Source organism: Alicyclobacillus sp. CIJ1, from assembly GCF_057538885.1.
The window spans coordinates 1-57,671 of sequence record NZ_BAAJPH010000147.1; the positions used below are offsets into that span (position 1 = coordinate 1).

Annotated in this window: 54 protein-coding genes, 1 other RNA gene and 1 riboswitch (1 of these 56 running past the window's edge); of the genes, 14 read left to right on the plus strand and 41 right to left on the minus strand. The window is 62.3% G+C overall.

Features of this window, described 5'->3' with window-relative positions; translation table 11 throughout:
* Positions 1-65 precede the first annotated feature (65 nt).
* The 10 genes from AC27E8_RS14775 to AC27E8_RS14820 form a co-directional block, all read right to left on the minus strand.
* Positions 66-620, minus strand: coding sequence for an aldehyde dehydrogenase family protein (locus tag AC27E8_RS14775; RefSeq protein WP_487100049.1), 555 nt, complete (start codon positions 618-620; stop codon positions 66-68).
* Positions 621-840: 220 nt separating this feature from the next.
* Positions 841-1,211: a transfer-messenger RNA gene (gene ssrA, locus AC27E8_RS14780) on the minus strand.
* Positions 1,212-1,368: 157 nt separating this feature from the next.
* Complete coding sequence (gene smpB / locus AC27E8_RS14785; RefSeq protein WP_008341088.1) at positions 1,369-1,842, minus strand: SsrA-binding protein SmpB; 474 nt, start codon at positions 1,840-1,842, stop codon at positions 1,369-1,371.
* A 95-nt stretch (positions 1,843-1,937) separates the two neighbouring features.
* Positions 1,938-4,649: a ribonuclease R gene (gene rnr / locus AC27E8_RS14790; RefSeq protein ID WP_487100051.1), complete on the minus strand. Its 2,712-nt coding sequence runs from the start codon at positions 4,647-4,649 to the stop codon at positions 1,938-1,940.
* Positions 4,650-4,786: 137 nt separating this feature from the next.
* Positions 4,787-5,986, minus strand: coding sequence for an MFS transporter (locus AC27E8_RS14795; RefSeq protein WP_487100053.1), 1,200 nt, complete (start codon positions 5,984-5,986; stop codon positions 4,787-4,789).
* 111 nt (positions 5,987-6,097) lie between these two features.
* On the minus strand, positions 6,098-6,340 hold the full coding sequence (gene secG / locus AC27E8_RS14800) for a preprotein translocase subunit SecG (RefSeq protein WP_014463578.1): 243 nt from the start codon (positions 6,338-6,340) through the stop codon (positions 6,098-6,100).
* Between the two features lie 50 nt (positions 6,341-6,390).
* The gene (gene eno, locus AC27E8_RS14805; protein WP_487100056.1) at positions 6,391-7,671 is read right to left on the minus strand and encodes a phosphopyruvate hydratase; all 1,281 of its coding nucleotides are present in this window, start codon (positions 7,669-7,671) and stop codon (positions 6,391-6,393) included.
* A 29-nt stretch (positions 7,672-7,700) separates the two neighbouring features.
* On the minus strand, positions 7,701-9,266 hold the full coding sequence (gene gpmI / locus AC27E8_RS14810) for a 2,3-bisphosphoglycerate-independent phosphoglycerate mutase (protein WP_487100058.1): 1,566 nt from the start codon (positions 9,264-9,266) through the stop codon (positions 7,701-7,703).
* A complete protein-coding gene (tpiA, locus tag AC27E8_RS14815; RefSeq protein WP_014463575.1) occupies positions 9,263-10,033 on the minus strand; it encodes a triose-phosphate isomerase in 771 nt (256 codons plus the stop codon). The genes gpmI and tpiA overlap by 4 nt, the downstream gene beginning before the upstream one ends.
* Before the next feature lie 13 nt (positions 10,034-10,046).
* Positions 10,047-11,234 (minus strand): phosphoglycerate kinase, encoded by a 1,188-nt coding sequence (locus AC27E8_RS14820; RefSeq protein ID WP_487100060.1) that lies wholly within the window; start codon positions 11,232-11,234, stop codon positions 10,047-10,049.
* Positions 11,235-11,375: 141 nt separating this feature from the next.
* Here AC27E8_RS14820 and AC27E8_RS14825 point away from each other — a divergent pair, with 141 nt between their 5' ends.
* Both AC27E8_RS14825 and AC27E8_RS14830 read left to right on the plus strand, forming a co-directional pair.
* On the plus strand, positions 11,376-12,176 hold the full coding sequence (locus AC27E8_RS14825; protein ID WP_487100062.1) for a pyrroline-5-carboxylate reductase family protein: 801 nt from the start codon (positions 11,376-11,378) through the stop codon (positions 12,174-12,176).
* A gap of 296 nt (positions 12,177-12,472) precedes the next feature.
* Entirely contained in the window at positions 12,473-13,603 is a 1,131-nt protein-coding gene (locus AC27E8_RS14830) for a sensor histidine kinase (RefSeq protein WP_487100064.1), read from the plus strand.
* Here the strand turns inward: AC27E8_RS14830 and pepF are convergent, their stop codons facing one another.
* On the minus strand, positions 13,604-15,433 hold the full coding sequence (pepF, locus tag AC27E8_RS14835; RefSeq protein WP_487100066.1) for an oligoendopeptidase F: 1,830 nt from the start codon (positions 15,431-15,433) through the stop codon (positions 13,604-13,606). It abuts the gene before it with no gap.
* 2 nt (positions 15,434-15,435) lie between these two features.
* Positions 15,436-17,184 (minus strand): pyrimidine-nucleoside phosphorylase, encoded by a 1,749-nt coding sequence (locus AC27E8_RS14840; RefSeq protein ID WP_487100068.1) that lies wholly within the window; start codon positions 17,182-17,184, stop codon positions 15,436-15,438.
* A gap of 164 nt (positions 17,185-17,348) precedes the next feature.
* Between AC27E8_RS14840 and AC27E8_RS14845 the strand changes: the two genes are divergently transcribed.
* Positions 17,349-18,665 (plus strand): MATE family efflux transporter, encoded by a 1,317-nt coding sequence (locus AC27E8_RS14845; RefSeq protein WP_487100226.1) that lies wholly within the window; start codon positions 17,349-17,351, stop codon positions 18,663-18,665.
* A gap of 35 nt (positions 18,666-18,700) precedes the next feature.
* On the opposite strand, the gene AC27E8_RS14850 is transcribed toward AC27E8_RS14845, so the two are convergent.
* From AC27E8_RS14850 to lysA, 4 genes are all read right to left on the minus strand, one after another.
* Entirely contained in the window at positions 18,701-19,999 is a 1,299-nt protein-coding gene (locus AC27E8_RS14850) for an Nramp family divalent metal transporter (protein WP_148260110.1), read from the minus strand.
* A 367-nt stretch (positions 20,000-20,366) separates the two neighbouring features.
* Entirely contained in the window at positions 20,367-20,783 is a 417-nt protein-coding gene (locus AC27E8_RS14855) for a VOC family protein (RefSeq protein ID WP_487100070.1), read from the minus strand.
* Positions 20,784-21,040: 257 nt separating this feature from the next.
* Positions 21,041-22,567, minus strand: coding sequence for a fumarate hydratase (locus AC27E8_RS14860; RefSeq protein WP_014463566.1), 1,527 nt, complete (start codon positions 22,565-22,567; stop codon positions 21,041-21,043).
* 126 nt (positions 22,568-22,693) lie between these two features.
* Positions 22,694-24,025 carry a diaminopimelate decarboxylase gene (lysA, locus tag AC27E8_RS14865; protein WP_487100072.1) on the minus strand — a complete coding sequence of 444 codons (1,332 nt, stop codon included), beginning with the start codon at positions 24,023-24,025 and terminating at the stop codon, positions 22,694-22,696.
* A gap of 193 nt (positions 24,026-24,218) precedes the next feature.
* Between lysA and AC27E8_RS14870 the strand changes: the two genes are divergently transcribed.
* Positions 24,219-24,428, plus strand: a complete 210-nt coding sequence (locus AC27E8_RS14870; RefSeq protein ID WP_014463564.1) for a DUF378 domain-containing protein — start codon at positions 24,219-24,221, stop codon at positions 24,426-24,428.
* 81 nt (positions 24,429-24,509) lie between these two features.
* Here the strand turns inward: AC27E8_RS14870 and AC27E8_RS14875 are convergent, their stop codons facing one another.
* The 4 genes from AC27E8_RS14875 to AC27E8_RS14890 form a co-directional block, all read right to left on the minus strand.
* Complete coding sequence (locus AC27E8_RS14875; protein WP_487100074.1) at positions 24,510-25,904, minus strand: MFS transporter; 1,395 nt, start codon at positions 25,902-25,904, stop codon at positions 24,510-24,512.
* A 157-nt stretch (positions 25,905-26,061) separates the two neighbouring features.
* Positions 26,062-26,194, minus strand: a riboswitch (cyclic di-AMP (ydaO/yuaA leader).
* Between the two features lie 128 nt (positions 26,195-26,322).
* Positions 26,323-27,273: a peptidyl-prolyl cis-trans isomerase gene (locus AC27E8_RS14880; protein WP_487100076.1), complete on the minus strand. Its 951-nt coding sequence runs from the start codon at positions 27,271-27,273 to the stop codon at positions 26,323-26,325.
* A 41-nt stretch (positions 27,274-27,314) separates the two neighbouring features.
* Positions 27,315-28,844 (minus strand): AMP-binding protein, encoded by a 1,530-nt coding sequence (locus AC27E8_RS14885; protein ID WP_487100078.1) that lies wholly within the window; start codon positions 28,842-28,844, stop codon positions 27,315-27,317.
* Positions 28,845-28,892: 48 nt separating this feature from the next.
* Positions 28,893-30,089, minus strand: a complete 1,197-nt coding sequence (locus tag AC27E8_RS14890; protein WP_487100080.1) for an acyltransferase — start codon at positions 30,087-30,089, stop codon at positions 28,893-28,895.
* 271 nt (positions 30,090-30,360) lie between these two features.
* On the opposite strand from AC27E8_RS14890, the gene AC27E8_RS14895 reads away from it, so the two are divergent.
* Together AC27E8_RS14895 and AC27E8_RS14900 are read left to right on the plus strand one after the other, a co-directional pair.
* Positions 30,361-31,311, plus strand: coding sequence for an SGNH/GDSL hydrolase family protein (locus tag AC27E8_RS14895; protein ID WP_487100082.1), 951 nt, complete (start codon positions 30,361-30,363; stop codon positions 31,309-31,311).
* A gap of 229 nt (positions 31,312-31,540) precedes the next feature.
* The gene (locus tag AC27E8_RS14900) at positions 31,541-32,344 is read left to right on the plus strand and encodes an SGNH/GDSL hydrolase family protein (RefSeq protein WP_487100084.1); all 804 of its coding nucleotides are present in this window, start codon (positions 31,541-31,543) and stop codon (positions 32,342-32,344) included.
* Between the two features lie 40 nt (positions 32,345-32,384).
* Here the strand turns inward: AC27E8_RS14900 and AC27E8_RS14905 are convergent, their stop codons facing one another.
* From AC27E8_RS14905 to AC27E8_RS14940, 8 genes are all read right to left on the minus strand, one after another.
* Entirely contained in the window at positions 32,385-32,639 is a 255-nt protein-coding gene (locus tag AC27E8_RS14905; protein ID WP_487100227.1) for an Ldh family oxidoreductase, read from the minus strand.
* Positions 32,560-33,060, minus strand: a complete 501-nt coding sequence (locus AC27E8_RS14910) for an Ldh family oxidoreductase (RefSeq protein ID WP_487100085.1) — start codon at positions 33,058-33,060, stop codon at positions 32,560-32,562. The genes AC27E8_RS14905 and AC27E8_RS14910 overlap by 80 nt, the downstream gene beginning before the upstream one ends.
* Positions 33,014-34,909, minus strand: coding sequence for an acyltransferase family protein (locus AC27E8_RS14915; protein ID WP_487100086.1), 1,896 nt, complete (start codon positions 34,907-34,909; stop codon positions 33,014-33,016). Before AC27E8_RS14915 ends, AC27E8_RS14910 begins: the two co-directional genes overlap by 47 nt.
* A 160-nt stretch (positions 34,910-35,069) precedes the next feature.
* Entirely contained in the window at positions 35,070-35,420 is a 351-nt protein-coding gene (gene spoVAE / locus AC27E8_RS14920; RefSeq protein WP_487100087.1) for a stage V sporulation protein AE, read from the minus strand.
* On the minus strand, positions 35,417-36,463 hold the full coding sequence (spoVAD, locus tag AC27E8_RS14925; RefSeq protein WP_487100088.1) for a stage V sporulation protein AD: 1,047 nt from the start codon (positions 36,461-36,463) through the stop codon (positions 35,417-35,419). The genes spoVAE and spoVAD overlap by 4 nt, the downstream gene beginning before the upstream one ends.
* 3 nt (positions 36,464-36,466) lie before the next feature.
* Complete coding sequence (spoVAC, locus tag AC27E8_RS14930; RefSeq protein ID WP_487100090.1) at positions 36,467-36,940, minus strand: stage V sporulation protein AC; 474 nt, start codon at positions 36,938-36,940, stop codon at positions 36,467-36,469.
* Between the two features lie 14 nt (positions 36,941-36,954).
* A complete protein-coding gene (locus AC27E8_RS14935; protein WP_487100091.1) occupies positions 36,955-37,815 on the minus strand; it encodes a DUF421 domain-containing protein in 861 nt (286 codons plus the stop codon).
* 60 nt (positions 37,816-37,875) lie between these two features.
* On the minus strand, positions 37,876-38,082 hold the full coding sequence (locus AC27E8_RS14940) for a DUF1657 domain-containing protein (RefSeq protein ID WP_487100092.1): 207 nt from the start codon (positions 38,080-38,082) through the stop codon (positions 37,876-37,878).
* Between the two features lie 267 nt (positions 38,083-38,349).
* Here AC27E8_RS14940 and AC27E8_RS14945 point away from each other — a divergent pair, with 267 nt between their 5' ends.
* From AC27E8_RS14945 to AC27E8_RS14955, 3 genes are read left to right on the plus strand one after another with little or no spacing between them, the layout of a single operon-like run.
* The gene (locus AC27E8_RS14945) at positions 38,350-39,096 is read left to right on the plus strand and encodes a (Fe-S)-binding protein (RefSeq protein ID WP_487100093.1); all 747 of its coding nucleotides are present in this window, start codon (positions 38,350-38,352) and stop codon (positions 39,094-39,096) included.
* Complete coding sequence (locus AC27E8_RS14950; protein WP_487100094.1) at positions 39,093-40,511, plus strand: LutB/LldF family L-lactate oxidation iron-sulfur protein; 1,419 nt, start codon at positions 39,093-39,095, stop codon at positions 40,509-40,511. The genes AC27E8_RS14945 and AC27E8_RS14950 overlap by 4 nt, the downstream gene beginning before the upstream one ends.
* Positions 40,504-41,175 (plus strand): LutC/YkgG family protein, encoded by a 672-nt coding sequence (locus tag AC27E8_RS14955; protein WP_487100095.1) that lies wholly within the window; start codon positions 40,504-40,506, stop codon positions 41,173-41,175. Before AC27E8_RS14950 ends, AC27E8_RS14955 begins: the two co-directional genes overlap by 8 nt.
* A gap of 79 nt (positions 41,176-41,254) precedes the next feature.
* Here AC27E8_RS14955 and AC27E8_RS14960 read toward each other — a convergent pair whose 3' ends face one another.
* From AC27E8_RS14960 to AC27E8_RS14970, 3 genes are all read right to left on the minus strand, one after another.
* Positions 41,255-42,025 carry a DeoR/GlpR family DNA-binding transcription regulator gene (locus tag AC27E8_RS14960; RefSeq protein ID WP_195868062.1) on the minus strand — a complete coding sequence of 257 codons (771 nt, stop codon included), beginning with the start codon at positions 42,023-42,025 and terminating at the stop codon, positions 41,255-41,257.
* A gap of 259 nt (positions 42,026-42,284) precedes the next feature.
* Entirely contained in the window at positions 42,285-42,779 is a 495-nt protein-coding gene (gene dps / locus AC27E8_RS14965; RefSeq protein WP_014463532.1) for a DNA starvation/stationary phase protection protein Dps, read from the minus strand.
* 71 nt (positions 42,780-42,850) lie between these two features.
* Positions 42,851-44,089 (minus strand): cation:proton antiporter, encoded by a 1,239-nt coding sequence (locus AC27E8_RS14970; RefSeq protein ID WP_487100096.1) that lies wholly within the window; start codon positions 44,087-44,089, stop codon positions 42,851-42,853.
* Positions 44,090-44,247: 158 nt separating this feature from the next.
* Here AC27E8_RS14970 and AC27E8_RS14975 point away from each other — a divergent pair, with 158 nt between their 5' ends.
* Positions 44,248-45,222 carry an AEC family transporter gene (locus AC27E8_RS14975; RefSeq protein WP_487111516.1) on the plus strand — a complete coding sequence of 325 codons (975 nt, stop codon included), beginning with the start codon at positions 44,248-44,250 and terminating at the stop codon, positions 45,220-45,222.
* A 27-nt stretch (positions 45,223-45,249) separates the two neighbouring features.
* On the opposite strand, the gene AC27E8_RS14980 is transcribed toward AC27E8_RS14975, so the two are convergent.
* From AC27E8_RS14980 to AC27E8_RS14995, 4 genes are read right to left on the minus strand one after another with little or no spacing between them, the layout of a single operon-like run.
* Positions 45,250-46,494 carry a hypothetical protein gene (locus tag AC27E8_RS14980; RefSeq protein ID WP_487100098.1) on the minus strand — a complete coding sequence of 415 codons (1,245 nt, stop codon included), beginning with the start codon at positions 46,492-46,494 and terminating at the stop codon, positions 45,250-45,252.
* A complete protein-coding gene (locus tag AC27E8_RS14985) occupies positions 46,484-47,086 on the minus strand; it encodes an ATP-binding cassette domain-containing protein (protein WP_067850174.1) in 603 nt (200 codons plus the stop codon). The genes AC27E8_RS14980 and AC27E8_RS14985 overlap by 11 nt, the downstream gene beginning before the upstream one ends.
* Positions 47,083-48,042: a hypothetical protein gene (locus AC27E8_RS14990; protein ID WP_487100099.1), complete on the minus strand. Its 960-nt coding sequence runs from the start codon at positions 48,040-48,042 to the stop codon at positions 47,083-47,085. Before AC27E8_RS14990 ends, AC27E8_RS14985 begins: the two co-directional genes overlap by 4 nt.
* Positions 48,043-48,045: 3 nt before the next feature.
* On the minus strand, positions 48,046-48,312 hold the full coding sequence (locus AC27E8_RS14995) for a hypothetical protein (protein WP_487100100.1): 267 nt from the start codon (positions 48,310-48,312) through the stop codon (positions 48,046-48,048).
* A gap of 157 nt (positions 48,313-48,469) precedes the next feature.
* On the opposite strand from AC27E8_RS14995, the gene AC27E8_RS15000 reads away from it, so the two are divergent.
* Positions 48,470-49,177, plus strand: a complete 708-nt coding sequence (locus AC27E8_RS15000) for a winged helix-turn-helix domain-containing protein (protein WP_487100101.1) — start codon at positions 48,470-48,472, stop codon at positions 49,175-49,177.
* Positions 49,178-49,738: 561 nt separating this feature from the next.
* Here AC27E8_RS15000 and AC27E8_RS15005 read toward each other — a convergent pair.
* Positions 49,739-50,485: a DUF6904 family protein gene (locus AC27E8_RS15005; protein ID WP_487100102.1), complete on the minus strand. Its 747-nt coding sequence runs from the start codon at positions 50,483-50,485 to the stop codon at positions 49,739-49,741.
* Between the two features lie 331 nt (positions 50,486-50,816).
* Between AC27E8_RS15005 and AC27E8_RS15010 the strand changes: the two genes are divergently transcribed.
* Both AC27E8_RS15010 and AC27E8_RS15015 read left to right on the plus strand, forming a co-directional pair.
* A complete protein-coding gene (locus tag AC27E8_RS15010) occupies positions 50,817-51,251 on the plus strand; it encodes a hypothetical protein (protein WP_487100103.1) in 435 nt (144 codons plus the stop codon).
* Positions 51,252-51,281: 30 nt separating this feature from the next.
* Positions 51,282-52,241 carry an alpha/beta hydrolase family protein gene (locus tag AC27E8_RS15015; RefSeq protein ID WP_487100105.1) on the plus strand — a complete coding sequence of 320 codons (960 nt, stop codon included), beginning with the start codon at positions 51,282-51,284 and terminating at the stop codon, positions 52,239-52,241.
* Between the two features lie 78 nt (positions 52,242-52,319).
* Here the strand turns inward: AC27E8_RS15015 and rlmD are convergent, their stop codons facing one another.
* The 4 genes from rlmD to gatC are packed head-to-tail and all read right to left on the minus strand — an operon-like array spanning position 52,320 to position 56,868.
* Positions 52,320-53,669: a 23S rRNA (uracil(1939)-C(5))-methyltransferase RlmD gene (gene rlmD / locus AC27E8_RS15020; RefSeq protein WP_487100106.1), complete on the minus strand. Its 1,350-nt coding sequence runs from the start codon at positions 53,667-53,669 to the stop codon at positions 52,320-52,322.
* A 15-nt stretch (positions 53,670-53,684) separates the two neighbouring features.
* Entirely contained in the window at positions 53,685-55,118 is a 1,434-nt protein-coding gene (gatB, locus tag AC27E8_RS15025; protein ID WP_487100108.1) for an Asp-tRNA(Asn)/Glu-tRNA(Gln) amidotransferase subunit GatB, read from the minus strand.
* Positions 55,115-56,569: an Asp-tRNA(Asn)/Glu-tRNA(Gln) amidotransferase subunit GatA gene (gene gatA, locus AC27E8_RS15030; protein WP_487100109.1), complete on the minus strand. Its 1,455-nt coding sequence runs from the start codon at positions 56,567-56,569 to the stop codon at positions 55,115-55,117. The genes gatB and gatA overlap by 4 nt, the downstream gene beginning before the upstream one ends.
* The gene (gatC, locus tag AC27E8_RS15035) at positions 56,566-56,868 is read right to left on the minus strand and encodes an Asp-tRNA(Asn)/Glu-tRNA(Gln) amidotransferase subunit GatC (RefSeq protein ID WP_008338537.1); all 303 of its coding nucleotides are present in this window, start codon (positions 56,866-56,868) and stop codon (positions 56,566-56,568) included. Before gatC ends, gatA begins: the two co-directional genes overlap by 4 nt.
* A 205-nt stretch (positions 56,869-57,073) precedes the next feature.
* On the opposite strand from gatC, the gene AC27E8_RS15040 reads away from it, so the two are divergent.
* Complete coding sequence (locus tag AC27E8_RS15040) at positions 57,074-57,220, plus strand: hypothetical protein (RefSeq protein WP_162470211.1); 147 nt, start codon at positions 57,074-57,076, stop codon at positions 57,218-57,220.
* A 97-nt stretch (positions 57,221-57,317) separates the two neighbouring features.
* Here AC27E8_RS15040 and AC27E8_RS15045 read toward each other — a convergent pair whose 3' ends face one another.
* Positions 57,318-57,671, minus strand: partial view of a gluzincin family metallopeptidase gene (locus AC27E8_RS15045; RefSeq protein WP_487100110.1) — the final stretch only. 1,044 nt of this gene lie beyond the right edge of the window; only the last 354 of its 1,398 coding nucleotides appear in the window; the start codon falls outside the window, past its right edge — the gene reads right to left on this strand; its stop codon occupies positions 57,318-57,320.

Consider the following 57,671-nt stretch of genomic DNA (forward strand, 5'->3'; position numbering starts at 1 on the left):
TCAAGGAACCGCCGAGGATCCTGAAGGTAGAACCTCGGGCAAGAGGGCTGTAGACACTACGCGAGTTATCCACAGGTCCCACGAATCCGCATCGGCCATGGGTTTGTGGGACTTTGTATGACTACCAAGTGTCGAAGTCGGGACAAACACATCGGGAAATTGAACGGACTCAGAATGCCCACCACCCCGGCAGGCAGGCGCAACAGGCGATTTTCTTTTCCGGGAATCGTGGCCGGCAAGAGCCGCCCTTCCATGCGCAGCGGGTACGTCGCCGCCTCGCGGAGGAAGTTCTTCACCAATTCGAACTCAATCGCTGCCTTGATGAACGTGCCTCCGATCTCGTCCGCGACGAGCGAGATCACCTCATCTCGATAGCCCTCCCAGATCTGCAGCGCTCGCTCCATGACCGCCTGCCGTTCGAACGGACTCACCTGAGCCCAGGTCTTCTGCGCCTCCGCGGCGGCGCGATACGCCTGGTCGATGTCTTCCACCGTGGCAAGCCGAATCTCGGCGACCGTCGAGCCATCGAACGGATTCTGATCGAGATGCACGCGAGAACTGCGTCCGTCGCGCCACTCACCGGCGATGTATTGTCGTGAGAGTTGCCTGACATCCAGCATGGTGGCCTCCATTTCTCGCCGACGCGACTCGCTCGGCGATGGTTTCGAAGGCCATCGTAGAAGCGCTTTCATCATCAGACAAGAGCCCTTTCCCGCCATACGGAACACCAGCGTGCACAAGATGCCCTTGATCGAAACGCCCAAAACCAAATTCGCCGGCCCCGTCCTTCGGCGGACGGAACCGGCGAACCGCTTCCTCATGTTTCATGTGATCCATGCATGGTGGAGGCGACGGGAATCGAACCCGCGTCCGAAGACCTCGCCGCATGTACATCTACGGGCGTAGATCGTCTACTGAAGTCCCTGTGACCCGCGGACGATCACGCTGGTGCACAGGCAAGTTCGCTCATGTCTCGCGGCATCCCCGCGAACGAGGGAAGCCGCCAGCCTGCTCAGATGACGTTACGCGACGCGCGCAGGCGACGCATCACGCAACGGTCCCGCTGGATTAAGCAGCGAGAGCGAGCTTGTTTTGAGTGGTAAAGCGATTCGCTTTGCCAGTTAAATTTAGACCTGCGTGCATCACGTGGTCGCAGCCCCACGGCCCGCCGTACATGCTCGAACAGTCCCCGTCGAATCCAAAACGCCCCCGCGTTTTGGCGACAGCCGTTCGGCATGTCCTCAAGCGAATCGCCTATCGTTCAAGACCACGTCTTATTATACACCATTCCGAAGACAGATCAACCCAATTCCATCATGTCCCTGTCGATGATGCGGCCCATGAACGCTCCGCGCGTTGCAACGGTTGTCATTCGCCGCGCATGCGCGCTCGGAGGGCGCGTTGAATCTCCCGATTTGCGTCCCGCTCCTTGGCGGCTTCGCGCTTGTCATACAGCTTCTTGCCCTTCGCGAGCGCCAATTCCACCTTGGCCCACCCATCTTTAATGTAAATTTTGGTAGGCACCAAGGTGACCCCGCGCTGCCGGACCGCGCCGTACAGGTGGTTGATCTCCTTCTTGTGCAACAGGCACTTGCGAGGCCGCAGGGGATCATGATTGAACCGATTCCCCTGCTCGTACGGCGCGATGTGCATGTTGTAGATGTACACTTCGCCGTCGTCCACGCGCGCGTACGCGTCCCGCAGGCTGACCGACCCTTTGCGGATGGACTTGATCTCGGTTCCCGTCAGCACAAGCCCCGCCTCGTACGTCTCCTCGATGAAGTAGTCATGATACGCCTTCCGATTTTGCGCAATCAACCGAATCCCCTGCGATCTCGCCATCTCACGTCACTCCGATGCTCCGACGGGCGCGCGGTTGGCGGCCGTGCGTCCGGGCGCCCTGTCACCGGCCACGCGCACGGCGCTGCACTTCCGGCTCACCGTTTCCGCTTTTTGTGCGAACCGCGCTTGCCCGATTTCCCTGCTTCCGACTTTCGCTTCTTGGCCGCTTTCTCGCCTGGCCGCGATGGCCCAGTTCGACGGGTTCTCGCGCCTCGGCCGCTGCCGCCGTCCGCCTCCCAAGTCGGCCAAGTCCGGTAGCCACCGCGCCGAGTGGAAGCCGCCTCGAAGCGGCCGCCCGCTGTCCGGCCATCTGCCGACGGCTGCACGTCAAGCGCCTTGCTCCGGCCTCCCCGCTTCCGCCCTCGCCGAGTACGGGGATCCGGATACTCCTCGTCCCAGGCATCGTACGGAAGTTCGGACGGCAACATGTCGGCCAAAGCCGCTGAGCGCTCTTCTTCGCCGTCGTCCCAGTCCGACAAGCGGACGCCCGCGCGCGCCTCCCCACTTCGATCCCGCCGCGCGCGATGGCGCTTGTCGTCCCGCTCCCTCCGGCCGCTGGCGCGGGAAGCCGCCTCGCGCCTGCGGCGCTCGGTTTCTCGGCGCTCCTTCGGCGTCAGATCCTCATCATACACGATCGCGCCCGGGCCTTCACCACCGACGTACGTCGCTTCGCGCAGATGCTCCACGAGTCCGAAGTCGATGCGCAGATCCTCTTTGACCGCCCGTATCACCACGACGCGGACGGGATCGCCAATCCGAAAAACGCGCCGGGTGCGCTCGCCGATGAGCGCCATCTGGCGCTCGTGCAGGACGTAGTAATCGTCCGACAACTCGCTGATGTGGATCAGGCCCTCCACGCCATTGTCGAGCTGCACAAACAGGCCAAACGGGACGACGCCCGAGATGATGCCGTCAAACTCCTCGTCGATGTGCGCCTGCATGTACTCGACCATCTTCAACTGATCGACTTCGCGCTCCGCCTCCTGGGCAATCCGTTCGCGCTCGCTCGACTGCCGGCTCGCCTCGGCGACAAACTCGCGAAGCTCCGCCTCGCGCTTGGGAGACAGCGATCCGTGCGTCAGCACCTCGCGGATAATGCGATGGATGGCCAGGTCCGGATACCGGCGGATGGGCGAGGTGAAGTGCGTGTAGTATTCCGCCGCGAGGCCGAAGTGCCCCGTGCACTCGGGGCGATACTTCGCCTGCTGCATGGAACGCAGCATGACCATCGCAATCATCCGCGCCTCGCGCTTGCCCTCGACCTCATTCAACACTTCCTGCAGCGCGCGCGGATGAACCTTGCCCCCGGCCGAACCCTTCACATGGTAACCGAAGTTGTGAAGGAACAAATTGAGGTGGATGATCTTATCCGGGTCAGGCTCGTCGTGCACGCGGTAGATGAACGGCACGCCGAGCCAATGAAAGTGCTCGGCCACGGTTTCGTTGGCGGCGAGCATGAACTCCTCGATGATCCGCTCCGCGATGGATCGCGGGCGCGGCTCAATGGACGTGGGCTCGCCGAGATCGTTCACGCGCACCTTGATCTCGTCGAAGTCGAAGTCGATGGCCCCACGCCGCATCCGCTTCTCCCGCAGGATGAGCGCGAGCTCCCGCATCAGCTCGAACATCGGTACGAGTGGCGCGTAGCGCGCCCGCAGTTCCTCGTCACCCTCCTCGAGGATCTTGCGCACGTCGTTGTAGGTCATGCGCTCCGCCGTCCGAATCACGCTCGGCACAATCTCATGGGAGACGACACGCCCCTGTCCATCAATCTCCATCACGCACGACATCGTGAGGCGATCCACCTTCGGATTCAGCGAGCAGATGTTGTTCGACAGGCGCGGCGGCAGCATCGGGATGACGCGATCCACTAGGTACACGCTTGTCCCGCGCCGAAAGGCCTCCTTGTCGAGCGGGCTCTGTTCCTTGACGTAGTAGCCCACGTCGGCGATGTGCACACCGAGCTCGTAATGGCCGTTGGGCAGGCGTTTCACGTGTACGGCGTCGTCCAGGTCTTTGGCGTCCTCCCCGTCGATGGTCACGATGGTCTCGCTGCGAAAATCCTTCCGCCGCGCGATCTCGGCCGGATCAATCTCCAATGGGATTCGCTCGGCGTCGGCCAGCACATCCTCGGGAAACGCCTCCGGAAGGTTATACTTGCGCACAATGGCCAGGATGTCGACGCCGGGCTCATCCGGATAGCCGAGGACTTCCACCACCCGCCCCACCGGCCCGTGCGTGGCCGTGGGATACGACGTCAGCTCGACCACCACCACCTGCCCGTCGTGCGCGTTCCCGACCGCGTCCTTCGGGACAAAGACGTCCTCCGGAAACCGCTTGTCGAGGGGAGTGACGAAGGCGTGATGCGCGTAAATGGAAATTTGACCCACGATGCGGTCGTTCCCGCGCTCCAGGATTTTGACGATCTCGCCTTCGCGGTGGGCCTGCGCGCCCTTGCCGCGCTCCTCGCGCAGCCGCACAAGCACCCGGTCTCCGCTCATGGCACCGTTCAGCGCGGACTGAGGAATATAGATGTCCGCCTCCGCCTCGTTTTCGGGGATGACAAACCCGTACCCCCGCGCTTTGAGCTGAAGCCTGCCGGCGATGAAGTTCATCTGCTCCGGCAACGCGTATCGGTTGTTCTTCGTGCGAACGAGATCCCCCGCGTCCTCCATTTCGTTCAAAAGGCGGACGAATGCGCGAAAGTCCGCCGCGCTCTCTACGCCAAGCCGCTCGCACAATTCCTGGACCGTGCTCGGCCTGTATTCCTCCGAACGCATGTATTCAAGCAATCGCTCTTTCCACAAGAAGGCTTCACTCCATCGTCCATCCGCCGAGTGCACCGGATTCTGTCGCGTGCGTTGCTACTAGTATGAACCCAAACGGGCGAGATCGCCACAAAAGGAAGAAGAAAAATGCGCGGCGCGGCCAACGGGAGGTGGCGTCAGACGGCCTTCTGGCTCGGACGCTTGTGAAGGAAGAGCGAACAGACGACGAGCCCGGCGGCGAGCGCGACGAGCAGCCAGAACGAGTCCAAAAAGTTTCCGGTCGCGTCCTTGATGGCCCCCGCCAGGATAGGCACCACGCCCGAGATGAGATAGCCGCCACACTGCATCATGGCTGTCCAGCGACTCGCATCGTCTCCGCTTTTGGTTTCATCCAGCGGCAGAATGAGCAAGATGGGAAACAGTCCCCCGAGCCCTACGCCGAGTAGCGCATCCGCCAACCAAGAACTCCACGCAGGGAGTGGGAGAGCGCAGGCGACGAGCCCCACGAGCGTCAAGGACGCCGAGGCGACGAGCCAGGGTGTCCGGTTCCTCGTGCGGCCCAGGGCCATCGGCACGACAAGGCTGGCGAACATCTGAATAAGCGCAAACACGGTGAGCACCACGCCCGCGCCACTGGCCGAATACCCCGTCTCCTCCGCCCGCGGCGCGAGCCACGTCGTCGTCGAATAATAGATGCCCGATTGCAGGCCGAACGCGGCGAGCAACAGCCACGCCCTGCCCGTGCGCCAAGGCGATGGCGACGCCAGCGCATCCCGCCCACCGGCGTTCAATCCGCCTGCGTCGCGTTCGCCGCCCCCTGGCGCTGTTCGGAGCACCGGCCACCAGGCGACAAGCCCCAGCGCCGCGAGTCCCGTCCACATGCCGAGCGACGCCTGCCACGATCCAAGCGCTTGCGCCAGAGGAATGGACAGCGCGGCGCTCGCCAACGCGCCGAGGCCGATGCCCACCGAGTACAGGCCGATCACGGCAGGGGCGCAGCGGCCAAAATGATGCTTGATGAAGCCGGAGAGCAGCGGCCCACAGATGGCGATGCCGAGGCCTGCCGCAAACGCGGATGCCAAGAGCAGCCATGCCGCATGCGCAAAGAATCGCACCAGCGTCGCGATGCCCACCAGCCCGACACACGCGAAGATGGCGCGATTCATGCCTAACCTCGCCGCCACCGCACCCGTGAGCGGCGCGAAGGCGCCCATGCAAAACACGGGAATGGACGTGAGCAGGCTGACCTCCGCGGCGTTCATGTGGAGCGAGCGCTGAATGGTGAGCACCAGCGGACCGATGGACGTGATAGGCGGCCTGAGGTCCAGTGACACCACGAACACCGCCATCACCAAGAGCGAGAGCGCCTTTCCCATCCCCATGTCCTCCATTCCTCGGAGCGCAAAAAAGGAGCCCTTCTGCACCGCAGAAGAGCACCTGAGCCCCGCTTCATCTGTTGCTTCATCTGTTTTTGATGGGTCGCACGACTAGTGCACGTTGTAGTGGTACATCACCGCGATGAGCCCCGTCACCAGGAACAAGAGTATGGCGAGCACCACGGTCACGCGGGCCAGCAGGGAATCCATCCCTTTCGGGCGGCGGTTGGAAAACTGGTTGGCGCCGCCCGTGATGACGCCCGACAGGCCCGCGCTTCTCCCCGACTGGAGCAGGATGACAAGCACGAGCAAGGCACAGAGCGCCACGAGGGCAATCTTGGCCGCCAGCATCATGGTCTTGTCACCTCCGCTCCCCAAATCCCAAACTTAGTCTAGCACGGCTGTCAACCTTGCACAAACGCGCCGCGCCCCGCGTACGCCGCCGCCGCGCCCAGTTCCTCCTCGATGCGCAGCAGTTGGTTGTACTTCGCCACGCGATCCGTCCGGCTCGGCGCGCCGGTCTTGATCTGGCCGGTGTTGAGCGCCACGGCGATATCCGCGATGGTCGTGTCCTCGCTCTCGCCTGAGCGGTGGGAGATGATGGCCGTGTAGCGGTTCTTCTTGGCGAGTTCGACCGCCGCAAACGTCTCCGTCAGCGTGCCGATCTGATTGACCTTCACGAGGATGGAGTTGCCCACGCCGCGATCGATGCCCATCTTCAACCGCTCCACGTTCGTCACAAACAGGTCGTCCCCAACCAGCTGCACCTTGCCGCCGAGGGCCGCGGTGAGGTTCTTCCACCCATCCCAGTCGTCCTCCGCCAGCCCGTCCTCGATGGACAGGATGGGGTACTTCGAGAGCAGTCCCTCGTAGTAGTGGATGAGCTCGTCGGCCGATCTCGTCACGCCCTCGCCCTCGAAGTGATACTGGCCGTCCTTGTACAGCTCCGTCGAGGCGATGTCGAGCGCGATGGACGCCTGCTCGCCCGGCTTGTACCCGGCCTTTTCGATGGCCTCGACGATGACCTGAATCGCTTCCTCGTTCGTCTTCAGGTTGGGCGCAAACCCGCCTTCGTCCCCGACCGTGGTCGACAGCCCTTTATCCGCGAGCACCTTTTTCAGGCTGTGGAAGATCTCCGCGCCCATGCGCAGCGCCTCGCGGAACGTCGGCGCACCGTGAGGCACGACCATGAACTCCTGGATGTCGACCGTGTTGTCTGCGTGCTTGCCGCCATTCAGGATGTTCATCATCGGCGTCGGCAGGGTGTGCGCGTAAGTCCCACCGAGGTAGCGGTACAGCGGCAGGCCGAGCTCCGCCGCCGCAGCCTTTGCCACCGCAATCGACACGGCGAGGATGGCGTTTGCCCCGAGCTTGCCTTTGTTGGGCGTGCCGTCGAGGGAGATGAGCAGGTTGTCGATGGAAATCTGGTCCAGCGCGTCCTCGCCGATGATCTCCGGCGTGATGATCTCGTTCACGTTTTTCACGGCCTTGAGCACGCCCTTGCCCTGATAGCGGCCCTTGTCGCCATCCCGAAGCTCCACGGCCTCGTGCGCACCGGTCGACGCGCCGGACGGCACAATGGCGCGTCCCTTCGCGCCGGACTCGAGCTCTACCTCCACCTCGACCGTGGGATTGCCGCGGGAATCGAGCACCTCGCGCGCATGGACGTCAAAGATCTCGGACATCGCAATCCTCTCCTTTGCTTGGCAGGAATTCAGTGTTCAATCAAGGTCGTGCCCGTCATGGCCTGGGGCTTGGGCACGCCGAGCAGATCGAGCAGCGTCGGGGCGAGATCGGCCAACACGCCGCCCTCGCGCAGCTTCAAGCCCGGAACCGTCACAATGCACGGCACCGGATTGGTCGTGTGCGTCGTGCAAACCTCGCCCGTGTCGGGGTAGATCATCATGTCGGCGTTGCCGTGATCGGCTGTGATGATGGCGACGCCGTCCATGTCGAAGATGGCGTCCATCACGGTCTTCAGGCACTCATCGACCGCCTCGCACGCCTTGATGGCCGCGTCGAGCGAGCCGGTGTGTCCGACCATGTCCGGGTTCGCGAAGTTCAGGATCATGGTGTCGATCTCGCCCGAGCGAATGCGCTTGGCCGCCGCATCCGCCACCTCGTACGCGCTCATCTCCGGCTTCAAATCGTACGTGGCGACCTTGGGCGACGGGATGAGCACACGCTCCTCACCGGGAAACGGCTCCTCGCGCCCGCCGGAGAAGAAGAACGTGACGTGCGGGAACTTCTCCGTCTCCGCGATGCGGAGCTGCGTCAGCCCCGCCTTCGACACGACCTCCCCGTACGTCTCGGTCGGGAAGTCCGGCGGATACGCGATCTCGCTCTTCACATCGTCGCTGTACTTCGTCATCGAGACAAAGTGCACCTTTGGCGGATTGGGCCCGCGGTCGAACCCGTCGAACGCCGGATCGGTGAAGGCGAGCGATAGCTGAATGGCGCGATCCGGCCGGAAGTTGAAGAAGATCAGGCTATCCCCGTCTTCCACCGTCGCGAGCGGCTTGCCGTCCGCGCCCACGTGCACGATGGGCTTCACGAACTCGTCCGTGACGTCCGCCTCGTAGCTCGCCTGGACGGCCGCGATCACGTCCTCGCGGCGATTCCCCTCGCCGTGGACCATTGCGTCGTACGCGAGCTTGACGCGCTCCCAGCGCCTGTCGCGATCCATCGCGTAATACCGCCCCATCACCGTCGCGATGAACCCCGTCTGGAGATCGTCCATGAGCCGCTGGAGTTCGGTCAGATATCCGACGCCCGTCGTCGGCGGCGTGTCCCGCCCGTCGAGGAACGCGTGGACAGCGACGCGGGGAACCTTTCGGCCCGCGGCCATGCGCAGCAGCGCAAACAGGTGATCGATGTGGCTGTGCACGCCGCCGTCCGACACGAGGCCGCAGATGTGCAGGGTCTTCTTGCGGCGCACGGCGAGATCCATCGCGCGAACCAGGACCTCGTTCTGGAAGAAGTCGCCGTCGCGGATAGCCTTGGTGATCCGGGTCAAATCCTGATACAGGATGCGCCCCGCCCCGATGTTCGAGTGACCGACCTCGGAGTTGCCGAACTGCCCGTCCGGCAAACCGACGGCCTCGCCGGACGCCTGCAGCGTCGTGTGCGGATACGTCTCCCAGTAGTGATCGAAGTTCGGCGTCTTGGCCAGGTACACCGCGTTTCCCTCGTGGTGCGGACTTAAGCCGAAGCCGTCGAGGATGATGAGCGCGACGGGGCCTTTGCCGTTCGGGCGCGGTTTTCGCACAAACTCGGTCATGCGAGCACCTCCTTGATGGCTTCCGCCATCGCCGCGAACGACACGGGATCCAGGCTGGCGCCGCCCACGAGCGCCCCGTCGAGATCGGGCTCACGGACGAACGACGCCACATTTTCAGGCTTCACGCTGCCGCCGTACAGGATGCGAAGCCCCTCGGCAGCTTGGTCCGACCAGGTCTCCGCCACGGCCGCGCGAATCGCCCGCGCGACTTCCTGCGCGTCCTCGGGCGTGGCCGTTTTGCCGGACCCAATGGCCCAGACCGGCTCGTACGCGACGACCGCGCTCGCCACCTCGTCTGCGCTGAGACCGTCGAGCCCCTGCAGCACCTGACCCGTGACCACTTCCTTGGTCACGCCGTCCTCCTTCTGCGACGAGTTCTCGCCAACACACAGAACCGGTGTCATGCCGTTCGCCACGATGGCCTTCACCTTTTGATTGATGAACTGATCCGACTCGCCGAACAGCATCCGGCGCTCTGAGTGTCCAGCCAGGACGTATTTCGTCCCGAACTCGGCAAGCATGCCCGGGGCAATCTCGCCTGTATACGCACCTTCCTTTTCTGGAAAAACATTCTGAGCTCCCAAGCGCACCTGGGCCGGCAACATCACGCGCAGGACGTGCAAACAGGTGTACGGCGCACAAATGGCGTACTCGACCCGGCGGTCAAGCTTCTGCGACTGCTGCCCGAGGGCCTCCGCGAAAGCCCGGGCCTCCGCCACCGTCTTGTACATCTTCCAGTTGCCCATGAGAAGGGGCGTCCTCGCCATCCAAAAGACCTCCTCACTTGTCCTCAATCACGGCCACGCCGGGCAGAGTCCTGCCCTCCAAAAACTCCAGCGACGCGCCGCCGCCCGTGGAGACGTGGGTCATCTTGTCCGCCACGCCCGCCTGTTCCACGGCAGCCACCGAATCGCCGCCGCCGACGATGGTGGTGGCGTCCGCCTCCGCCATGGCCTGCGCGATGGCAAACGTCCCCTTTGCGAACGCGGGCATCTCAAACACGCCCATCGGGCCGTTCCAGATGACCGTCTTCGCGCCGAGGATCTCGTTTCGGAACATCTCCACGCTGGCCGGGCCGATGTCGAGCGCCATCTCGTCCGGCTGAAGCTCGCTTACGAGCCGCACCGTGTGCTCGGCGTCCGGCGCAAACGCCTTGGCCGCCACCACGTCCACGGGGAGCAGGAGCTTCCGGTTCGACGCGCGGGCGAGATCGAGCAGTCGACGCGCCGTCTCCTTTGCGTCCTCCTCGACGAGGGATTTGCCCATGTCGTGGCCCTCGACCGCCAAAAATGTGTTCGCCATCCCGCCGCCAATGATGAGGGCGTCCACCTTAGGCAGCAGGTTCTCCAGGACCTTGATCTTGTCCGACACCTTGGCGCCTCCGATGATCGCGACGAACGGCCGCTCCGGATTCGCGAGGGCCCTGCCCATGATGCCGACCTCCTTCTCCATGAGGAAGCCCGCCACGCAGGGTAGATATTGCGCGATCCCGGCCGTGGACGCGTGCGCGCGATGCGCCGAACCGAACGCGTCGTTCACGAAGACGTCGCCGAGATCGGCCAGCTGCCGGGCGAACGCCGGGTCATTCTTCTCCTCGCCGGGATAGAAGCGGACGTTTTCCAGGAGCAGAATGTCGCCGTCCGCAAGCGCCGACACCGCCTTCTGCGCCTCCTCACCGACGGCCTCCGGGCAAAACGACACCCGCTTGTTGGGAAGGAGCGAGGCCAGGTGATCTGCGACGGGCCGAAGGGAATACTTCGGATTCGGTTCACCCTTCGGACGCCCGAGGTGGCTCATGAGAATGACGCGAGCGCCGCGGTCCGACAGGTATGTGATGGTGGGCAGCGCCGCGCGGATGCGCGTGTCATCGGTAATGTGGTGCGCATCGTCCATAGGCACGTTGAAGTCCACGCGCACCAGGGCGCACTTGCCCCGCCACGCCACATCTTCCACGGTCTTCTTAGGCACAAAAATCCTCCCATCTCCAAGCATCGTCTCATCTCGGGTGCTGTTCCGCTTGTATTGTACCAGACGCTCCCGCGCGCGTCTAAAGGGGCAAGGGCAGGCATATACATGGCAAGAGCGAGATTGCATCGGGGGTGGCCCACCATGACCATCGGCATCATTGGGACCGGACACATGGGCGGCATGCTGGCCGCCCTGCTCGCGGAGACCGCAGGCGAGCACATCCTCGTGTTCAACCGCACGCCGGAAAAGGCTGCCCTCGTGGCTGAACGTCACCCTCACATCTCTGTCGCCAGAGGACTTTGCGAGATTGCCGAGGCGTGCGAGACGGTGGTCCTCTGCACGCGCGCCGCGGACGGAGAACAGGTGATCCGCGACATCGGCCCGCGGCTCTTGCCCAAGAGCCTGCTGCTCACCACGATTTCGACGGCCGATCTTGCCGCTTGGCAGGACCTTACCCCCGCCGTCCCGGTCAAGATGGTGCCGAGCCTCACGCAGTGGGCCAAATCGGGCGTCATCCTCGTCATCTACCCAGACGCCGCGGATCGAAGCATCAAGCGTCGAGTCGAGAAACTTCTTCGCCCCATCGGCCGGCCGTATTCCGTCGCGGACGGGCAAGTGCGCGTAGCGTCGGATCTCACGAGCTGTGGACCGGCCTTTTGGGCGCGCCTATGCCTCGCTTGGACCAACGCGGCCGTGGCCACGGGTGCGCTTCGTTCGACAGAAGCGGCCGAGCTCATCCGCGACACGGCCGTCGGGTTTGCCCGCCTGCTCGAAGCCGGTTGGTCCTTCCACGAAGTCCTGGACGCCGTTTGCGTGCCGGGCGGCGTGACGGAAGCCGGATTAGAAGCCTTTGCTGGGGCGGAAAATATCTTCGCCGATCTCCACCGCCGCACCGCTCGCGTTGCGCGCGGCCATCCACCGGAGACACCGCTTGGCAACTGAGGCCCTTCCGTTCAGGCCGAGGCCACGCCCCCACGTCTCGAATTTTTAGAACCTTTGTCGAAAGAGCGTGAACTGGAATTCACCGTCTTGTGTGACATTCGGCCGCGTCGCATAATTGATACAAGTGTAGAAATTTGTTTGCAATGCCGTTAAAGGTGGTTGTCACGTTGGGCTCTGCATATGCATCCATGCCTTCAAACGACAACGACTGCTGCAGGCCTGATGAGGGCTCGGGCGCGACCTCCCTGCCCCGCCTCAGGGCGCCGTACCTCCATGCGCGCGCGAGCTCGCGCGAAATGTCCTTTTTCGAGTTCGTGCGCGATCTCGCCGCGACGCACCCCGACCCCGATCCGTTCCTGTGCCTGGTGCTCGACGCCGAGGGCGGCATCATGACGAGCGCGGCGCACGGCGAATGGGAGACGGGTGACATGGCTGCGTGCTTGAGCGCAGCCTTGCGCGAACTCCGCCCAGCAACTGCTCAGGAGATGCGGACATCGCGGCGAACCGAGGTCAGCGAAGCGGCGGTCGCCGTGCTCCGCCTCGAGCAATGGCACGCGGCGTGGACGCAGCTGCCGGTGGCCGTTGGACGAGCCCGGCATCTCGCCGTGGTCCGGCGCGCATCCGAGGAAGACCCTCACAACCTTGGGCGCCTCACACTTTACTTCGCACACGCAGCCGCCCAGGCGTGGACAAGCTGCGAGCGCACACTCATGCGGAAAAGTCAGTGCGTGATTCAACGCATGCGAAAGAAACTGCAGGAATTTGAGAAAGTGTCTGCATTAGCCCAATTGTGCGCCGGGATCGCGCACGAAATCCGGAATCCCCTCACGACGGCCCGTGGATTTTTGCAGCTTTTTGCAGAACGCTGCGACGCCAAGGACCGTGCCTACCTTGAACTCACCATTAGCGAGCTGGACCGCATTCGCGAACTGTTGGAGGACTTCATGGGCCTGTGCCGACCGGACCGCGAGGAGGCGGCCGAGATCGACATGGCCGAGATTGCGAGATCCGTTCACCGGTTTCTCGTCCCCGAAGCAAGCCTCTGCGACATCGCATTCGAACTTCACGTCCCCGACCATCCCGTCCGGGCTGCTGGGCGTCCTGCTCAGATCAAGCAGGTCCTCATCAATCTGGTACAGAATGCGCTTCAGGCCTGCCGCGGCCAGCCGCATGCGGCAGTAAAACTGGAAGTCGACGACGAGGGCGATCGCGTGCGGGTGAACGTGGTGGACAACGGCTGCGGGATCGAACACATGGACCGGATCTTTCGGCCGTTTTACACCACGAAGTCCACAGGGACGGGGCTCGGCCTGTTTGTGTGCAAACACATCGTCGAGTCGCACGGAGGGTCCATCTCCGTCCGATCTCAGGTCGGCGCAGGGACCACGGTCACTGTGGAGATCCCGAAATGCGCGCGGCGCGCGTAGTCAGCGCGCCGCCAGAAGATCGCCGAGTTCCAACGTCAGCCGCGCGAACCGCTCGAGCGCCTGGCGGACCGGCGCGTCGCTGGTCATATCCACTCCCGCCATCCGAAGCAGATCGATGGACGTGTTGGAACTTCCCGATGAAAGAAATTGGAGATACCGCGCCACCGCCTCGTCCCCCTCGCGCCGGATCTTTTCCACCAGCGCAAGCGCGGCCGAAATCCCGGTCGCGTATTTGTACACGTAAAACGCGGAATAAAAATGCGGGATGCGCATCCAGCCGTGCGCGATGTCGTCGTCCACCGTCACCTCGGGCGCGTAGTAGGCTCGATTCAACTCGTAAAACACTTCGTCCAGCCAATCCGCCGTGATGGCGCCGCCCGACTCGATGCGCTCGTGCGTGCGCTTCTCGAATTCCGCATAGAGTGTCTGCGCGACGAGCGTGGTGCGAATCGTCTCCACCTGTCGGTTGAGCAGGTACGCGCGCCGGAGCGGGTCCTCTTCCCGACCGAGCAGGTGATCGTACAAAATGGCCTCGTTGACCGTGGACGCGACCTCGGCCACGAAGATGGTGTAATCGCTGTAGATGTACGGCTGCGTCTTCCGCGAAAAATAACTGTGCATGGAATGGCCAAGCTCGTGCGCCAGCGTGAACATGTCCTGCACGGAATCCGTGTAGTTGAGAAGGATGTACGGATGCGTGCCGTACGTTCCCCATGAATAACCGCCCGAGCGCTTGCCCCGGGTCTCATACACATCCACCCAGCGCCCGTAGAGCCCCTCGCGCGCGGCGCTCGCGTACGCCTCGCCGAACACCTCGACAGCTCGAAGAACGGTCTCGCGCGCCTCCGCGTAGGGGACCTTCCAGTCGATCTCGCCGACGAGTGGCACGTACAAATCCCACATGTGGAGTTCGTCGAGCCCAAGCGCGCGCTTGCGCAGCGCGAGATACGACTGAAGCGCAGGCACGGACTCCCGCACCGCGCGGATCAGATTTTCGTACACCGCGCGCGGGATCCGGTCCCCATCCAGTGCCGCGTCGAGCGCGGACGGGTACCTCCTGACGCGCGCGTTAACGACGTTTCGCTTCACGCTCGCCGCATACAGCGCCGCTATGGTGTTGCGATGCTTTTTGTACGTGTCGTACACCGCGTGGAACGCCCGTTCCCGCACGCCGCGATCCCGCCGCTCCAACAGCTCGTGATACAGCGCGTGCGTCACCTGCACGTCTTCCCCGTTTTCGTCGCGGATGACCGGGAAGACCGTGTCCGCGTTGTTGTACATCTCAAAGATCTCGGACGGGGCGTGCAGCACCTCGCTGAACTGCGCCAAAAGCTCCTCCTGCTCCGGGGTGAGGACGTGATCGCGCTGGCGGAGCGTTTCGTCAAGGAAGAAACGGTACAAACGGAGTCCCTCGACTGATTCGAGCCAGCCTTCGACCTGCTCCGGGGAGAGCTGAACGAGTTCAGGATAGAAAAACGACGTCTTCGCCTGAATTTCGGCGGCGAGCCGCTGGGCCTCCGCGAAGAGCGCCTGCCGCCAGCTCTCCGTCGTGTCCTCGTCGAGCTTCATCTTGGCGTAGACGAAGAGCTTCCCAAGGATTTGGCTAAGTTCGTCGTGCGCCTGCAACGCCTGAAGAAGCGTCTCGCCGGACGTGTTCAACCGCCCGCGAAACTCGGCGAACGCCTCCGCGAGCGCGCGGGCGCGATGCGCGTCCTTGTGCCACGCCTCTTGATCCGGGTAGATGTCTTCAAGGTTCCAGCGATACTCGGGGTCAATCTCCTGCCTCGCCTTGCCGCGCACGTCGCGCGCCCAAATCACCTGTGATGCCACCTTCAAGCCTCCTTGTCTTGCCGCCTCACGTTTGCCATCTGCGCGTCCGTGAACGCGCCCGGGAGAAGCGCGCCAACGGTCGTCTCCCTCACGTCGCCCTGAAGATTCCCGAGGTAGACCGGCGTGTCGGGCGAGCAGAACTCGGCCAACACCTGCCGGCACGCGCCGCAGGGAGAAACCGGCTCCGGGCTGTCCGCGATGACGGCCACCGCGCGAATCTCGGGCTTCGTCCCCGGTCCACCCTCGGCGACAGCGCGAAACACCGCGGACCGCTCCGCGCAGTTGGTGAGCCCATACGACGCATTCTCGACATTGGCGCCGGTCACCATGCGCCCGTCCGCAAGCTCAAGCGCCGCGCCCACGGCAAAACCGGAGTACGGCACGTATGCGCGCTCGCGCGCTTCCCGCGCGGCCTCCATCAGATCGGCGTGGGGCAGGGCCTCGCTTCGGTCGATCCGGGCGAGAATGAGCGGCGGCGCCTCGACGGGATCGTCCGAAATCTCCACGACCGCCTCGAGCTCCCGAATGCAGCGGAGGGCATCCTCCTCCGTGCGCGCGTGCACGGTGAACATCGGGCGATGGGTCTGGACGCGATCGCCCACCTTGGCGTGCAGCACGATCCCGACGGACGGATCGATGGCCGCTTCCTTCGTCTCCCGGCCCGCGCCAAGCCGCATCGCCGCGAGCCCGAACGCGAGCGCCGGCAGCTTGGCGACAAACCCGGCCTTCTTCGGCAGATAGGGCATTTGGACCGGCGCCTGCGGAAGGCGGCTCGGATCGTCGACGACGGCCGGATCGCCGCCCTGCGCCGCAATCCAGCGCCTGAGCGTCTCGAGCGCCCGGCCCTCGGCGACCGACTGGCGCAACATGCGCCGCGCCTCCTCGCGCGTGGCGGCCACGCCGGACAATACCGTCATCTCCTCCGCCAGGGCGAGCGCGATCTCGGCGAGATCGAACGGCCCCTCGCCGGACAAAACGCGGATGGCCTCAGCCACCTCGAGCGCGTTCCCGATGGCGCACCCGAGCGGCTGATCCATGTTGCTGAGGACGGCGACCGTCCTTCTGCCCGCCGCCTCGCCGATCTCGACCATCAGTCGCGCGAGCCTGCGCGCGTCCGAGCGCGACTTCATGAACGCGCCATCGCCCACCTTCACGTCGAGCACAATGGCGTCGGCGCCGCCCGCCAGCTTCTTGCTCATCACGGAACTCGCGATGAGGGGCAACGACTCCACGGTCCCCGTGACGTCCCGGAGCGCATACAGCTTCTTGTCCGCTGGCGCCAGATCCGCGGTCTGTCCTCCCAGCGCGATGCCCACCTGCCTCACCTGCGCCACGAGCTCCGCCACGCTCAAATCCGTGCGGAATCCTGGGATGGACTCCAGCTTGTCGATGGTCCCTCCCGTGTGGCCAAGCCCCCGCCCGGACATCTTGATGACCGGCACGCCGATGGACGCGACGAGGGGCAGCACGACGAGCGTCGCCTTGTCTCCCACGCCTCCGGTGCTATGCTTATCCACCTTCGCGCCCGGAATGCCCGAGAGATCCAGCCGATCCCCCGAATCGGCCAAAAGCCGCGTGAGCACAAGCGTTTCCTCGCGAGTCATGCCTCGCCATACGACCGCCATGAGAAAGGCGCTCATCTGGTAATCCGGGATTCTCCCCGCCACGTACCCCTCGATGAGAAACCGAAGCTCCTCCTCCGCCAAAGCCTCCCCTCTGCGTTTTTTGTCGATCACGTCGACCGCTCGCATGCAAAGCCACCCTCTCGTCTCGAGCTCTTTCGCGTTCATGGTACCACAGGGCGGAACGAGCCGTGCGACGCCCCTTCACGGACGGGACAGACTCCAGTAAAGTGATACGTGGCAGATTTGCACGCGATTCTCGGCTCAGCCGGAAATGGAGACGAACCACCGTGATGGGACGAAAGCTCACGCTGTACAGCTTCGCATATCGAGGACTTTCCTCATTTCTCACCTTCGCCAACAGCGCCATTGCCGCGCGGTACTTGCCGACGGCGAGTCGCGGCGAATTTCAGCTCTCCACCACCGTGGCCACCTTGGGTCAGTCGTTCTCGGGCGGATACACCAATTATTTTTCCTACGCGCTGCCCCGCAGGCCACACGACAAGGCGCAGATTGTGCAAATGGGAAACTTCGTCATGTATCTGTTCAGCATCGCCGTCTGGCTGTGCGCCCTCGCCGCCATCTGGATCTGGCACCCGCCCCTCTCGATGGCCTATGCGATGGTTGGGATTCCCTTCACGTTTCTGTTCGGATACGGCTCGAAGCTTCTCAACTCACTGGGAGAAATCTCGTGGCTGAACCGCGTCAACATCGCGCAAGCCGTGGCTTTTCTCGTCCTCTACCTGGCCTTTATTGCGTTCCACTGGCACATGGCTCCTGGGCCCCGTCTCGTGTGGACGTTTCGCATTTGGCTCATCTCCTGGGCCCTTTGCGTCGCGCTGACGCTCGCCGTCACGTATCAGAAGCTCGGGTTCGGAGAGACGCTCAAGTGGCGATTCCACCGGGCGGAATGGCGGGGGCTGTATCGGTATGGCACGGCTTCCTCGCTCGCCATTGTCACCGGGTACGTCAACTATCGCACGGACTTCTGGATGCTTGCGCTGATGCACAGCGCCACCACGCTCTCCATTTACGGCGTGGCAGTGGCCGCAGCGGAGATTCTCAACACCCTCACCCAAACCATCGCGACCATGGTCTTTCACCGCGTGACGGCCGCGAGCGTGGATGACGCCGGAGCCATCACGGAGAACGCCTCGCGGCAGACGCTCATCACGTCCATCTTCGCCGCCTGCGCCCTGGCCCTGGGCATGCCCATCATCGTGCTCATTTATAGCTGGCACAAGTACGGCGGAAGCCTCGGGCCGTTCTACGTGCTCCTCCCGGGCCTGGTGCTCAAGGCCACGGCCAATGTGATTGCGCAGTACTTCACCAACGCGCTCGGGCGCCCCACGGCGCTCACGTGGGTGAACCTGGCCGTGATCGCCGCCAACGCCCTCATGTGCCTAGGACTCATTCCGCTCGCCGGGATGTACGGCGCGTCCATCGCCTCAACGCTCTCGTACGTGCTGGAACTCGCCCTGTACGTCACCTGGTACCGGCGGGCTTCCGGGCGCGACAGCAGGGCGCTGTGGCGCGTGACGCGCGGCGATCTCGCACCATATCTCGATCTCGTCCACAAAGTTCGCGCGCGTTTGGCCCGGACGGCATAAAAAAGGCCCGGCACGCGCCGGGCACACGAGCGACATCAGAAGCTGCCGCCGAAGGACAGGTACAGAAGGATCATGTTCAAGACGACGATCACGCTCGCGCAGAAGCTCGCCACCCAGGTGGTCAGCCGCCGGTTGACCAGTCGCCCCATGATGTCCGGCCTGCGCGTGAAGTAGATGAGGGCTACCACCGGCATCGGCAGAACAATGCTCAGCACCACCTGGCTCAACACGAGTGTTTCCGTCGGATTGAGCCCGAGAGCGACAATGATGACCGTCGGGATCATCGTGATGACGCGCCGAAGCCAGAGCGGAATGGTGAAGCCGACGAACCCCTGCATGATCACCTGCCCGGCCATCGTGCCGACCGCTGAGCTCGAGAAGCCCGAGGCGAGGAGCGAGATGAGAAACACCGCGGCGCTCGCCGGGCCAAGAAGCGGCGTCAGGGTCTTGTACGCCGTCGAGATATCCGCAATGCCCGTGTGACCCGTGTTGTGAAACACGGACGCAGCCATGAACATCATGGACAGGTTCACGAGTCCAGCCAGCGACATGGCGATGGCGACCTCTTTCGCGCTGAAGCGCGCGATTTTTACCTTATCTTCTTCGTCGCGCGGCTGAATGCGGTTTTGCGTCAAGCTCGAATGCAAGTACACCACGTGCGGCATGACCGTGGCGCCGATGACGCCAACCGCGAGCAGCACTGCCGCTTGGTTGCCCAGCCACGGTACTACGCTGTGGTACGCCACCTGGCCCCAATTGGGCTTCGAAAAAATGGTCTCCACGACGTAGCACAGGGCGATGATCAGGACGAACGCCGTGATGAACTTCTCCAATGGGCGGAACCCCAGGCGGTCCAAGGTCAGGATCAGATACGTCACCACGCCCGTGACAAGGGTTCCCCACAGCATGGGGATGTGGAGCAACAGATTCAAGCCCACGGTGGCGCCCAAAAATTCCGCGATATCGGTGGCCATGGCGGCGACTTCAGAGAACGCCCACATCACGTAGGTCAGCCACTTGGGAAAGTGATCTCGGCACATCTCGGGCAAACTCTTGCCCGTGGCGATGCCAAGTTTTGCGGACAGGTGCTGAATGAGCATCGCCATCAGATTGGCGAGCACCACCACCCACAGCAGGCGATAGCCGAACTCTGAACCGCTTTGGATGTTCGTCGCGTAATTGCCGGGGTCAATGTACGCCACGCAGGCGACAAACGCCGGGCCGAGAAACGGGAGCAGCGCGCGCAGCCCTCTGCGGCGATGATCCAAGGCGGCCCTGGCCGCTCGGACAGCCTTTGCGTCAGACGTCTGCAAGCTCGTGGTCGTCACACTCACCTCATCGCCCCCTCCGCCGGGAACTGCCCCTCCATCAGGGCCCCGGACATGAGTTGTATTCGGGTAAGATTTTTAGCTCAAGGAAACTTTCTGACCCTATTATACGCCGCTCTCGGCATTTTGTGACCTACACATTTGGCCTAACGCAAAAATTTTGGCTGAGGGAAAATACACAGTGCGGAGCGGGGCGTCTCAGTGGAAGTCGGGAAAGCCGCCCAGTGAGCCGGCAACAGGGGACAACTTGCCCTTCACAAGGGCGTGCGGGCCATCCCGCACGCGGCTTGTCTTGAAACGAGACTGAGTGGTCGAGGACGTAGCAGCAAAGCGGCTGAATCACCGACGATTCCTTTCGCCGTATCGAGCGCTTTCAGAGCGGACAGTTCAAGTCCCACGTAACCCCGAATCGATCGGTCAATTTCGCGTATTTCGCACCCCAAAACGTCTTCTGCGGCGGCATGTGAACTTTGGCTTCTTTCATCAAACGGGCATAGACGGCATCCATCTCCGGTTCAGTCGAAAACTCGACCATCAAACTGACTGGCCCGCGCTCTAGAGGCATCCCATCTTTCGAAAAAACGTCCGAAATGAACAACCACGCATCGCCCAATTGGAGCCGTGCATGCAAGACCTTCGTCCGATCGTGTTCAGGAATCTGTGCACCAGGCATGTCCTCATAACGGCGCAACTCCGTCACTTCGCCCCCGAACACTTCTGCATAAAAGTACAAGGCTTCTTCCGCGTTCCCCTGGAAACTTAGGTAGGGGACGATCCGACCTATCGACATCGCTCATGGATTCCTCCCTTGTGCATAGCGTTCAGCTAGACAACACCGTGTTCTACCGCAGCCAGCATACCATACCGACCCATCGCCGGTCGCTCTCGCGAATCGTCCGGGGTCCTGCCAAGTGAGAGCAGGAGCCTATCAAGGGGAACCGGCGGTGCTCTACACAAAAAAAAAAAAAAAAAAAAGCTGCCCGTTCACCGCTTCGCCAGCGGATACAGGGCAGCCCCCGAAAACCCAAGCGCGTAGATTCCACGCAATCACACAAACACAGGATCCTTGAGGTCCTCCAGCTTGACCATGGACTCCTCGGCGACTTCCTTGTGCAAGCTGTTGCCGTGTGCGTCCATCGTGACGATAGCTGGGAAGTTGTCCACCTCGAGATGCCACATCGCCTCGGGGATGCCGAACTGCTCGAGGAAGTCCACGCCTTTCACCTTCGTCACGCACCGCGCGTAGAATTGCGCCGCGCCACCGATGGCGTTCAGGTACACGGCGCCCGACTTTTTGAGACCCTGCAGCGTCTTCTCGCCCATGCCGCCCTTGCCGATGACCGCGCGAATGCCAAACTTCTCGATGATGTCGGCCTGGTAAGGCTCCTCGCGCGAGCTCGTCGTCGGCCCCGCGGCTTTGACATGCCACTCGCCGTTCTCGTCCTTCAGCATGACCGGCCCGCAGTGATACAGGATACCGCCGCGGAGATCCACCGGCGAATCGTGGTGCATGAGGTACTTGTGGAGCTCGTCGCGGCCCGTGTGGATCTCGCCCCGAATCAGCACCACGTCGCCCACCTTCAGCTTGCGGATCTGCTCCTCGCTGATGGGCGCCTGAAGGACAATCGCGTTCTCCGTCGAAAAGGCCTGTTTCGGCCGCTCGAGCTGACCCTCGCCGTCCTTGTACAGCCAGCGCCGGATTTCGCCCGTCTCGGGATCGAGCACCACGCCGAGGCGCCGGAACGCCCAACAATTGTACGCCACAGAGACGAAGAAGCTCGCGGGAATCCGGTTGCGCACGCCAATCTTGCAGCCGAGGAGCGTCACACGGCCCCCGAAGCCCATGGTGCCGATGTCGAGTTGATTCGCCTTCTCCATGATGTACTGCTCAAGTTCTGCGAGCTGCGGATTGGGGTTGACGTCGTCCAGCGGGCGGAACAATTGCTCCTTCGCCGCCTCGTAGCCGCTCGTCCGATCGCCGCCGATGCACACGCCGATGAAGCCCGCGCTGCAGCCCTGCCCCTGGGCTTGGTAGACCGCGTGCAGGATGCACTTGCGGACACCGTCGAGATCGCGCCCCGCGCGGCCGAGGCCGGGAAGCTCAGTGGGAAGCGCGTATTGGATGTTCTTGTTCTCGCAGCCCCCGCCCTTCAGAATCAGCTTCACCTCGACCTCGTCTTTCTCCCACTGGTGGAAGTGCACGATGGGCGTGCCCTCGCCGAGATTGTCGCCGGTGTTCTTGCCGGTGAGCGGGTCGACCGAGTTCGGTCGCAACTTGCCAAGGCGCGTCGCTTCGGCCACGGCCCGCCGAATCTCTTTCTCGAACTCGATTTGATTGAAACCGACCGGGCAATGGACGATGAAGGTCGGCATGCCCGTATCCTGGCAGATGGGCTGCACGTCCTCCTCTGCGGAGATGATGTTGTCGATGATGGTGTTCAGGGCGATGGATGCGCGGCTGCCCAATTCCTCCTGAAGCTGCGCCCGCTTGATAGCCCGGCGCACGTCGGGCGGCAGGTTCGTCGAGGTCTCCGTGATGAGTTCCAGTAGACTATCAAACGCTTTCGTCGCCACTTGCCACTACCCCTTTCACAGCACGTGCCTGGTGGCCCTCTTTCAGTATATCACTTGCCGCCCGAGAAGCCGGAATCGCGGCCGCTCACCGCCGCCGGCGCACGAAAAAAGGGCCTCCGAGGCCCCTCACCGAAGCGGCACATCCAGCCGCGCCACGTCCGCCCACGTCTCACGCCGCGCCACGAGGCGCGCCTCGCCATGCCGGCAAAACACGACGGCGGGCTTGGGAATGCGATTGTAATGACTCGCCATCGCATACGTGTAGGCACCTGTCGCAAAAACGGCGAGAATATCCCCCGGCTCTGGATCCGGTAGCGGGAGATCCCAGATGAGCATGTCGCCGCTCTCACAACACTTGCCGGCCACCGACCACGGGCGATCCGGCGGATCCGCAGCGCGGTTCGCGTAACACGCATGATACTTCGCGCCGTAAAGCGCGAGGCGCGGGTTGTCCGTCATGCCCCCGTCGATGGCGACGTAGTTCCGCACGCCCGGGATGACCTTGCGGCTGCCCACGCGATACAGTGTCACCCCCGCGGGCCCTACGATGCTGCGGCCCGGCTCAATCCACAAGATGGGCACGTCCATGCCTCGAGCCGCAAAGGCCGCCTTGGCGGCGCGGATCACCCCCCGGACGAGATCGGCCACCGGCGGCGCATCCTCATCCGTGTACGGGATGCCAAAACCGCCCCCCAGGTTGAGCACAGAAAAAGGCAAACGGAACCGGCGCAGGCCGTCTTCGTACACGCCCGCCATTCGATCGGCGAGCAGTCGAAAGCCCTCCACATCGAAGATTTGAGATCCGATGTGCGCATGCACGCCAACGACCCGCGCGCGCTCCACCTGCTTGAGCCGCAAAAAGGCCTCCTCCACCTGCTGGCTGGCGAGATCGAAGCCGAACTTGGAGTCCTGCTGCCCTGTGGAGATATAGTCGTGCGTATGCGCCTCGACACCTGGCGCTACCCGGACCAGGACATCCACCGTGCGCCCTGTTGCCTGAAGGATGTCGTCCAAGAGGTCGATCTCGTCGAAATTATCGACGATCACGGCCCCGATGCCACTCTCAACCGCGTACTGCAGTTCTTCCGGGGTCTTGTTGTTGCCGTGCATGTGGAGCTTGCTCGCTGGCACGCCTGCCGCAAGAGCGGTATACAACTCGCCGCCGGACACCACGTCGATGCCCAAGCCCTCCTCGTGCGCGAGTTGGCACATGGCCATGGTGCAGAAGGCCTTGCTGGCGTAAGAAATTTGATACGGCACGCCTTCCTCTCGAAACACGCGGTGAAAAGCCTGGATGGTATCGCGGATGAGCCCCTCGTCGTACGCGATGAGCGGCGTGCCGAACTGTTCCACGAGATCCACCGCGCTCACGCCGCCGATGAGAAGATGGCCCTTTTCGTCTCGCGGAAAATGCGCGTCCACCTTCGGCCTCACGTCTAACAGGTGCTCTGATTTCACTCCGTCCACTCCTATCGTCTCTCTCTTTCACGACGCGCGGCGCCCCGACCTGTGCCAAGACCTGAATAAAGATTCAGACACAAGTATATACGTGCAGCGCCTCACTGGGCAACGGCAAATTGCGTAAAGCCCATTGCATAGCGGGGTCAAAGCTAGAACACCCTAGCGACAGATTCGGTTTGGAGGTGAGACCGTGCGCTGGAACCCCGTGGACTGGATTGCCTGGGCGCTCGTCGTCATTGGGGGCATCAACTGGGGCCTGATCGGATTTGCCAACTACAACCTCGTGGGCGCCATCTTCGGCGCCACGTGGCTCTCGCAGTTCGTGTACGCGCTTGTCGGGCTCGGCGCCCTTTGGCAACTGGTGGCTGTGCTCGTGAAAAGTCAAGCCGTGCGGACATAACACCAGTTGTGAAGCGCACAACGAGAAAAAGCCCTGGCAACCCGACGAGGAGCCAGGGCTTCTCCGTTCATCCCCAAGTGCTTAGCGGCCGACGCGCAAGCGGCGTTCGGATAACGACGACGTCCGCTCCATCTCGGCGTCCTCTCCGACGCTCGCCGCGTTCAGGGTGAGGCCGCGCGTCTCCGGCGCCAGGAAGAGACAGATCAAGAATCCGCCGAAGGTCACGAGCGCCCCCACCAGCATGGTCGGACCCACGCCATAACGAGCCAAAGCCCACGGCAAGAGATACGTGCCGGCCACGGCTCCCAGCCTGCTGATGCACGTGGTCACGCCAACCGCAGTCCCGCGCACCTCGGTGGGAAACAACTCGTTTGGGGCGAGCCATTCCATGATGTTCGGCCCGCCGGAAAACAGCGCGTACAGCAGAAAGCCGACGCCGATGACCCAGAGCGGCCCCTTCGGAAACAGCCCAAGGAGCAACATGCCGACGGTCATGACGGCAAACGAGACAATCATCGTTGCCCTGCGCCCCAGCCGGTTCAAAAACCAGAGCGCAGGCACGCAACCCACGATGAACAGCACGCTGATGAGCGCCGAACCGTACCCGGACGATCCGCTGAGCACGTGGTAGTCGTCAAGCAGCGTCGGGCCGAACGTCAACATCGCGAAGAGCGGCGCGACCGCGGCCGTGAAGAAGCCACTGACGTACAGCGTGCGCTTCCAATACGTGCGATTGAAGAGCGTCAGGTAACTGGTGCGCGTTCGCTTTTCATCTGGCACCGCGATGTGCTTCAGGCTGGCTCCCGGCCCGTAAATGTCGCGAAGCACCTTCAGCGCTTCGCGCGCCCGACCGTGCTGCAGCAACCAACGCGGAGACTCCGGGGTTCCGAGCCGCAAGATCACGAGCACGATGCCCGGCACCGCGCTCGACGCCAACATGTACCGCCATGCGTCCGGTCCGATGGGCAGAAGCCACTGTCCCACTAGATACGCGACCGTGGCGCCCACGTACCACGCGATGACCGTCACACCGAGCATCATGCCGCGGTGTTTGCGCGGCGCGAACTCGGTCAAAAGCGACGTTGCGATGGGATAATCCGCCCCGACCGCGATGCCGAGCACGACACGCAAGGCAAAGAGTTCCCAGGCGCTGTGCACAAAGAACTGCAAAACCGAGGCCACGATGAGCAACACGAAATCGATGGTGTACATGAGCTGGCGTCCAAATCGATCCGTCACGTACCCAAGCAGTCCGCCGATGAAGATGCCAATAAGTGCCGATGCCCCAATCAGGCCGCTCCACATGGCGTCGAGGTGCAGTTCAGGCGTCAACTGCGTGAGCGCCACGGCGACGATGCTCAGGATGTACCCGTCAAGAAAAGGCCCGCCCGACGAATAGATAGTGAGCTTCAGGTGAAAAGGGCTCCACTTCGCATCTTCGACCGGATTGGCCGGCCTTGTCGCTTGCAGGTCCATGGTTTCCCCCCCTCAAGGTATGGCGATCTCGACTGCGCCACCTGCGTAAAAGCGGACACAAAGCCGCGAGATCGCACGAGGGGGATCCGCAGATGAGGTACACCAACGAGGCTCACCGGTGGGAAAAGCGAGGAGAAGAAAACGGCGATACATGGCATCGTCCCCTTTCCGTGCGCTTACGAGGTTAGCTGACGGGTTAGGGCGGAAAGGCGCCCCACGACCAAAGTCGTTTCACCCCGAGAGTTGGGTCCCCCGTTTCCTCCGAAGGAGGAATTCAGCGCTGCCGCTTGTATCGCGATGCGATATGCGATGTACACGTTACGATACACGAAATGTGAGAGGAACGCAAGGAGAAGGGAAATTCTTGGACGTCCGCCCCGGGCGGCCACCGCGAGGCCACCCAGCGCGGTGCCATGCGTCAGGTCGATGTCGGATTCTTGATGGCCGTGAGCACCGCGTCATAAGACGGATCGAGAATGCGAATGTCCGCCGACTTCGCGAGCTGTGCCACGAGTTTCGTCTCGCTTTCGGCATTTTGCTGCTTGATGGCCTGGATGATCTGCGACCGAACGGCCGACAGCGGCTCTACGTGTTCTGGCGTAATGGCCTGGCACTGCACGATGTCGTACCCGCCCTGCACCTTGAGCGGCTCGCTCACTCCGCCGGCCTTAAGTGCGAAGGCCGCGGAGGCAATAGAGGGTTGATCCGCCTTCAGCTCATCCATCGTGAAGGTTCCGAGCACCCCACCCTTCGCGCGCGTGGCCGCGTCGGTCGACATGGATTTCGCCACGGACGCAAAGGGCGTCCCAGACCGGATTTCTACAAGAGCCTTCTCCGCATCCGCCTTCGTCTTCACCTCGATGATGGCAATCTTGCGCGTCTCCGGCACCGTGAACATCGACTGGTTCTGCTTGTAGTACGACGCAATCTGCTTGTCCGTCACGTGGACCTGCGCCTCGGCGAGCTTGGTCGCGAGAATGTTGTCGCGAATCTGGCTCAGAAATTGCGCCTTCGTCATGTGGTTCTGCGCCAGGAGCGCATTCAGCTGCGCGTCAGACGTGATGCCGTTCTGCATCTCGATGGCGGTCAGTTGCTGATTGATTTCCGCATTCGTCGCCGTGACATGTTCCCTGGCTGCCGCCTGCTCAATCAAGGCATTGGCAATGAGCTCCTCCAGCATCGCCGATCCGGCGTAAGCCTCCGACTGCTGCGCGAGCTCCTGCCTCGTGATGGGCGTCTTGCCGACCATCGCCACCACCGAGCCGCCCCCATGCGCCGCGTACGTGCCAAACCAGACACCACCCAAGATTAGCGCGCCCGCGGCTGCGCCGACGATGCCGGAAATCCACCGTTCCTTCTTCAATTCCATCCTCCTTCAGTCTTTCCGCACCCTGGGCTGCACATCCCAGTTCAAGCAAGCCTATCACGCGGCTCCAAATTGCGCAACACGTGCTTCTGCACTTTTCCCGTCGCGTTCACCGGCAGGGATCGCGCGATGACGATCTGCGACGGCCGCTTCGGCTTGGCAAGGTGCGCCGCACAGAACGACTCCAGATCGGCGCGCAGCGCGTCCGCATCGACGCCGTCTGGCTCCTCCGGGACCACCCACGCGACGGCCCGTTCCCCGTAAAGCGGATCCGGAAGTCCCACCACGGCGGACCGCGCCACCGCCTCGTGCGCGTTCAGCACGTCCTCAATTTCCCGCGGCGAGATCTTCTCGCCCGCCCGGTTGATCATCTCCTTCGCGCGTCCGGTGATGTACACGTAGCCATCCTCATCCATGTAGCCGAGATCGCCCGTGTAAATCCATCCCGGGCCATAGCCGTAATCCGGCGCCGGCTCCATGCCCACATAGTGATGGATGACATTGTCTCCGCGGATGGCAATTTCGCCGAGCTCATACGGGGCGACGGGCTTGCGCTCTGCGTCCACAATGAGGAGCGACATCCCCACGGGCTTCCCGACCGATCCCGGCTTGCGCACGCCAGGCGGCAGCGGGTTGGTGCAGATCTGCCCCGCCGCCTCGGTCATCCCGTACGCCTCGATGACCGGAACCCCAAACGCCGCTTCAATTCGCGCGGCCACCGCCGGCGTGAGCGGCGCGGAGGCGGATCGCAGAAAGCGAAGCGTGCCGAGCGCCTCTTTTGGCGCCGGCCGTTTGGCGACGATCGATAAAATCGTCGGGACGCACGAGACCCAGGTCACGCCGTGGTGGCCAATATCGTCCCAGAACAAGGAGGCGTGGAATTTATCGCGCATGACGATCCGCCCGCCCGACACGAGTGTCGACAAGAGGACGATCACCTGGCCGTTGATGTGGAAAAGCGGCAGGATGCAGTAGGCCACATCCGAAGCCGTGAGCGCGTGGCTTCGAATGACGTTCTGCACGGCGGCCCACAGGTGTCCGTGCGTCAAGAGCACGCCTTTGGGCTCACCCGTGGTGCCAGAAGTGAACATGAGCACGGCTGGCTCTTGTTCCGAGGTGCCTTGTCGCGCCCCGGGTTCAGATGTCGAGGAGCGTTGCCAGATTTGAACCACCTGGCCTTGCGCGGCATCCATCTCAAAGCAAAGCCCGCGGTTGAAGCGGTGCTTGTGAAGCACCTCGCTCCACCGTTCACCAGCTGCGGGCGAAACGATGCCGTAATCTGCCCGATATCGCGCAAGCGCTCGTTCGAGTTCGCCTGGTGGCATCTCGCTGTTGGCTGGCACGCAAATGGCGCCGTGTTCCAGGCATGCGAGATAACCGACGACAAACGCATACGAGTTCGGCAGCGCCACCATCACGCGATGCCCGGGGTGCACGCCAATGGCGGATAGCTTGGCCCGAAGCTCCTGAACGTGTGCGCGGAGCTCGCCGCACGTATACCAGCGGCCGTCCCAGAGGACGGATCGCGATGGATCGGCGAGCGCTCGCGACAACGTGTTTTGCAGAGACGACATGAGAAACACCTCGATTTCATGATTTGGAATCCGCGTATCCAGGGCGTGTCATCCCGCCGCACTAGACGCAGCTTTGCGCGCCGGGGACTTTGGCAGACCTGTCTTTTCGCCGACGATGTATCCGACGAACGGAATCCTTCCAATGAGGTACGCGGCGACGCCGGAGCTCACGTAGGTCAGCGCAATCCAGACGGGCAGCATCGCGTACTGTACGGCAAGGGAGGCGTGAACCTGGTCCGCCAAGAGCTCCACGAAGCGAAGCGCGATAGGGTGAATGAGAAAGATGCCGAAGCTCACGCTGCCAAAAAAGCGGATGACTCGGCTCGCGCGTGGCATGCGCCCCTTGGCGCGCTGCGCCTGCCACTCCAGCCCCGTCCGCCAGAGCAAGAGCGCCACGGCCAAGCTGTAGGGCACCATGACCGGCTGCAGCGTGTCGACAATCTGTCCTCCCGCCAGGTGGAACACATCCCGGTTGAGAAAATAGATGCCAAAGAGAAGGCACCACATGCCAAGCCACGTCCAGAAGAGCGTACGCGCGTGCGACATGGCCCACGCCTTGATGCGCGGATAATAGATGGCGAATAACGCCCCTGCGATGAACCAGAACTCGTACGTGAAGATGTCGCGATCCCGATATCGCACGAGGATGCGGAGCCACTCAGGCAACTGATATACGTTCACGAACTGCAGCGAGGCCTGATTCCAGATCATGATGCCGATCTCGACGAAAAAGGCGGCCGCGACAATCGCCCGATGATGCCTCTCCGAGCGCTTGAGCCAGCGCACCATGAGCGGAAACACGACGTATAACTGCATGGACACGAGCAGAAAATACAGGAAATATTGATTCGCGGTGGCCAGGCTTGTGAGGAACGTGTGGATCAAATACGGCGCGGTCCACTCGAACCCTTTGAGAAACGTCCCTTGAAACAGAATGTAAATGGCTGTCCACGCGATGTACGGAATGGCGATAAGCAGAAACCGTTTTTTCCAAAACGACGCGGCCGTGAACGGGCGGTCGTAATAGGTGTAGAAGAGAACGAGGCCGGTGATGAACATGAACGCTTCACGCGTGAAATGGAACGTCATCATCAGAATCCCAGAGGACACATCCATCCACGATCCGTCCGGGGTGCGGACGTTGAAACTCGACAGGACGTGTACGCAGATGACACCTAAGATGATGCAGGCCCGCATCAGGTCGACCTCGTAAAGATGTGGCTTCTTCGCCTGGGCCTGGCTCACCTGAACCCCTCCTCACTTGCACTTGAACATCGCATAGCTTACGGGAGCGAGCTTGAAGCTTCGTTGAAAAACATCAAAAGTTTATCAAAGCCTCAATGTCACCTTAACACGCTTTCGCCATCGTTGCCAAAGGCGGATGTCACCATGGTGCGTCAAGATGGTTGTGAAGTCATCCGGTTGCGGACGAGATGGGCGAAAAACTACGATTTTAAGGGCGATTTGAGATGAAAATGACAAGATGAAGGAAAAGACATCCTGGGGGGTCGTGGCGATGAAACGGCGCTGGCAAATGGGGTTTTTGGCATTTGCCCTCGTCGCAAGCGCGGCATGGGTTCCGGCGTCCATTACGGCGCGCGCAGCGGACGGAGACACGCCTGGAGCGTCCGGCCAGGCGGCGTACACGGCGTCCACGGACACGGGTTCCCCATCTTCAGACGCCTCGCCGACGGAGTCCGGCGTGGCGCCGAATCCGGTGCACGCGCCCGGCAACCCGGCGGGGAGCGGAACGGATGCCAATTCGAGCGGCTCGACCAACGCGCCGAACGCGCCCGCGCAAGATCGCGTGGTGCGCGTGCTCATCATCGGCTCGTCGGTTGCGCGCGGCTGGAAGGATCCCAAGGGTGGAGGCTATCTGCATCGGACGTTTTCGGCGCTCTCCGCGCTGACGCCCATCACGTATGACGTGATCGACAAGGCGGAGCCGGGCAAGGGTGTGCTGAGTATTCGAAATACGTACGTGACGTGGCTCGAGACGTATCATCCGCAGATTGTTTGCATCGCGTGGGGCGGCCTGGATGATTTGTATCAACACACGCCGTTTCGCGTGTACGACGAACAAGTGCACTGGCAAATCCAAGAGGCCCTTGACCATCGCGCCATCGTGATGCTGGTGACGACGCCCGTGTCCAAAGCATCCTATACCACTTACCGGTCGGCGCAACAGGCGCTCATGGAGAGCGAGATTCAGGTGGCAGACAGCTTCCACAATCCGAATGTGTACGTCTTCAACTTGTTTGACCAGATGAAGGCGTATCTTCAGGCGCACCACGAAAGCATCCAGCCGCTCATGCACGACAGCTGGCATCCCAACGCGAAGGGCCATGCGCTCGCGGCCGAGCTTTTGGTGAAGGACCTCTTGGGGAAATTCCCAGTTACGGCGCCCGTATTCAAGGTGGACTCGTCCTCCTCGCCGGATCACACGGAGGACCCATCGGCATCCTGAAAGGATTTCGACAGAGAAGCGCCTGACGCGGGCGCTTTTTTGATGATCGGAATCCCGGCAGCACGCTGACCGTGGCAACCCGCATGGAGGGATCCTCGCGCTGCGGAAACCTCACGTCTGCTGTGACCATGTGGCATCCACTCGGGACTGGGGATAGGACGGATCCTTGTCCGATGGCGAAAAACGGTATAATAAAGGACACAACGTCACACGAAGTGAGGTTCGCGGCATGCCCACCAAAAACACGAAAAGGCGCCGCGTCGCGGCGTCGCTCGGCGCATGCGCCATCGCCTGTGCGGTCAGCGCCTGCGGGACCCATCCTGCCCAAAACGCGCCCACGGCGCCCGAGAGCGCGCAGTCGGCGGCGCGACAGACGAGTCCTTATCCCCTCTTCTCTCATCCATCCGCGCAGCCGGTCGTCGCGATGGGCGTCGGCGGCTCCGTCGCGCACGGATGGGATGACAAGACCGGCGGTGGCTATCTGGTGCGGGCGTTTCAGGAACTGACGAAGACCGGCCCCATCACCTTTCAGTTCATCAACAAGTCCATCGAAGGATACGGCCCCACGCAGATGGCGGCCAAGTATCCCGAATTTCTCCGCGAAGTCCATCCCCAGGTAGTCGTCATCTCGTGGGGCATGTTGGATGACATCGCCAACAAGACGCCCATCTCCGCATTCGAACAGGCCGTTCAGTCTGAAATTCAACAGGCCCTCGCTGCGCACGCGGACGTGATCGTCGTGACGCCGCCGCCGACCGGCGCATCCTACGGCCACGACCAAACGTCGGAGAGCCAGCTCGTGGCCGACGAAATTCGGGTGGCAAAGCAATTCAAGACGCCGGACGTGATTGTCGTGGATCTCTTTAACCAGATGAAGCGCTACCTCGCGGCCCATCACCAGTCGATTCAGATGTACAGCGCGGACGACTGGCACCCCAACACGCTCGGCCATGAATTGGCGGGATCGCTTTTGGCCCAGGATCTGCAGGGCACACTCGTGCCTGCCTCGAGCGCCAAACCGAGCTCAGGATGAGCACCTGCGCCAGCCTGTGCGCAATCCGCCGCGCCTAAGCTCACTCAAATCCCCACACCTCGGGCAGCGGAATGCCGTAGCCATCGGACAACTCGACGAGATCGGCCCACACCTCGTCGGAGATGGGAATGCCTCGGCGGCTGCGCGCAACTCGCTCCCGGTGCCGCCGTTCGCCAGGTACAGAAACGGACGGCGCGCCTTTCGCAAGCGGCGCATCATGAATCTCCTCGATGAGCGAGGCAATGCGCTGCAGGAACTCCTCCTGGCCCACGAAGAAATCCGGATGTAGCGCCAGATAAAAGAAACCGTTGCCTGGGGGCTTGCCATCGTCGGCAACATGAAACCTCGTACGCCGCTGCCTCTTTGGCGCTCACGAAGCCAAGCGCGTGGTCCCCGTCCAGCACGGCCGTGACAGGTCCGGTGCGAATCCACGCCAGATGCGGCTTCGCATTGATTTTGCCGCTTTTCAATCCGTGCACATACCACGGCAGACGCATGACGCCGTGGCTCGAAATCCCTCGGAGATCCGATTCGACAAGCGCGGTGGCGGACCAATCCGCGTCGCGCTTCGCCACGCCTGCGGCGGCAAAGCAGGCGCGCGCAAAAGCGTGCAGCGACGCGGGCGCGACGAGCCTCTGCAACCTCTTCCCACTCCCCAACGTCTGCGCGTCATTGCTCCACCGCCTGCGCCACCAGCTTGGCGTACACCATCGCACCGGTCGGATTCAGGTGAACACCGTCCGGCCAAAAATATTCCGGATGCCCTGCGCTCGCTTGATACCAGTTGACGAGCACCACATGCGGATAGCTTGCGGCAACCTGAGCCAGCGTCTGATTGACCGCGTTCTGCCACGGGCGCGGCACGCGCGTGTTGACCAAGATAATCTTCTGGACAGGCCCGAGCAATTGGAGCACGGAGACGAGCTGTTGTTTGCTGAAGGGCCCATTGGTGCCGAGTTCGAGGATGACGATGTGGCCCAATTCTCCTTTCGCCTTCAGCGCCTGAACCACCTGCGGCGCCTGATACATCTGGCGCCCGACCTGCCCGTCGCACACGATGCCGGGCAGGAGCTTCTGCAGATCCGCCTCCACGTCGATCATGACCGAGTCCCCAATCGCCGTCACACCGACACCTGACGCCTTCTTCGGCTTGGTGGCCGCAATCGTTCGCACAGTCCCGGTCCGTGGCGTGGCAGATGCCTGGGTTGGATGAGGCCCGGTTGTGGAACCCTTTGCCTCTTCACCACCCGGGGCCGCATGCGCGTCACGCGCCGAGGGCGTTTCGCTCGATCCGGCCGCGGTCACCGGTTTCGCGTGCACCTTGCCCAGCGAGGCCACCACAGGATACGCCGTCATGCCTGCGCAGAACAGGATGGCGATCCCGGCCACGGCGCCCGTTCCATACATCATGCGGCGCCGCCCGCTGCGCACGCGTCTCGTGCGGTACACATCTCGAACGACGCTGCTCTCCGCACGCCGACGCTTGCCCAGGCGCCGAATGGGCTCTTCGACGATCCGCCAGGAAAGCGCCGCAATCACCACCGCCAGCGCCACCTGCCACGCCGCGCGCAAGGGACTGAAGTCGTTCGCATCGATGAGCGGCGTGGTCAGAGCGATGATGGGAAAGTGCCAAAGGTAAATGCCATACGATCGCACGCCAATCCAGCGCCAGGGTTGGGATCCGAACGCGCGGCCGAGCAGCGTGCTGGGATGCGCCAGACAGGCTACCAAACCTGCCGTAGCGATGGAGAGAATCACCAGGCCGCCGCGATACAAAAACGGCTCGTACTCGTTCGTCTGCCAGATCATCCAGAGGATCGACAAGAGACTCAAGAGGCCGACGAGATCGAGCAACAGGCGGCGGCGAGGCGCGAGCGGGCGACTGAACGCGCTCGACGGCCACACAAACGCGAGCATCGCGCCGATGAGCAGCCCGAACGCGCGCGTGTCCGTCCCATCGTAGACGCGGGTCGGGTCCATACCCGGCTGATACAGCACTGCCATCCATACGGCCGAGGCGAGGGCAAGTCCTCCGGTGAAGGCAAGGATCCGCCCGCGCCGCTTCAAAAGCTTGAGCGCGAACAGGAGCAGGAGCGGCCAGATGAGGTAGAACTGCTCCTCTACGGCGAGCGACCAGAGATGCCCGAGCGGCGTCTGTCGGCCGAAACTTTGGAAGTAGGAGACTTTGTGAAAGATGAACCACCAGTTGCTCACGTAGAAGAACGACGCGACGGCGTCCTGAAAAAACTGCGCAAACTGCGCGCGATCCGCCAGGTATACCCAGATCATCACGGCGATGAGCATCACCACGAGCGCAGGCAAGAGCCGTCTCGCGCGCCGCAGCCAAAACTGTTTGAAATCGATGCGGCCCGTGTTTCGCCACTCCGACACGAGGAGATCCGTGATCAGATAGCCGGAGAGCACGAAGAAGACCTGAACGCCGAGCAGTCCTCCGGGAGCTCCGCCCCAATTGACGTGATACGCGATCACGGCGAGCACCGCAAGCGCTCGCAATCCGTCCAGTCCTGGCATGTACCGGCCATGCCCGCCCATCGGCTTTGGCATTGTCTGTAACTCCTCCCGTCGGCGCAATCCGTGTCGAAATTCCCCGTTTCGATTATATCTAGGTGACGATGCAACTGGGCGTTGTGTTTCATGGAAATTTGGCGACGCGGATGCGCCACACCAAAGAGGCGTGATCGACGGGATTCGACACGAGGCAGGGTCATCCCTTGGGCCGGAAGAAGACCGCCGTCAGGAAGGCGAATACAATGGCCGAGGAAATGCCCGCGCTCGTGAGCTCGAAGATGCCCGTGATGACGCCGACAAGCCCGTGCGCCTTGCCCTCGGCGATGGCACCCTGGACGAGCGCGTTGCCAAACGAGGTGATGGGCACTGTCGCCCCCGCGCCCGCGAAGCGCACGACGGGATCGTACAGGCCGAGTCCGCCCAGCACGGCGCCAGCCACCACGAGGATGGAGACCACCTGCGCGGGCTGAAGGCGAAAGGCGTCCATGAGAAACTGGCCGAGGAGACAGATGGCGCCGCCGACGAGGAATGCCCACAGGTAGGTCATGGCGTACTCCCCCCTGCTTCACAAGCCGCGCTCGGCCACTCCATGGCGACGGCGTGCGCGATGCACGGAATGGTCTCCTTCTGCTGATACGAGATGGGGGATAAGAGCGCCCCGGTTGCCACCACCAGCACGCGCCGGAGCTCACCGTCCCGAAGCCTGCGCTGCACATGGCCGTACGCCACGGACGCCGAACAACCGCACCCGCTGCCCCCGGCCAGCACCTCCGGCAAGTCGCCGTAGATGAGAACGCCCGCGTCGTGGTACCGATCCTGTGGGATGTTCACGCGGTGCTCCACCATGAGGTCGCGGAGGATGCGGGATCCGACGCGGCCGAGATCGCCCGTGAGGACGAGATCGTAGTAATCGTGCGGCAAATCGAAGTCCCGGAAGTGGCTGACAAGCGTGTCGAGCGCAGCAGGGGCCATGGCGGCGCCCATGTTGAATGGATCCGACAGACCCATGTCCACGACCCGGCCGATGGTGGCCCGCGTGACGACCGGATGCTCACCCTTGCCGTCATTTGGCGCGACGATGGCGGCCGCCCCGGCCGTCACCGTCCACTGCGCGGTGGGGGGCTTCTGCGCGCCGTACTCGGTCGGATACCGGTAGTGCTTCTCCGCGGCGGCGTTGTGGCTGACGGTGGCCGCGAGAACGTAGCGGGCCGCGCCGGTGTTCACGAGCAGCGACGCGAGGGCGAGACCCTCCATGGACGTGGAACACGCGCCAAAGATGCCGAGATAGGGCATGGCGAGGGTCCGCGCGGCGAACGAGGACGAGATGATCTGATTCATCAAGTCGCCCGCAATGAAAAACGAGATGGCGTCTTTCGTGAGGCCCGCCTTCTCGATGGCCTTCTGACACGCCTCGTCCAAGAGCGTGCGCTCGGCCTGCTCCCAGCTCTTCTGTTCCATGCGGATGTCCGCGTGCAACAGATCGAAGTCGTCGGCGAGCGGCCCCTTCGCTTCTGTCGGCCCACCAATGGCCGCCGTCGACAGGAGCATCGGTCGGTGCTCAAACTCCCAGCTCTGATGTCCCCTGAGCATGCTCTACCTCCCCGGCGCGACGAGCGTATGAATCAGTCCGATGAAAAAGGCCGCCACGACGCCCCAGACGATCACGGCCCCGGCCAGCTTGAACATGTTGGCTCCCACGCCGAGCACCCATCCCTCGCTCCTCGATTCAAGGGCGGCGGAGGCCATCGCGTTGGCAAACCCTGTAACGGGGATGGCCGTGCCCGCGCCCGTGAACTGCGCAATCTTGTCGAATACGCCGAGCCCCGTGAGCAGACAGGTGAGCGCGATGAGCACTGCGACGGTCGGATTGCCGGCGTCTTTGCGGCTGAAGCCGCACACGTGCACGAAAAAGTCGCTCACCGCCTGGCCCAGCACGCAAACCAACCCGCCTGCGACAAACGCGATGGCGAGATTTCTCGTCATGGGGCGAGCCGGTTCACGCGCCGACGCGAACGCCTGATACGCCTGCATCACGGGCGTCGCCCGCTTCAGCTGTGCCTTCGGCAATCTCGCGTCCCTCCCTAGTGCCGCAAGTACGGCTCCGTCTCGTTCAGCACGGACTCTATGCGTTTCGCCATGGCGGCGTAGTCCCGCTTGGCCCCCTCATCCTCCGTGGCGAGCGCGTACAGTTCCAGATCCGCTTGCGCCTTCTTCAGCAAGATGTGCGTCAGCTCGCGCGCCTTCGGTTCGGGCACCTGAATCCGGTCGTCGTACAGATCCACGTACAATTCTCCGGCCGCGTTCACCTGCGCCAGATACACGTTCTCCACCGCCACGCCGAGCTTGTCCAGTTCTCCTTTCAGCCATCTGCGGTTGAAGCCAATGGTAGCGAGCCCTTCGTCCATGATCTTCCCGTCCATGATCACGACCTGAGGCTGCGACTCGGCGGGCACCTTGAGCCCGAGGCGCTTCGGCGTCACCGGCTCCGCGTCCGGCTTCAACATGACGTTGACCGAACCGTTCGACTCCATGATGGCGAACTCCACGTCGGCCACCTGGAATACGTTCTTGGCCCGCAGATGCTCCAACAGTTCGTCCGTCGACATGCGTTCCTTGCGCAGGTTGTCCTCGAGGATCTTCCCGTTCTGAATGAGCACCCGCGCCTTGCCCTCGAGGATGTCGCGCGCCTTTTTGCTTTTGAGCGCGATGAAGCTGAGCAAAATCGGCAGCGCCGTGTACACGGCCATGGGCAACAACCCATGATACAGAGGCGCCTGCAACTGATCCGGGATGATGGCCGCCATATCGCCGATGGCGATCCCGACAATGTACTCAAAGAACGTGATCTGCGAAAGCTGTCGCTTGCCGATGAGCTTCGCGAACAGAAACATCGCAGCAAACGCGATGAGCGATCGGATCACGATGGTCAGCCACTCCGCCACCCGCTCACCTCCACCGACGTGAAGCGAGCCAGGGAGCATGCTCCCTGGCGCCAGCGAGGACTAGAACCCCTTGTACTGAGGCTCCTCTTGCTCCATCTCGGCGACCCGAGCCTGCAGTTGCTGCACCACCTGCTGCGTCTGCTGAGCCGCTTGCGTGTACAACTGCTTGGCCTGCTGATTGTCGGTCGCGAGCGCAAACGATTCGAGGTTCGCCTGCGCGCTCTTCAGGTTCGCGAGCGTCGTCTTCACCTGCTGCGCGATGGTCACAGGTTTCACCCCCCAATCTGGACCGTAATGTCTCCGTTCGAAGCCCGCCCGTATACATCGATGAAGTTGGAAATCCCGGGAAGCCTCCGAAATGTGGCTTTCTATTTCTTTTCGTTTATTTCTTTCTGTTTATTTTGCTATAATCGACGTTGTGACGAGATTTGCCGCGGCCATCGGTGCGCGCCGCCCCTGTAAGCGTTACACTGAAGACATGGGCTTATGCACAGTGACCCATCTCCTCCGGTCGCGGTCATGGAGGTCTGCGCCATGAAAGTCAGCCTGTTTGTCACCTGCATCGTCGACGCCGCTTTCCCGCGCGTCGGCATCGCCACCACGCGCCTCCTCGAGGCGAGCGGCTGCGAGGTCGATTTCCCCATCAGCCAGACCTGCTGCGGCCAGCCTGCCTTCAACAGCGGCTACGCCGACGAGGCCCGCCACGTCGCGCGCACGCTGCTCGAGGCGTTTGCCGACGCCGACGCGGTCGTGAGCCCGTCGGGATCGTGCGTCGGCATGATTCGGCACTACTACCCAAGCCTTTTCGCGGGCGATCCGGCCTTGGCTCAGGCAGCACAACGCCTCGCGGACAAGACCTATGAACTCTCCCAATTTCTAGTCAGCCACCTGGGCAAGGTGGATTTCGGCGGCCGCTTTCCGCATCGCGTCACCTTCCATCCCTCGTGTCACGGCTCCCGCCTCCTCGGCGTCCGCGACGAACCCCTCGAACTCCTGCGCCACGTGCGGGATCTGGAGCTCGTCGATCTCCCCTACGCGTGCGACTGCTGCGGTTTCGGCGGCACGTTCTCCGTGAAAATGAGTGAAATTTCGAGCGCCATGGCGGACGAGAAGGCGGACAACGTCGTCGCGTCGGGCGCCGAGGTGCTCGTCTCCACCGACATGGGCTGCCTGATGAACATCGGCGGCACCCTCTCCCGCCGCGGCGCCCGTGTTCGCGTCATGCATCTCGCCGAGCTTTTGGCGGAAGCCGCAGGCCTGACCGAGGAGGTGACCGCATGAACACCCAGTCATCGGTTCGAGACCGCGCCAAAATCGCCCTGCGCGACGACTTCCTGCGCGGCGCCGTTCACTTCACGACCGACCGACTGCGCAACCGCAAGCAGGCCGTGACCGAAGACTTCGGCCACTGGGAAGCCTGGCGGGATCGCGGCGAGGCCATTCGCCGGCACACCATCGAACATCTCGATTTCTACCTCGCGCAATTTGCGGACAACCTCGAGCGGCTTGGCGCCCACGTCCACTTCTGCGCCGACGCGCGCGAGGCGCTCGCCGCCGTGACGGATATCGTGCGCACCAAGGCCGCGCGCCGCGTGGTCAAGTCGAAGTCGATGGTGACCGAGGAGATTCATCTGAACCATCACCTCGAAGAGCTCGGCGTCGAAGTGGTGGAAACCGATCTCGGCGAATACATCGTGCAGCTCGCGGGCGAAACCCCATCGCACATCATCATTCCGGCCATTCACAAGACCCGCGAGCAGATCAAGGCGCTGTTCGAGGCCGACGGCGGCGAGAACCTCACCACGGAGACGCGCGATCTCGTCGCGTTCGCCCGCCGGCGCCTGCGCGAGATGTACCTCACGGCCGACATCGGCATCACCGGCTGCAACTTCGCCATCGCCGAGACAGGCTCGATTGCCCTGTTCACCAACGAGGGCAACGCCGATCTCGTCGCCAACCTGCCGAAGACGCACATCGTCTTCATGGGCATGGAGCGCATCCTCCCGACACTCGCCGATCTCGAGGTGTTTGCGCACCTCTTGCCGAAGAGCGCGACCGGGCAGAACACCATCACCTACCTATCGCTCATCACCGGCCCGCGCCGCGTCAGCGATGGGGACGGCCCCGAAGAGATGCACGTGGTCATCCTCGACAACGGCCGCTCGCGCCAACTTGGCGATCCCGACTTTCAAGCGGTACTCCACTGCATCCGCTGTGGCGCCTGCCTGAACGTCTGCCCGGTCTATCGACAGATTGGCGGCCACGCGTACGGGTCGGTCTATCCCGGGCCCATTGGCGCCGTGCTCTCCCCGCTGCTCGAAGGCGGAGAGGCATATCAGGACCTGCCGTACGCCTCGAGCCTGTGCGGCGCCTGTTACGAGGCGTGCCCGGTCAAGATCCCCCTTCACGACATGCTCGTCAAGGAGCGCCAGCGGTTCGTCGCCAAGACCGGCGGAAAAACGGGCGAAAAGGCGGCGTTCGCGGCGTACCGCGTCACGTTTGCGGATCACCGGCGCTATCTCGGCGCCATCCGCCTTGCGAGGCGCCTGCAGGGTGGTTTCGCGAAGGGCGGAGTCATTCGCGCGAAGATTGGCCCGCTCGCGGGCTGGACGGATCGGCGGGATTTTCCGGCGCTCGGCGGTCAGACGTTTCGCGAGTGGTGGATGGAGAGGAAGCGAGGGACGAGGCGTGGATAAAGCGAGCTTTCTGGCGAATATCGCGTCGCGGCTCGGAAGACCCACCGGGTCGGCGCCCGCCCCCCGCGACGCCATTGGCGTGCCGGACTTCTGGGCGCATCGTAGGACGAGCCACGAGGAGCGCGTGGCGACGTTCTGCGCCCGGTTCCAAGCGCTTGCGGGCGAGATCGTGCGGTGCGATAGTGAGGCGGCCCTGCTCGCGGCGCTCGACGAAGCGCTCAAAGCGCTCAACCCGCGATCCGTCGGCGCCTGGGGCAAACACGCCCCCTGGCCCGTGAACGTGGAAGAGGTCCTGGAGAAATGGGGAGCGCGGCGGTTTGGCGAGCAGCCGGTGCTGGACATCGACGTTGGCATCACGGGCGCGAGCTTCGGCGTCGCGGATACGGGAACCATCGTCGTGGAGACCGGCGGGGCGGCTGGCCGCACGGTGCACCAGGTGCCAATCGTTCACCTCGTGGTGATGCGGCAGAGCCAGATTGTGCAGAGCCTGGGCGACGTCATGGCCCGCCTGCGCCAGGGCGCGTCGGGCGATCTCGCCGCGTTCGTACACTTCATCAGCGGCCCAAGCCGATCGTCCGACATCGAGAACGATCAAACCATCGGCGTGCACGGCCCCGCCCGGGTGATATGCTTTTTGCTGCAGGACGGCGCAGACGGAGCGTGATGGGCGTGCCGCACGCCTGGCTCGTCACGCGCGCAAAAAGGGCGTCCCTCGTACCACCCGTACGCGGGACGCCGTTGCCTCAGTCTTTTTCCGCCCTCACGACCTTTACACCCACCGCTTCAAACCGCCGCACGTCCTCGTCCGGCGTGTCGGCATCCGTGATGAGCACGTCGATCTCGTCCACATCGCCGACCTTGGTGAAGTCGCGCACCTGAATCTTGCTGTGATCGGCGAGCAGAATCAAGGTGTCCGCAATCTCGGCCATTTTTCGCTTGACCCGGGCCTGGAGCGCGTTGGACTCGGTGAATCCGTGATCGACGTGCACCCCTTTACAGGACAGGAACGCCTTATTCACGTGAAACCGCTCAATGGTTTCTTCCGCCATCGGCCCCACATACGACAACGAGCTCGCACGGAGAATTCCACCCGTGGAAATCACTTCGATTTTGTCCTTCGAGGCGAGTTCCAATGCGATTTTCAATGAATTCGTCAGCACCGTGAGTGGCATGTTGGGCAGCGCATTGGCCACGTGCAGCGCCGTGCTGCTGGCGTCCAGGATAATACTGTCGCCCGGTTCCACATATGTGAGAGCGATTCTCGCGATGGCCATCTTCTCCGGCACATGCTCCGACTCGCGCACCAGGTACGAGGTCTCTGCAGGCGTGTCGTCGTCAACGCGAACTGCGCCGCCGTGACTGCGGCGCAGTTTGCCCTCCATCTCGAGAATGTGCAGGTCCCGCCGCACGGTCTCCTCGGTCACGGAGAACATGCGGCTGAGCTCTTTGACGCGGATACTACCGCGTTCGTTCAGGTGTTGGAGAATCGCTCGCTGTCTTTCAGCTGGGAGCATTGGCAAAGTTCACTTCCTTAAGCGTAGGTCCCTGAGAGTAAACAATGAGCGCTAGGTCATTATACACGAACAAATCTGTTTTGTGTTGTTTTATTTTTGTTTTTGACCGAAAAAATAAGCATCGTCAGAGATGAGCACGAGTGCGGATTCTCGACAACACGGGCGACAAGAGGCCAGCTCACGGCGGACGGGCGCGAATTCGTACCCAACGGCGCGAAAAAGCCCCGCCATGATTGCGGGGCTCTGCAAGCGAGAACTGTCAGTGTTCGATGTGCGCTTCCAAGAACCAAAGGTCCTGATCTAACTGCCTCGAGACCTCTGTGAACAAGTCTGCGGTGTCCGGGTCGTGCTCTTCCGACTCCTCGATGAACTTGCGCGCCTCGTTCGCGACGACGGCCCAGCGATCCGCGAGGGCCTTCAGCACTTCCACGTCCTTCGTGACGGACAGGTCCCATTTCGGGAGCTTCGTCTGGGCCGCGAGGTCCTGGATTGGCAGCCCCGCCACGCCGCCGAGCGCCGTCGCGCGCTCCGCCACGTCGTCAATGGCCTCGACCAGGTGAGCGGCGAGCGTGTCGAGCATCTCGTGATACGACAAAAAGTGAGGACCGCGGACGTTCCAATGCGCGAGTTTCGTCTGGTTCCAAAGATCCGTGAGATGCACGACGTGCGTGTTGAGGAGCTCAATCATCCGCCTTTTGACGTCGTCAGCGAGATCGATACGCGTGCGCTTCAACTGGGAGACGTTCGTAGCCATAGGACACCTCCATTGGAATAGGCTTGTGTCCAGTATACCCCAACGCGTCCCACAACCCAAGGTTTCCGTATTCATGCCTCGATGAGGCGTAACCATCGCGCCACAAGGGGCGTGGTGCTCGCCTGGACCAACAACGTGATCAGCACGGCCGTGGCTGCCACCTGTGTGAAGACCTGCGCACCCGGGATCCGCGCGCCCTGCACCAGACCAGCGAGCGCAATAGCGATGGTCCCTGTCTCGCGCACCCAGAAGAAAAAGGCGATTTCGCGCCAACTCCACTTCGCCTGCCGATCCGGCAAGAGACTTGCCAGCACCGTCAGCGGGCGCGCGACAAGCATGAACACGGCGACCACGATGAGCGCGACCCCCATGTGTTGCGCCAACAACCGCAGGCTTAACTGGCTGCCGAGCGAGATGAAGATCAGCATGCGAAACTGCAGCGACATTCCGTCTACGAATCCCTCGAGCAGCGCGCGTGCCGGCTCTTCCACCCTCGGCCATCGCTTGGGCGCATGAACGAGAGCCATCCCGGCCACAAAGCTCGCCATGAAGCCACTGGCGCCGAGTTGGGCGGCGCTGGCATAGCTGCCAAGCGCCGCGAGCACAAGATACAGCGAGCGGCCCCCCGGCGTGGGAGGCGCGTACCGGCTGATGAGCCATGCAGCAGCAAGCCCAAACGCAGCGCCAATCACGGCTCCCCCCAGGGCGAGCTGCGCGATTTGCCCGACCAGATCGCCTGCACTCACGTGCGTATCGGCGCCGGCGGCCATCACCCGGCTCAGCACCAGCGCCGTCAACATGGCGCCCGTGGCGTCCGTGAAGGCAGACTCGGCGATCACGGCCTGCGCCACCCGCGCGCGGATGGACAGGCGCTGAAAGATGGGCACGAGCGAGGCGGGATCCGTCGAGGCGAGCAGCGAGCCCAAGAGGAGCGCCGACAGCATGGGAAGCCCCAGGGCGGCGTGTGCGGCGACGCCGACGACCGCGGCCGTGATCGCCAGACCGAGCGTGGCGAGAAGGAGCACGGACAGCCAGATGCGGCGCAGAACCTGAAACCGCATTTCGAGCCCGCCCTGAAACACAATCCAAGCTGCGCCAAGCGAGAGGACGGCGTCGTGAAACGCCCCGCCTTCGGGGATGCGTAGCACGTCGAGCGCCGAGGGCCCGAGCAGGAAGCCTACGAGGACGTACAGCACGATGTCGGGCAGGCGCAACCGCTCGGCCAACCGCGAGGCGAGAGCGCCGGACGCGAGCATGACAAAAAGCGCGAAGAGGTACGATTCCGCAACTTGCAGGGGATTCGACGCCATCGAGCACCTCCAAAACGCGAAAAGGAGCCTGTCGTTTGACAGACTCCACCTGTGTTCTCGCGAAATTCAGTTCGGACTCGCCAAACGTGTCGGCGACGGTGCACTTCCTTTATACAGGAAAGAGGCGGCCTCGTCAACGGCTGAGCAGGAGAATTCCGGTGACGAAGAGAAAGAGTGACGTGGACGAAGCTTCGTGGTTGAGATCACCGAGATATGGGGTCTGTGAAATGAGCTTCTTGCACCTTCTGTGGACCATCACGGTGCCGATTGTGGTGGTCTGCGCCGCAGGCGCGCTTGTGGCGCGATACCAGGGTGTCGAGACGAGATCGCTCTCCACCGTCGCCTTGTACCTGTTGGCGCCGGCGCTCATCCTGTCGGCGTTGCCCACGGCCAACCTGCGTGGCGATCACGTCGTGCAAATTGTGGCGTTCACCGCAGCGATGACGGCGTTTTGCTGGTTGGCGGCGTGGATGGCGGGCCGCCTGTTTCGGCTGGATCATCCGACCTCGCGCGCGCTGATGCTGACGACCATCTTCAGCAACTCAAACAACTACGGGCTGCCCGTGCTGCTTTTGGCGTTCGGCACGCAGGGGTTCGCGCTCGGGACGCTCTACGTCATCCTTCAAATTCTCCTCGTGAACACCCTCGGCGTGTCCATCGCGGCGAGTGGGCGCGCCGAAGGCAGCGGCTTCAAGGCGCTGTATCGGTCACCGCTGCTTTACGCGAGCGCGCTGGGTCTTGCGTTGTCGCTGGTTCACCACGCCCTTCCGGGCGGCCTAGGCACGGCGGCCAAGCTGCTGGGAGACGCATACGCGGCCGTCGTGTTGCTCATTCTGGGCGTGCAGCTCGGGCGAACGCGCTGGTCTGCGGCCTTGCAGAGGGACGTATGGCTTGGCGTCGCGCTGCGCGTCGTCATAGTGCCAATCGCGGCGAAAGGGTTGCTCATGGCGCTCGGCATCCGGGGCCTGCTCGCGTCCGTCTTGTTCGTCGAGGCGAGCATGCCGGCCGCCGTCAACACGGTCGCGCTCGCGAGCCGCTTCGGCATGGCGGAGGAATGGACGTCGATGGTGGTGGCGGTGACGACCGCCCTTAGCTTCGTGTATCTGCCCGTCGTGATCGCGCTCAGCCACTGAGTTGGCGATTCACCAGGAGGACTGTGTTCACTCCATCTCGTTGGAGAGTCGGAGTAAATGCGGGAACTGGAGCGCGGCGGTTTTTCGTGCAGCTCGCGCAAGTACCATCGACAGGAGACCTACGCAAGCGGTGGAGGCAGAAGCCAGCACAGCACAGGCATACCAAGGAAGGCGAAACATGAAGGTACCCGCGACCAGCGTATAAAGGGCCATACTTCCCGCACACGTAAGAAACATTCCTCGAAACTTCATGTGATAAATCCGAGCCACTTCTTGAGCAGAGAAGCCAAAATGGCGAAGGATCCCGAGGTCCTTTCGGGAACGGCGTAGATCGCTGCGAAAGGCAAGCCATGGGCCAAGGTACGTAGCCACGACCGTCACTAGGATGAAGCCGAAGGCCATTCGAGCCGCGGTGCGCCAAGTGGACGAGAGTTGCTGAAACGCCCCCAGTGCGTACGCAACGTTGTAATGGTGCGCTGTGAGAATGCGCGCCACTTGGTCGACATCCGTCAAATGAGGTATATACACCGCGACGGATGCAACGGGCTCAATCCCGAAATCCTGGCCTCGCTCAAGTGCGCGGATCACGCCCGCAAAAGGCTGGCCGAACGCGCGTTCCAAAATGTTGCGGTACGTGTCATACGACACAAATAGTGGGCGACCGTTGGGACTGTCCGCATTCCATGCGGAAGACAGCGTCATGAGCGGAGCATGCCTCGAAATCGGTTCGACCCGTGAAAGGGCCATGGGAATACGCTGATCGCTTTCATAGCCGCCCTGCGTTTGACGCACGACGGGAACGTAGAGAATCAGGCGAGAAGCCGTAGACGACGTGGTATACGCGGTGTCATCGCGCACCTGCGCAAGGCCAAGGAGCGATGCGGCACCCGGATCCACAGATTCCACCCAATCTGCGCGCCCTTCGGAATCGGTGATGCCGAAATTGATTTGATAGACATTCCAGGCCCGGGCACCCGCGTCGGACAGCGATTGATCGAGGATTTGTTGAATACGCTGCCGATCTTGCCACTGGACGTGACGCGGGAGCTCCTGCTCGCCTAAGGATCTGGAGTTTACAAGGATCACGTGAACGGCGGTGTTCGTCACAAATTGGCGTTTAGCATCCTGAACGACGCGCCATGCAAATAAACCCATTGTCGATAGCGTGAGGGCGGCGACGAACAAGGTTGCGGCGGCAAGTCGAAACTGGATCGGCGCTTTGGCTCGCATCATTCGAGCCGCGCTGCGCAAGATCTTGCTATCACTCCACATCAAGTACGCCTCCCCGCAGTTGCCACCGTACAGGCTCGAATTGCGACGGTATCGGCGCGTGACTACAGATGACCATCGTCTTGCCCGCACCTTCCCGCGCCAAGGTCTCCCAAACTTGCTCCGACGCCATCGCGTCGAGATTCGAGGTCGGTTCGTCCAACAAGAGTACATCGGAAGGCGGCAGCAGTGCGATAGCAAGTTGAAGTCGCCGTCGCTCTCCTCCCGAGAGCATACCGACCCGCGCACGGCAGTGGTTCGCGATTCCGAGGTCAGCCAAAAGTCGGTGCGCACGCTCCTCCCATCTCTCTTGCAGCCGCCTGGCGGCCGCTTTGAGACGCATATGATGCCAAACCGTCAAAGTGGAAAACAGAAGAAAGTCTTGAGGAGCATACTCAAGGCGCAAGGTGTTCGACACTTGTACCGCCCCGGAGGTTGGGTGTTCGTAGCCAGCCAAAATTTGCAGAAGTGTCGTCTTTCCGGAGCCACTCGGCCCCGCGATGGCATACACCCGCCCCGTCTCCAATGTGACCGTAATTCCGCTCAAGATTTCGCGACCGCCATAGCGCTTTCGGAGGTCTTGCAAGACGATCATCTGTGAATCGCTCCGCTCTTGCCTGATTCACTCCAAAAAACGGTCTCGATGTGACCCTTACAGTCCAATCGAATGCCGTTTTGTACCCATTGAAACCCCTCAACGTCGATGGCACCGCCAATTCGTCGGCCGTCCCGCAGCTCATACACATCTGCGCGCGTGGTCAGCGAATTCTCATCTTCATCAAACTGGACGAGTATCCCGTTCGGTGTGACGAGATTGACTTCGCCCTCAGGAAATAAACGCGATCCATAAACCAAGCGATGACCTCTCACGGTGAGCAAGTCACCTTGACACGCAAGCAACGGCCCCTCAGCCCATCGCGTCGACACCAGAACGGGACGAGCATTGAGACGCGTCCCGTCTACGCGGTATAACCACACGCTTCGATCTGGTCGGATCACGGTATAGTAGAGATCCCTCCCTACCAGAGCGCCTTGCTCGATGGCGCCGTCCACGTATTCAAACGGAAGCAACGCTTTGGAATCGTCGTCCCAGCGCACAATGTGGCGCCACACTTCGATACCATCGTCGCGATAGTGAACCAAGAGAAAGAACGTCATCCGTCCGTTCGTCGCAAGTGGAAACACTGCCTCGTGTGCTTGATCCGGAAGCACATACAAGGTCTTCACCGTTCCGTTGGCCAACCGCACGATAGAAAAATGATTCGTCAGACTGTTACCGATGGTGTACACGTCAGAGGGCGTCGAAAAATTGTAAACGAACTCGTTGGGCACGTTGGTCCAACTCACGGCGGCTTTATGCTTTTCGTCGTACAGCACGAACCGCTGATCCACCGGATCCTCAATCACGTGTTCGTCATCGTTCGATGGCTTTGGAATGACGACGGAATTCTCATAGGCAGGCTGAGACCCGCATCCCGTCGTGATGAGCAATGCTCCGCAAACGGCGAGCAAGACAGCCGCTCGCTCCTTCCATCTTCGGATGCGCTTCATCGATCACACTCCAGCGCTGATGGTGTAGGTCTTCGGATCACCGGCAAGTTTCACGCTGGCCGTGTTGACCGTCACAATCGATCCTTGCCGGTAATCGACCGCTGGACCGATGACCAGGTTGCCTCGGTAATCCGATTCCTTGGCTCCATTGTTGTTTGTCCAGTACTTCGACGGCGTTCTCACAGTTTGCCACGAAGACGAATACGAAGCACTTGCTGAATCACCAGAGACGCCCATCGAAATGCCTGTCATCCGCTTGAGTTTCGCCACTTCAACCTCCCAAATTTGCACAGAATCAAGTTTGATAGATGCTGAGGATAGTCTACGTGATCGACGCAAGGAAGTTCGCTAGCATTTTGCTAGCAATAGCAGTTCCGAACATGGGATATTGAACAAGAATGTGTAGACTTGAGAAGAAGCACCTTGCGTGGATGGTCAGGAGCGTGAACCCATGCGTATCATCCTGTGCACAGACGAACTGTGTCTCGCGCGCATGCTTGCCATCGTGCTGGAGGGATGTGATCTGCGGACGTGCAGGACGACCGAGCGCGTCATCGCGCTCGCTGCAGCATGTTCGGAAGACGTCTTCATTGATGGAGCACTGAAGTTGAATGATGGATTCTGGGAGATGTTAGAGTCTTCTCCGCGACACCGACTGCACTACGTTTTGGTTCGATCGGCACTCACCGAGCGCGACTGGCAACGGGCCCGCGCTCTTGGCGTGTCTGGATTTCTGACCGACCCGCTTTCGGCGATTCGCACGTTCATCGGCGGTGATGCACAGACTTTTCTTAAGCGATTCCGCGTGCCGGACGGCCTGCCCTCGCTTCCTCCTGTATCCGTCAATCTCGGACTCGGGGTCCACTACAAACAGAACGAACGCTGTTTGCTCATTGAACATCGCTTGGTTCCGCTTTCCGAGATGGAGGCCAAGTTACTGGATCTCCTCATAAATCGCGAGGATGAAGTCGTGAGTCGCGACGAAATTGCTCAAGCTCTTTGGCAAGGGCACGTCAATCCGAAGGGTATCGCCAAACTCGTGTCACGCCTCCGCTGCAAACTGGGTCCCGCTGGGGTACTGGTACAGGGACTGCGCCAAGGGGGCTATGTCTATCGCCGTACGTCGGCACGGTAAAGCCAAGGGCCTGGCCCGTCCTCGCCATGCTCGTCCGTGTACTAACTCTGGATGACAACCGCCTGTATTCGGGAACCAACGCATTCAGATCTCTTGCCCCCTCTCAGCTTGGATCGACCAGTTCTCCGCGAGCCACGCACTAATAGCGCGCACCACGGCTCAGCCCCTTGTTCGCGGGCGAGATACCCTTTCGTCGCATGCAGCAAATGCATACGGTTGGCGTGTTGTACCATGATTTCTGACGTCCACGCGATTGGCCGAACAAAGCGAGCCATCCAAGGATCCCCAACATCTGGACGCCACCCGTTCCTTAGACGCAACGCACAACGAGGCCAAGCGCTCGTCCTCCAGATAGACGACGGGTTCATCGGTGTCAGCAATCGTGAGGATGGCCCCAAGGATTTCGTGCCAATCACGCAAGGATGAAGCCGGATGCCTCGCCCAGGCGCCGAGCATAGGCGCCGAGCATAGGCGCCGAGCATAGGCGCCGAGCATAGGCAGTAATGTCGTGATCGGCTGGAATCCTCTGGCGCGAGGTATCTTTCATAGGACCAGCCGGCCTCACCACTCCATATTATCCCAGTCGATCTCGTCTGTGAACCCGACCGCGTCGGGTGTACACCCATGCTCGTCCGCGTATCGGAGGATGGAATTCACGATTTCCTGGTATTCTGGCCCCTTGGACGTCATTCGTTCGACCAGCGTAGGTAAGATGACGCCACGCCGCTCGGGGCGCTTCCGCACGAACTCGTCATCGAGGTAGTCAAGGTATTGACTGAAGTATTGGTAGGTCCACGGGAACTGGGTATTCAAGGCTTTCCGCAGGCGCTTAAAGCCGCTTTTGCTGGTGATCTCCTCCGCGCAGCGGAGCACGAGCGTCTGGAAATACCGCCCGTACACGATGTTGAGATCCATCTGATCCGCGTGTGCTCGAGATGTGATGGCTTCGCCATGGGGGCCCATGTAGATGAACAAGAAGTCGTTCAGAGCCGCCGTGACGAACAATGCCTCAGGATACAGGATCTTAAAGGCGAAACGAACGTTCTCTCGCGGCCCAATTCGGCCCCAGGTTCGCATCATCTCAGGCGTCAATCCGTTGTCGTACACCTCGACTTCGCGATGCCCTTGTAGGGCATGGCGAAGATCGTAGCACACCGCGAGAATGCGAAGGCGTGCCTCCTCCAACTCGGACCATTGATCTTCGTCCCCAGCTAATTTCCAAAGCGCTTCATACAATGTTTGAAAGTCTTCGGCATCCCCACTCACCTCAATGCCCAGGTGGTGAGGCGTGTTGACTGCTCTTAGCACGTTCATACCTCCGTCAAGCGCGATATCTTTGACCATGTGAGCATCGAATCTCTGCGGGTCATCCCGGACGCCTCCGGTGACTCGATGCCGTCCATGTGATAGATTCATCGTAACGTATCACACTCGTTGTGACAGCGCGTGAGTTACCCCAGTACAAGCCCCGATAATAGATGCAATCCTGGAAACGAAGATTCCTCTACTTACGTAGATTTCGTTTACAAAATGATAAACCTAACCCTCTTGATCCTCTTTCTGAACAGGATTATCATCGCTCTATCGATTCATGGCGGTCGTTTTCCCTATCCTCGTCTGGGCAAGGAGCGAATGATCGATGGAACAACAGTCCCAGTCCATTCTGACAGCGATTGAGGGGCTCCAGGGCCTCATTTCAGACCTGAGACAGGAGATCGAGCGGCGGCTCGATCGCGTCGAAACCCGCCTCTCAGCGGTTGAACATCAACTGGTGACGCAAGCTGAGACGTTGCGACGCCACACCGAGACGCTGGATGAGCACACGAATCTGCTCCGCGAACACGGGCGCCTGCTGGATGAGCAGTCCTTCACCTTGGCGCGCCATGAATATCATCTCACCCAATTGATTTCCATGGTGGCCACCACCAACACGATGTACGCCGGGCTTCGGTCCGACATGGTGGACGTGCGAGGCACGCAGGCGCAACACCATCGCATGCTCGAGACCTTGGCGGTGCGCGCGCTGGAACACGACTCCGAACTGCTCCGGCTTCGTCGAGCTCGTTCCGTGTGACATGTGAACCGCGGCGAGGAGGACGGTCTCATGCTCGAGGAAGACGTGATCGTCGGTTCGGACACGGACCATCCGCTGCCGGGGCGCCTGTCTCTCCCGGACGGCGAAAAGTGCGACTTGCCCGCCGCGCTCTTGGTCCACGGCTCTGGGCCGAATGACCGGGACGAACGCGTCGGGAACAACGCGCCGTTTCGCGATCTCGCCGAGGGTTTGACGGCGCGCGGCATCGCCGTGCTTCGTTACGACAAGCGGACCTATGTCTACCGCAACCAGATGCGCCGCCTCCCCTACATCACCGTCTGGGAGGAGACCATCGAGGATGCCTTGCGCGCGACGGCGCTCCTGCGCCACCACCCGCGCGTAGCGCCGAACCAGGTCTTTCTCATCGGCCACAGCCTGGGTGGCATGCTGGCGCCGCGGATCGACGCGGAGGGAGGGAATTTTGCGGGAATCATCATCATGGCGGGATCGCCCCGGAGACTCGACGAGGTCATGATGGACCAAAATCTCGCGGTTCTCAACGGACTGCGCAATCGGTTTGTGAAGCGAATCGCCGAGCGCCAGATTGCGAAGCTGACGGCTGAATTTTCGCGTCTCTACGAACTCAGCGACGAAAAGGCCAAGGCGACGAAACTCTTGGGCCGCCGCGTCTCAGCCTACTACTTCAAGGAGATGGGTGAACACCCGAGCGAGCGCTACCTGCAGGATTGGACGAAGCCCATTCTCATTCTGCAGGGCGACAAGGACTTCCACGTGTCGGTGGAGAGCGATTTCAACGGGTATCGCAAGCTGCTTGGCCAAAGACCAAACGCCACATTCAAGCTCTACGCGAACCTCAATCACCTTTTCATGCCGTCCGTTCATGGAGATATCCGAAAGGCGAAACAGGAGTACCGGGTGCCACAACACGTGCATCCGCAAGTCATCGAAGACATCGCCGACTGGATTCTCTCGATTTGCGCAGAACCTGACGCCAGCCATCGGCCATGAGGATCGCCGCGCCGCAAGGCGGGGCCAATGGAGAACGCGCGGAAAAGAGCCCGCCACATGGGCGGGCCGGTGGCATCGCTACCCCCGCCGCATGGTCACCACGCACTCCACGTGCGACGTCTGCGGGAACATGTCAAACGGCTGCATGTCCGTCACATAGAACCCGCGCGCGGCAAGGAGGCGGAGATCGCGCTCCAGCGTGGCGGGGTTGCAGGAGACGTAGACCAGCCGCTCGACGTTCGCCTCGGCGGCCGCCTCAATCGCGGCCCTGTCCACGCCCTTTCGCGGCGGATCGAACACCAGCACATCGGCTCGGTTGCCCGCTTCCACGAAGCTCGGCAGCCAGCGCTCGACGCGATCGACGACAAACTCCGCGTTCCGCACCTGGTTCAGCTTCGCGTTGGCGCGCGCGTCCTGGATGGCGTCCTCCACCTCTTCGACGCCCACCGCCCTGGCCGCGTGTCTCGCCAGAAGCAGGGTCATGGCGCCAATGCCGCAGTAGGCGTCGATCACGACGTCTGTCTCCCGGAGACCAGCAGCGCGCACCACGTGTTGGTACATGCGCTCCGCCATGTCGGCCTGGACCTGCAGGAACGACCGCGGCGACCACTGCACGCGCAGCCCGCAGAGGTTCTCCTCGAGGTGGTCCTCTCCCTTCATGACGTGAACGGTCGGTCCCCACACGGGCCCATGCGCGCGCGGCTGGACGGTCACCGCCACCTGCGCGACCTGCGGAGCGTGGAAGCGGCCGACGGATCGCTTGACAGACGGATCGTCCGTGGCCAGCGCGAACACCACCGCCATGTCGCCCGTCGCGTGCGACTGCCGGACGATGACGTGGTGGACAAACTGCGCCGTCGACCCGAGCGACGTGAGAAACCAGCGAGCGCGGCGGAGGACGTCGTCCATCGCCTCGGGAACGAGGAGGCACGTCTCCGTCACGGCCATGTCGTGGGAGCCGAGCTCGAAGAAGCCCATCTCCACGCGCTGCGCGGCCTCGTTCCAGCGCACGGGCATCTGGACCTGATTCCGATAGCGGTAAGGGGTGCGCGAGGTCTCGATGGGCCGAACCAGACCAGTATCGAGCCCCAGTCGCTCAGCCATCCGCCGAATCCGGGCCTCCTTCCACGCCGCCTGCGCCGCATACCCCATGTGTTGCACCTGACAGCCGCCGCACCGCGTAAACACCGGGCACCTTGACTCCATGCGATCCGGCGCGTCGTTCATCCGATCCAACAGTCGAGCGCGCGCAAATCGCTTCTCTACCTGCTCAATTCGCACGCGCGCGCGTTCGCCGGGTAACAAAAACGGGATGAACACCGTCATCCCGCGAATCTGGGCGACCCCGTCGCCGTCGTCGTTTTGGCGGATGGCCTCGACCTCGTATTCCTCGCCCGCCGCGACGGGCGGCGATTGAGCGTTCGCCATGGAAGCATCCCTCCGTCAGAGGCTCTTGATCTTCTCAATCAGCATCTCGTTCACCAGCGTCGGGTTGGCCTTGCCGCGCGTCGCCTTCATGACCTGGCCGACGAGCGCCGCCAGCGCGCGCTCCTTGCCGCCCTTGTAGTCCGCCACCGATTTCGGATTGTTCGCCACGACCTCGTCAATGATGGGCTGCAACTGGGCCGGATCGCTCACCTGCTCGAAGCCCTTCTCCTTGATGATCTCCGCCGCGCTCTTGCCGGTCTCCCACATCAGCTTGAACACCTCGCGCGCCTGCTTCGACGAGATCTTGCCGCTCGCGATCTCGCCGATGAGCCCCGCCAGATGCTCAGGCGGAATGGGGCAATCGGCAAACGTCTTGCCCTCGGCGTTCAACGCGCCGGAGACGTCGCTCATCACCCAGTTCGAAGCCTGTTTCGCGTCGGCGCCGGCCGCGATCACGGCCTCGTAGTACGCGGCCATCTTCGGATCGGAGGTGAGCACGCCCGCGTCGTACCGGGGCAGGCCCAGTTCCTCGACATACCGGCGGCGCTTGGCCGACGGCAACTCAGGCAGCGAGGCCCGGATCCGCTCGAGCCACGCGTCGTCGATGTCGAGATCGACCAAGTCCGGCTCGGGGAAGTAGCGGTAGTCGTGCGCCTCCTCCTTGGTGCGCATCGACACCGTCGTCTGAGTCGCCTCGTCGAAGCGGCGCGTCTCCTGGATGACGGGCTCACCGCTCTCGTACCGCTCGCGCTGCCGTTCGACCTCGTACTCGAGCGCGCGCTGCACGAACCGGAACGAGTTCATGTTTTTCAACTCGACCTTGTTGCCAAACGCCGTCTGCCCCACGGGACGGAGGGAGATGTTGGCGTCGCAGCGCAGCGATCCTTCCTCCATCTTGCAGTCGGACACGTCGCAGTACTCCATGATGCTCTTGAGCGCCTCGAGGTACAACCGCGCCTCTTCCGGCGAGCGGATGTCCGGCTCCGACACAATCTCGATGAGCGGCACGCCCGTGCGGTTGTAGTCGACGAGCGTGTGCGATCCGTCCGGGGCGTGCATCGACTTGCCCGCGTCCTCTTCAAGGTGCAGGCGCGTGATGCCAATGCGCTTCGTCTCGCCGTTCACCTCGATCTCGACGTACCCGTGTTCGCCGATGGGCTTGTCGTACTGCGAGATCTGATACCCCTTCGGAAGGTCCGGATAAAAGTAGTTTTTCCGGTCGAACTTCGACTTCTGGTTGATCTTGCAGTGGAGCGCGAGCGCCGCCTTGACCGCGAGTTCCAGCGCCCGCTCGTTCAACACCGGCAGGGTGCCGGGGTGGCCGAGGCAGACCGGGCACACGTTCGTGTTAGGCTCCGACTTGCTGTCGTTGCGGCAGCCGCAGAAGATCTTGGTGTCCGTCTTCAGCTCGACGTGCACCTCGAGGCCGATGATCGTCTCGTAGTTCATTCTGCCACCCCCAGCACCGGTTTCGGCCACGCGAAGTCGCGCACCTGCTCGTACGCGTGCGCCACGCGCAAAATGGTCGCCTCATCGAACGGCCGGCCAATGAGCTGCAGCCCCACGGGCAGCCCGTCCACAAATCCGCACGGCACGCTCGCGCCCGGCAGGCCCGCGAGATTGGCCGGGATGGTGTAGATGTCGTTCAGGTACATCTGCAGCGGGTTGTCCAGCTTCTCGCCGAGCTTGAACGCCGTCGTCGGCGCCGTCGGCATGGCGATCACGTCGCACGCCTCAAACGCCCGCTCGTAGTCCTGGCGGATGAGCGTCCGCATCTGCTGCGCCCGCTTGTAGTACGCGTCGTAATATCCGGAGGACAGGGCATAGGTGCCGATGATGATCCGGCGCTTGACCTCCATGCCGAAGCCCTCGCTGCGCGACCGCTCATACATCTCAATGAGGCTCGACGCTTCCGCGCGCCGCCCGTACCGCACGCCGTCGTAGCGAGCGAGGTTCGACGACGCCTCCGCCGGCGCGATGAGATAGTACGTCGCCACCGCATACTCCATGTGCGGCAGCTCAATCTCCACCACTTCAGCGCCTTCCGCCTCAAGCTGTTGAATGGCGCGATCGACCGCCGCCTTCACGCCCGGCTCAAGCCCCTCTTCCGGCAGGTGGCGCACGATGCCCACGCGCACGCCCTTGACGCCCCTGTCGATCCCGTCCGCGAAATTGGGCACCGGCTGGCGGCTCGAGGTGGAATCCAGCGGATCGTGGCCGCAGATGGCGTTCAGCACGAGCGCCGCGTCCTCCGCCGTCCGCGTGAACGGGCCGATCTGATCGAGCGATGACGCAAACGCGATAAGCCCGTACCGGGACACCCGTCCGTACGTGGGCTTCATGCCGAAGCAGCCGGTGAACGCCGCCGGTTGGCGAATGGATCCACCCGTGTCCGAACCCAGTGCGAACGGCACCAGTCCGGCCGCCACCGCCGCCGCCGACCCGCCGCTCGATCCGCCGGGCACGCGGTCCTCGCCGTACGGGTTCGCGGTCTTCTGGAACGCGGACGTCTCCGTGGACGATCCCATCGCGAACTCGTCCATGTTCGTCTTGCCCACCATCACGGCCGCGGCCTGCTGCAGCTTGTCAATCACGGTCGCGTTGTAGGGCGGTATGTAATTCTCGAGGATGCGCGACGCGGCCGTGGTCCGCACGCCCCGCGTGACGATGTTGTCCTTGGCCGCATATGGAACGCCGCGAAGCGGTGCATGCTGATACATCTTGGCGCGATCGATCCGGTCCGCCGCGGCGAGCGCCTGCTCCTCATCCACGAGGAGGAACGCCTTCAGACGGCCGTCAATCTCGCGAATCGCGCGGAGCGACTGCTCCACCCAGTCGCGCGCCTTGGTCTCCCCTGCCGCGATGGACCGGAGGATCTCCTTCACCGTCGGAGTACTCATGCGCCGCCCCCTCCTTCCAAAACCGCCGGAACGCGCACCATGCCCTGATCCTGATCCGGCGCATTGCGGAGCGCTTCCTCTCTCGACAGGCTTTCGCGGGGCACGTCCGGGCGCACCACATTCACCTCATGGAACGGGTGACTTGTCGGCTCCACGCCGTCCAACGAGACGCTCTGCAGTTTTGCGGCGTACTCGAGAATGTCGTTTAACTGGGGAACGAGTTGCGAGAGTTCCTGAGGATGAAGCCACAGCCGCGCAAGCTTGGCGACGTGACTCACCGTCTCATCGGTGATCTTCAATGAGCATCCTCCTTCTCCAGGGTGCCATTGGATGGTCATGAGGTTTGTCAGACGCAGTTCCTCTCGGGATTATAGCACAGGCCGGCCATGGATGCCGATTTTCCCCTGAGAGGCGCAGATGCGCCCGGTTCAGTCATGTCCCTCCTCGGGATCTCATAGACATAGAGCGAATGAAGGACCACATTTCAGGGAGGGGCCTATGACCTTGACCATGCATGACCTGCTCGTCACCCTCGCCGTCGTCATCCCGGCGTCCTTCATCGCCGGCCGGTATTCCAACCGCATCGCATTCTTTCACGCGCGCACGGAGCAAAAGCTCTCAGTACAGGAATTCCTTCGCTCGCGCAACTGACGCGCGCATCGCCGCGATTCGTCAGAAGGGGCCACCTCGCGAAGGCCATCGCGAGGTGGCCCTTTGTTCCCTCCTGTGTCCTCATGTGGACGATGCCTCATGCGTTTTCGGCGTTCAGCATGGTGAGAATGGGATCATTCGGAGCCTCGTCGTGGATGGCCGTAATGGTGACCCCGAGCACCTCCGGCAGATAGGACGGATCGTACATCGGGTTATTTTCGAGTTCTTCCCACGCATTTTCGAAGGTGTACAGGCCGTTTTGAATCTGAATTTCCATCTCGGCATCGAGCAACTTCTGGCCGTCCACGTTCCCGAACCGCTGTGGCAACAGCGAAACGTACATCGTCCCGGGCGTGGCCGGAATCTTGCTCTTCTTCGTCCCGACCGACGGCAGGTCGGCCTGCACTTGTCCAGAAGGCGTCACGGTCACATGGTGCGTTCCCGGCTCAGC

What these genes read in the sequence shown, in the direction of transcription:
- AC27E8_RS14775 (WP_487100049.1), bottom strand. Translation starts at nt 620, where the DNA reads ATGCTGGATGTCAGGCAACTCTCACGACAATACATCGCCGGTGAGTGG.
- smpB (WP_008341088.1), bottom strand. Translation starts at nt 1,842, where the DNA reads ATGGCGAGATCGCAGGGGATTCGGTTGATTGCGCAAAATCGGAAGGCG.
- AC27E8_RS14795 (WP_487100053.1), bottom strand. Translation starts at nt 5,986, where the DNA reads ATGGGAAAGGCGCTCTCGCTCTTGGTGATGGCGGTGTTCGTGGTGTCA.
- secG (WP_014463578.1), bottom strand. Translation starts at nt 6,340, where the DNA reads ATGATGCTGGCGGCCAAGATTGCCCTCGTGGCGCTCTGTGCCTTGCTC.
- eno (WP_487100056.1), bottom strand. Translation starts at nt 7,671, where the DNA reads ATGTCCGAGATCTTTGACGTCCATGCGCGCGAGGTGCTCGATTCCCGC.
- gpmI (WP_487100058.1), bottom strand. Translation starts at nt 9,266, where the DNA reads ATGACCGAGTTTGTGCGAAAACCGCGCCCGAACGGCAAAGGCCCCGTC.
- tpiA (WP_014463575.1), bottom strand. Translation starts at nt 10,033, where the DNA reads ATGGCGAGGACGCCCCTTCTCATGGGCAACTGGAAGATGTACAAGACG.
- AC27E8_RS14825 (WP_487100062.1), top strand. Translation starts at nt 11,376, where the DNA reads ATGACCATCGGCATCATTGGGACCGGACACATGGGCGGCATGCTGGCC.
- AC27E8_RS14830 (WP_487100064.1), top strand. Translation starts at nt 12,473, where the DNA reads ATGTCCTTTTTCGAGTTCGTGCGCGATCTCGCCGCGACGCACCCCGAC.
- AC27E8_RS14840 (WP_487100068.1), bottom strand. Translation starts at nt 17,184, where the DNA reads ATGCGAGCGGTCGACGTGATCGACAAAAAACGCAGAGGGGAGGCTTTG.
- AC27E8_RS14845 (WP_487100226.1), top strand. Translation starts at nt 17,349, where the DNA reads ATGGGACGAAAGCTCACGCTGTACAGCTTCGCATATCGAGGACTTTCC.
- AC27E8_RS14855 (WP_487100070.1), bottom strand. Translation starts at nt 20,783, where the DNA reads ATGTCGATAGGTCGGATCGTCCCCTACCTAAGTTTCCAGGGGAACGCG.
- AC27E8_RS14875 (WP_487100074.1), bottom strand. Translation starts at nt 25,904, where the DNA reads ATGGACCTGCAAGCGACAAGGCCGGCCAATCCGGTCGAAGATGCGAAG.
- AC27E8_RS14880 (WP_487100076.1), bottom strand. Translation starts at nt 27,273, where the DNA reads ATGGAATTGAAGAAGGAACGGTGGATTTCCGGCATCGTCGGCGCAGCC.
- AC27E8_RS14885 (WP_487100078.1), bottom strand. Translation starts at nt 28,844, where the DNA reads ATGTCGTCTCTGCAAAACACGTTGTCGCGAGCGCTCGCCGATCCATCG.
- AC27E8_RS14895 (WP_487100082.1), top strand. Translation starts at nt 30,361, where the DNA reads ATGAAACGGCGCTGGCAAATGGGGTTTTTGGCATTTGCCCTCGTCGCA.
- AC27E8_RS14900 (WP_487100084.1), top strand. Translation starts at nt 31,541, where the DNA reads ATGCCCACCAAAAACACGAAAAGGCGCCGCGTCGCGGCGTCGCTCGGC.
- AC27E8_RS14915 (WP_487100086.1), bottom strand. Translation starts at nt 34,909, where the DNA reads ATGCCAAAGCCGATGGGCGGGCATGGCCGGTACATGCCAGGACTGGAC.
- spoVAE (WP_487100087.1), bottom strand. Translation starts at nt 35,420, where the DNA reads ATGACCTACCTGTGGGCATTCCTCGTCGGCGGCGCCATCTGTCTCCTC.
- spoVAD (WP_487100088.1), bottom strand. Translation starts at nt 36,463, where the DNA reads ATGCTCAGGGGACATCAGAGCTGGGAGTTTGAGCACCGACCGATGCTC.
- AC27E8_RS14945 (WP_487100093.1), top strand. Translation starts at nt 38,350, where the DNA reads ATGAAAGTCAGCCTGTTTGTCACCTGCATCGTCGACGCCGCTTTCCCG.
- AC27E8_RS14950 (WP_487100094.1), top strand. Translation starts at nt 39,093, where the DNA reads ATGAACACCCAGTCATCGGTTCGAGACCGCGCCAAAATCGCCCTGCGC.
- AC27E8_RS14960 (WP_195868062.1), bottom strand. Translation starts at nt 42,025, where the DNA reads ATGCTCCCAGCTGAAAGACAGCGAGCGATTCTCCAACACCTGAACGAA.
- dps (WP_014463532.1), bottom strand. Translation starts at nt 42,779, where the DNA reads ATGGCTACGAACGTCTCCCAGTTGAAGCGCACGCGTATCGATCTCGCT.
- AC27E8_RS14970 (WP_487100096.1), bottom strand. Translation starts at nt 44,089, where the DNA reads ATGGCGTCGAATCCCCTGCAAGTTGCGGAATCGTACCTCTTCGCGCTT.
- AC27E8_RS14980 (WP_487100098.1), bottom strand. Translation starts at nt 46,494, where the DNA reads ATGTGGAGTGATAGCAAGATCTTGCGCAGCGCGGCTCGAATGATGCGA.
- AC27E8_RS14985 (WP_067850174.1), bottom strand. Translation starts at nt 47,086, where the DNA reads ATGATCGTCTTGCAAGACCTCCGAAAGCGCTATGGCGGTCGCGAAATC.
- AC27E8_RS14990 (WP_487100099.1), bottom strand. Translation starts at nt 48,042, where the DNA reads ATGAAGCGCATCCGAAGATGGAAGGAGCGAGCGGCTGTCTTGCTCGCC.
- AC27E8_RS15010 (WP_487100103.1), top strand. Translation starts at nt 50,817, where the DNA reads ATGGAACAACAGTCCCAGTCCATTCTGACAGCGATTGAGGGGCTCCAG.
- AC27E8_RS15015 (WP_487100105.1), top strand. Translation starts at nt 51,282, where the DNA reads ATGCTCGAGGAAGACGTGATCGTCGGTTCGGACACGGACCATCCGCTG.
- rlmD (WP_487100106.1), bottom strand. Translation starts at nt 53,669, where the DNA reads ATGGCGAACGCTCAATCGCCGCCCGTCGCGGCGGGCGAGGAATACGAG.
- gatB (WP_487100108.1), bottom strand. Translation starts at nt 55,118, where the DNA reads ATGAACTACGAGACGATCATCGGCCTCGAGGTGCACGTCGAGCTGAAG.
- gatA (WP_487100109.1), bottom strand. Translation starts at nt 56,569, where the DNA reads ATGAGTACTCCGACGGTGAAGGAGATCCTCCGGTCCATCGCGGCAGGG.